This window comes from Dolichospermum sp. FACHB-1091, from assembly GCF_014697585.1.
GTDB lineage: Bacteria > Cyanobacteriota > Cyanobacteriia > Cyanobacteriales > Nostocaceae > Dolichospermum.
In genome coordinates, this window is sequence record NZ_JACJSB010000032.1 from 1 (window position 1) to 49,129 (window position 49,129).

The following is a 49,129-nucleotide window of genomic DNA, read 5'->3' on the forward strand; positions in this document are numbered from 1 at the left end:
CAGTGGTGCTATCTACAATGTAGATATCGTTGCCTGTACCACCGATTAGGGTATCTGTACCCGCACCACCGTCAAGGGTGTTATTAGCACCGTTACCAGTAATGACGTTATTACCTGCGTTACCTGTACCGTTAATTACTACTGCTCCTGTCAGTGTCAGGTTTTCAACGTTAGCAGCCACAATAGTGTAAGTAACACTAGATTGAATGGTATCTGTACCCTCGTTGGCATTTTCGGTAATTGTGTCAGTGGTGCTATCTACAATGTAGATATCGTTGCCTGTACCACCGATTAGGGTATCTGTACCCGCACCACCGTCAAGGGTGTTATTAGCACCGTTACCAGTAATGACGTTATTACCTGCGTTACCTGTACCGTTAATTACTACTGCTCCTGTCAGTGTCAGGTTTTCAACGTTAGCAGCCACAATAGTGTAAGTAACACTAGATTGAATGGTATCTGTACCCTCCTTGGCATTTTCGGTAATTGTGTCAGTGGTGCTATCTACAATGTAGATATCATCATCTGTACCACCGATTAGGGTATCTGTACCCGCACCACCGTCAAGGGTATCGTTACCTGCACCACCGTTGAGGGTGTTATTACCACTATTACCTGTGATGACGTTATTAGCTGCGTTACCCGTACCGTTAATTGCTGCTGTTCCTGTCAGTGTCAGGTTTTCAACGTTAGCAGCCACAATAGTGTAAGTAACACTAGATTGAATGGTATCTGTACCTTCCTCCAGTTCCTCGATAATAATGTCAGTTGTACTATCAACAACGTAGATATCATTACCATCTCCACCACTGAGGATATCAATACCAGCACCACCATCAAGGGTGTTATTAACTTCATTACCCGTAATGATGTTATTCCCAGCATTCCCTGTGCCATTGGCAGCCGTTCCTATCAGGGTCAGGTTTTCAATATTTGCAGAGGCAGTATAGTTAATGGTGGTGTAAACCGTATCCGTGCCTTCGTTGGCATTTTCAGTAGTGCTGTCACTGCTATTATCAACAAAGTAAGCATCATCGCCTAAACCACCAATCAAAGTATCAATACCCGCATCACCGTCAAGGACATTATCAGCCGCGTTACCTGTGATGATGTTATTAGCTGTGTTACCCGTACCGTTGGCGGCTGTTCCTGTCAGGATCAGGTTTTCGATATTGTCAGAGAGAGCATAATCAGCGGTGCTGTTAACTGTATCCGTGCCAGCGGAGGCATTTTCAGTAATGCTGTCACTGCTATCATCAACAAAGTAAATATCATCGCCTAAACCACCAATCAAAGCATCAATACCCTCACCCCCATTCAGGATGTCATTGCCTGCTCCACCATCAAGGGTATTATCAGCACCGTTACCCGTGAGGACGTTATTAGCTGCGTTACCTGTACCGTTAATGGCTGCTGTTCCTGTTAGAGTCAGATTTTCAACGTTGGTAGCAAGAGTAAAAGTGACACTAGATTGAATGATATCTGTACCTTCATTGACATTTTCAGTAACTATGTCAGTTATCCTATCCACAATATAGATATCATCACCCAAACCACCAATCAAATTATCATTACCTACTCCACCATCAAGGGTGTCATTACCTGCACCACCAGTCAGGGTATTATTAGCACCGTTACCCGTAAGGACGTTATTAGCTGCGTTACCTGTACCGTTAATGACTGCTGCTCCCGTTAAGGTCAGGTTTTCGATGTTGGTAGCAAGAGTCAAAGTAACACTAGATTGAATGGTATCTGTACCACCGCTGGTAAGTTCCGTAATGATATCAGTGGTGCTATCTACAATGTAGATATCATCACCAGAATCACCAATTAAGGTATCATTGCCAGCACCACCATCAAGGGTGTTATTAGCAATGTTACCAGTAATAACGTTATTAGCTGCGTTACCTGTACCGTTAATGGCTGCTGTTCCTGTTAGAGTCAGATTTTCAACGTTGGTTAGAGTAGCAAGAGTGAAACTAACACTAGATTGAATGGTATCTGTGCCACCGCTGGCATTTTCGGTAATGGTATCAGTTGTGCTATCTACGATGTAAATATCGTTGCCTGTACCACCAATTAAGGTATCAATACCCGCACCACCATCAAGGGTGTCGTTACCCGCACCACCATTGATGGTATTATTACCACTATTACCCGTGATGACGTTCTTAGCTGCGTTACCCGTACCGTTAATCGCTGTTGTTCCTGTGAGAGTCAGATTTTCGATGTTGGTCTTGGCAGCAATAGAGTAGGTGACACTGGATTGAATTGTGTCTGTACCTTCATTGGCATTTTCTGCAATAATGTCAGTGATACTATCAACAATGTAAATATCGTTGCCTGTACCACCAATTAAAGCATCAATACCCCCACCACCATCAAGGGTGTCGTTACCCGCACCACTATTGAGGGTGTTATTACCACTATTACCTGTAATGACGTTATTAGCTGCGTTACCTATACCGTTAATCGCTGTTGTTCCTGTTAAGGTCAGGTTTTCAATATTAGTCTTGGTGGCAATAGAGTAGGTGAGACTGGATTGAATTGTATCTGTACCCTCACTGATATTTTCCGTAATGGTGTCAGTGGCACTATCAACAATATAGATATCATCACCTAAACCACCAATTAAGGTATCTGTACCCGCACCACCATTGAGGGTGTCATTACCAGCACTACCATTGAGGGTGTCATTACCAGCATTACCAGAGAGTTGGTTATTTTGAGTATCACCAGTAATGGTGTCATTTTGACTTGTTCCTTGAACATTATCAAAATTGGTGACTGTGAATGTTCCCACTCCTGGTACACCATTGACAGTCAGTTGTTGTGTTTGTAAATTGACGTTGATAGAGGCTGCATTCCCCGCAGTAGACACATCAATGGTATTATTAACCGCACTGGCATCAGCAATAATTGTCTCTATTTGAATCAGTTGATCATTCCCTAGTCCACCACCTTTAGTGATGATTCCTGTTGGTGATAAGGTTATGCTTTGACCAAGTTGGCTATAGTCGGCTGTGTCACTATCTGCACCACCATTGAGGGTGTCATTACCAGCACTACCATTGAGGGTGTCATTACCAGCATTACCAGAGAGTTGGTTATTTTGAGTATCACCAGTAATGGTGTCATTTTGACTTGTTCCTTGAACATTATCAAAATTGGTGACTGTGAATGTTCCCACTCCTGGTACACCATTGACAGTCAGTTGTTGTGTTTGTAAATTGACATTGATAGAGGCTGCATTCCCCGCAGTAGACACATCAATGGTATTATTAACCGCACTGGCATCAGCAATAATTGTCTCTATTTGAATCAGTTGATCATTCCCTAGTCCACCACCTTTAGTGATGATTCCTGTTGGTGATAAGGTTATGCTTTGACCAAGTTGGCTATAGTCGGCTGTGTCACTATCTGCACCACCATTGAGGGTGTCATTACCAGCACTACCATTGAGGGTGTCATTACCTGTAGTACCGTGAAGATTGTTGTTGTTATTATCACTAGGAGACTTACCGAAATTTGAAATTGCCATGAAAATAACCCTGTGTATTGTGAATGGTTAGCTTTTCAGTAATCAAATATTATTCCTATATTTAGTCAAATATTAACAGATGTTGCACAAAAATATGATCAATTGTGGTCTGCCTATGTGATGCCAGATCTGTCCGTGTGTGATATATTAGTCTTGAGTTCAAGAAGGGTAGATCCTTGGAAAGTGGTGAAAGTCCTGATCTGAGAGTGCACAAGAGTTAGAATTAACCAACCGGCTCCTTTGTGCCAGGAAATCCTATAAATTAGACGAAATAAAACATTTTCAAGAGTAGCTAATCAAATCAGAACTCAAAAAAGGTAAAAGTAGTTTGGAACTCTATCTGATGATAGAAACCGTTGGGGTGCGGCTTGTAGTTAGCCCTGTAAGGTGTAAGTTCCTTTCCAAGCTAGAAATATTTGGACTATATTTTTAGTAACTATAGTCCTAACTTCTGAGTTCTTCCTAGTCCTGCACTGCAAATTTTATGGATTCCCATTTGCCACTGTGTCAAGCTATAGCCCATCGTATTATTACTAATTCCCCAAAAAGAATTACCTTTGCTGAATACATGGATATGGTGTTATATCATCCAGAATATGGCTATTATGCCAGTGATGCTGTAAAAATTGGATTTCGAGATGGTGACTTTTTCACATCTGCCAGTTTGGGATCTGATTTTGGGGAATTACTGACAAAGCAGTTTTATCAAATGTGGGAGATTTTAGATCAACCCATATCTTTTAATTTGGTAGAAATGGGAGCAGGACAAGGCATATTAGCCTCCCATATTCTCAACTATGCAAAGCAAGAATACCCAGACTTTTTTGCAGCGGTCAAATATATTATTGTTGAAAAATCACAAAGTTTAAAACAGGAACAACAACAACGGTTACAAGATTTTGCTGTAGATTGGTGTAACTTGGAAGAAATCACCCCCAATTCCATTACTGGCTGTTTCTTTTCTAATGAATTAGTGGATGCTTTTCCAGTCCATCAATTTATTTTAGACGGGGGGGAATTGCGGGAAATTTACGTTACTGTTGAGCAAAAACCGGAGGAAGAAAATTCTGCTTTACCTATATTTATTGAAATCATGGCAGAACCATCAACACCACAATTAGGGGAGTATTTTAAGTTGGTGGGAATTGATTTAAGCCAAAATACTTATGAAAATGGCTATCGCAGTGAAATTAATTTAGCGGCTTTGAAATGGTTGGGTATAGTAGCAGACTGCTTGCAACGCGGCTATGTGTTAACAATTGATTATGGCTACCCCGCACATCGTTATTATCACCCCAGACGAGATCAGGGAACTCTCCAATGCTACTACCAACATCGTCATCATGATCATCCTTATATCAATATTGGCAGACAAGATATCACCGCCCATGTTGACTTTACAGCCTTATCATCCTGGGGTGAAAGGTGCGGACTCAAAAAAGTTGGTTGGACGCAGCAAGGCTTATTTTTAATGGCATTGGGAATAGGTGAAAGATTAGCTGCTCTCTCTTTTCAACAGCAACCAATATCACAGTTGCTACAGCGAAGGGAAGGATTACACCAATTAATTAATCCAGGGGGATTAGGTAATTTTGGTGTTTTAGTCCAAAGTCGAGGACTAACTGCACAAGAGGCATCAAAACCACTGCTGGGATTAGTCGTACCAGAGTAGAGATTAAGGGGAAAGATTAAAAATCTCTTTAACAATTCTGTATCAGTCTTGTTTGCACTAGCATAACAGAGATGACATTCAAATCACAAATCTACCCCAGAGAAATAATTATGACTGCTCATGATCTGTTAGTGCTAGTAACTCTATTGTCCCCCGGCATCTTACTTTCTGTGATCATTATGGTGACTTTTGCCGCTGGAGGCTAGGCGATTTTGGATTTTAGATTTTAGATTTTGGATTTTGGATTTTATTTATCTAAAATCTAAAATTCAGATCACAACTGACAACTGACCACTGACTAAGGAACGTGAAACATGAAGGTGGCATTTCTGGGAACTGGATTGATGGGACTACCGATGGCTCAAAGGTTATTAGCAGCCAATATAGAGCTAATTGCCTATAATCGCACCCCAGAAAAATTAGAACCGCTACGGGCGGCAGGGGCGGAAATTGCGACAAAACCGAGGGAAGCCATCCGCGCTGCTGACTGTATAGTCCTAATGCTTTCTAACGCCGCAGCTATTTATCATGTCTTGCTGACAGATACCTCTTGGCATACTTTATCAGGACGCAGCATCATTCAAATGGGGACAATTACCCCCGTAGAAAGCCAAGAAATCAGAGATGCAGTAGTTGCGGCTGGAGGCGAATATATAGAAGCTCCTGTCCTCGGTAGTATTCCCGAAGCTAAAACTGGCAAATTAATCGTCATGGTAGGTGGAGAGGAGGAACAGTATCAACGTCATTTCCCACTCCTCCAACATTTTGGAGACAATCCTGTATACATAGGACCTGTGGGTACTGCTTCTACCCTCACCCTAGCACTCAATCAACTCATTGCTTCACTGACAACTAGCTTTGCTCTCAGTCTGGCTTTTATCCAGTTGCAAGGTATTGATGTTGATTTGTTTATGCAAATTCTGCGCGAAAGTAAACTTTATGCTCCCACCTTTGATCAAAATTTGCGCCGGATGTTAGATGGTAATTATAATAATGCTAACTTACCGACAAAACAACTGATCAAAGAAATAGATTTATTTATCTCTGAAGCTAAATCCTTGGGTTTGAATCTCAGCAGTATTGAGGGTGTAAGGCAAATCTTACACGCGACTATGAAAATGTCTTATCCAGAAGATGATTATTCATCCGTATTTCCAGCAATTCGGGAATGGGGTGAAGTCAGTGGGGGTTGAGGTAAGCTGTTACCCATCTAAATTTGATTATCTTCATCTGGTTAGATGTTGTGCTGCGGGCATTTTGCCCGCTAGAATCATACAAATTAAATACAGTGCAGGTTAATAGAGGAAGACCGACATTTTCGGGAATTAAATGTGCTTTTCCTATAATCCTTCCCACTAAAACGGGATATCATCAGGATCTGGTTCTGCTGTAACTCCTACAGGGGACGCAGACTGCACCGGTGTGGGTTGGTATGTCCGTTGAGTGGCTGTTACCTGGGGTTCATTTTTTTCAGCAGGGGCTGATGGGGGATAGTTTGATTCATAACTCGTCGGGCTGTAGGTTGGTTGCGCTACGGGAGTTACTGCTGCTGCTGGTGAACTGGTATAAGTACCTTGTCCGATGGCGTGAATCTTTTGCACTGTCAATTCTGCGCGTTTTTCCTTAAATCCTTCCGGGCGATCAATTGTATTCATGCCTAAGCGCCCTTCTATAATAACGCGATCGCCTTGATGATAACTTTGGTGAATCTCTTTTGCCAAGTTTCCCCAACCTACGACTTTTAAAGGATGAGTTGGATCATCTGGTTTTGTTCCTGGCACATGAACAATCATTTCTGTCACTTCTAACCCATCTGGTGTGTGACGCAGTTGAGGATTATCATAAATTTCCGCCATCAAAATACAACTGTTCATGACCTGCTCCTGATTTTCAATATTTTTTCTCGCGGTGAATTTAACTTGACGAGAAAATTTCAGCATAATTAATTACAGCATTTTTTATGTATTTATACCACACTCTGAATTAATCTACTCCTTCGCTTCTTCGCTCCTTTGGGTCTTGGCGCGAAACTTGGATTAAAATGCGGTTCATTTACCTAAAAATGGCTGTAAAACGATGATCATACTTACCGTTCCTGTGTCGGAGGCAATCATCATCTTTCTATATTACAAGAATTGCGCCTCAAAGCCCTCATAGCACGGTGTGGTGTCACTCCCAAATTCTCTCAGTAAGTCCTATATATTTATTCATACATTTACAACATAAAATTAATCTGTTTTAAATACAACTTTATTGATGCGTATATTTGCCCTTGATTTGGGAGGATTTACCCATTACGCGGCGAAAATAAAACCACCTTTGGGTATTATCCTGTAAGAATAGCAGAAGGTGTCACATAAATTTTATTTAAGTCCTATTTTTGTGTCATGCAATATTTAAAGTAAAAAAATTACAAGTTCTTCTTGATAAAAGCCGCTTTTTTTCAGTAATTTAACTAGTTGACAAGAAATCACAGTACAAATTAGATTTACAAATGTCCACAAAGCTTTACAAAACAACATAAAAATATGTCCACTATTACAGGAACATCAGCAGCAGACAACCTCCGGGGTACAACCAGTGATGATACTATCAATGGTTTAGGTGGTAATGATACCCTCAATGGTGGAGAAGGAAATGATCAGATTTTTGGTGATTTTACCTCTGCTATTACTGCTTCTATTTTCACCTATAATAGCAAATTTTACCTCTTGAGTAATGCAGGTACTTGGACACAAGCACAAGCACAAGCCGTTACTTTAGGTGGTAATCTTGTTACCGTTAATGATGCTGCGGAAAATCAATTTCTAGTTAACACCTTTGGTGGTAGGGAAGGTTTATGGATTGGTTTGACAGACGAGGTGACTGAAGGAACATTTAAATGGGCAAATGGAGAAGCTGTCACTTATACTAACTGGTCTCCAGGTCAACCTGATGATAGTGGTGGTATTCAAGACTATGCTTATATCAATTTTCAAAATCCCGGGAAATGGGATGATGCTGGCATAACTGTTAACTTCCGAGGAATTATCGAAATCGCTAACCCATCTAATGACACAATTATCGGTAGCACTGGCAACGATACAATTAATGGGGGTATTGGTCAAGACACAGCCGATTATAGTGCCATAGGTCAAGCCATTACCCTGAAACCAACAGGAGTAGTTACCAAAGGTACAGCAGGAACAGACCAACTGGTTGGTATAGAGAACATTATCGGTGCAACAGGTCAAATTAACATTATTGATGCTTCCACAGCCACTGGCACTGCTACCATTAATGCCAATTTAGCGACTAAATCCCTAGTTGTGAATACTGGTGATAGTGCTTTCCCGACTTTGTCCTTTTCCGTTCATAATTTTGTTAATGTTATTGGTACAGCCAATAATGACACAATTACTGGGAATGATGGCAATAATAACCTAGCAGGAGGCAACGGTAATGACATTTTAACCGGTAATGGTGGTAATGATACCCTCAATGGTGGAGAAGGAAATGATCAGATTTTTGGTGATGTTACCTCTGCTATTACTGCTCCCATTTTCACCTATAATGGCAAATTTTACCTCTTGAGTAATGCAGGTACTTGGACACAAGCACAAGCACAAGCCGTTACTTTAGGTGGTAATCTTGTTACCGTTAATGATGCTGCGGAAAGTGAATTTTTAGTTAACACCTTTGGTGGTACGGAAAGGTTATGGATTGGTTTGACAGACGAGGTGACTGAAGGAACATTTAAATGGGCAAATGGAGAAGCTGTCACTTATACTAACTGGTCTCCAGGTCAACCTGATAATGCCAATAACGAAGACTACGTAGAATTTAATCTTGGAGGAGCGGGAATATGGAACGATCTTCCCAATTCATTGCTATTATTACGAGGAATTATCGAAATCGCTAACTCTAATGACACAATTATCGGTAGCATAGGTGATGATACAATTAACGGTGGTTTAGGAAGCGATACAGTTAACTATAGCAGTCTTACGGAAGCAATTACCCTGTTAGCAGGTGGAATCGTTAATAAAGGCTCTTTTGGCACAGATACAATTGTAGACGTAGAAACTGTAATTGGTGCTACAGGTCAATCTAACACCATAGACGCATCCACTGGAATCGCTACCACCACATCCCTCAACGTCAATCTAGCCACTAATAACCTGATCATCAACGGATTACCAGCGCCGATTAATTCTATCACCTTAAACGTGCAGAATTTCCTAAATGTGGTTGGTACTACTCAAAACGATACCATCAAAGGTAATAATCTGGCTAACGAGTTAGTTGGAAATACTGGCAATGATACCATCCAGGGTAACGATGGAAATGATATTCTTGATGGTGGTGACGGTAATGATCAACTATTTGGTGGGAATAACGATGATCAACTATTTGGTGGCCTCGGTAATGATATTCTGCAAGGGGATAATGGAAATGATTTCCTCAACGGTGACTTAGGAAATGATACCCTCAGAGGTCTTGCTGGTGATGATATCCTTGATGGTGGTGTCGGTAATGATAGCTTGTTAGGTGGTGTTGGTAACGATATTCTCTTTGGTGATTTTGGTGATGATATTCTCAATGCAGAGGCAGGTAATGATTTAGTATTTGGAGATGATGGTAATGATCGGTTGTATGGTGGTGATGGATTAGATGAATTAAACGGGGGTATAGGCAAGGATTTCCTTTATGGAGGCAATAATAATGATACCCTCTTCGGAAATGATGATAATGACACCCTCTGGGGTGAAGCTGGAAATGACATTCTCAATGGTGGTAAAGGCAATGATATTTTGGTAGGAGGAGCAAACAATGATGTTTTTGTAATTGCACTAAGTAATGGTGCTGATATCGTTCAAGACTTCCAAGATGGATTGGACCGCATTGGCTTAAGTGGGGGTTTACTATTTAGTCAATTGACAATTTTAGGAACTGGTACTAATACTGTGATCAGGAATACGAGCAGTGGTGAAATTTTCGCTACTTTGCAAAATGTTAGTCCTGGGTTTATTAATAACACTGATTTTACTGTAGTCTAAGTTAGTACCATATTTTCTGGTTATAAACCGCAGCTACACAAATAAAACCCATAAAGATGGGTTTTATAATTTTAATTTCTCATTAGTCCAAACAGGTGGTAACAGAGTTTGTGTAGTCGTCGTTTATAATCGCAAGAAGTAAAATAGTCCATGTTCTCACATTAATCTATTAAATTGACACTCCCCGCCCTATAGAGGGACGGGAATTCTTGCTTCAATGAGTAACCTTGCTCAAACTTGTTACCAAGTCTGGTCTGATTCTTTTGATTTGCTTAATCTGGTAAAAATGTAAATCCCAAGTTCCAATTAACTTTAGCTGACCAATTCCACATTTATCTGTAAAGTTAATGTGTTTTCGGTAATCTAATAGTTTCCATCCACTTGTTTTATATTCAACTGAACGGTTATTTTTTTGAAATCTGGGATAACCCTTCTTACCTGGAACTTTTGCCTTACAATTATCAAAAAATCTTTTAATTGCAAAAGCTGTTCTTTCTGCTGCACTCTGTCTAGCCATTGAGTTTAATTTATCTGCAAAATCAAATTCATTAGCTAAGACCGCAGTGTATTTATTCAGGTCGTAATATTTAACATTATGATTGTCCATCCAAAAGCGCAAGCACTTATTACGGATGAATTGGGTTATCCGTATAGCCTCATCAATTTTTTGATATTGCTGCTTTGTGCCTTTGGCTTTAAATTCAAAAACAATCATCTTCTATTCCCTACCCCGACCTATTTTGAGTCTAACATTCTTGAGGAAATCCACCAAACTCTAAGATTGGTAAAAATGAAACTACTCTCTTTCACGATTAAGTTGCGCTTAGTATAGCGTGGACGGTGTTTAATTTTTACCCGCCTTACATCCCCACCCTGTAGAGGGATGGGGTATTACGGCGTTTTCTGATAAATTAAATAAATTAAATTGCTTTTACCTCACTTACTTTTCCCATACTAGATGTATAAACATAAGTTACAAGTTATTTATTCTGACGAGTTTCTAGACCACAAAACTGGAATCTACCACCCAGAAAAACCAGCCCGGTTAACAGCCATAGTTGATGCTTTAAAAACTGCGAGTTTTGCGGAAAAGATTACCTGGAAACTACCTACACCAGTTATATCAAAACCGTCTTTAATGTCTTGCATAGAAAGTGTTCATTCCACAACTTATATTAACAAAGTTAAAAATATCGCTGCTAACGGTGGTGGTTATTTAGACAGAGATACCCCCGTTTCTCCCCGTAGTTATGATGTCGCTTTGTTAGCGGTCAGTGCTTGGTTGGATGCAGTTGATATAGTTCTTAATACAGCAGATCCCGCTTTTGTCTTAGCGCGTCCACCTGGACATCATGCGGTCAGTGATACGGGTATGGGTTTTTGTTTATTTTCTAATGCTGCAATCGCAGCCTTTTACGCTTTACAACAACCAGGAATTAAGCGTGTTGCTATCCTAGATTGGGACGTACATCACGGTAATGGTACGGAAGCAATAGTCGAAACTCACCCACAAATTGCTTATATTTCCCTTCACCAATATCCAGCTTATCCTGGTACAGGGGATGCTTCTCAACAAGGTTTACACAATAATGTGTTAAATTTACCTATTTCTCCTGGTAGTGATATTACTGTCTATCAACCCCTATGGGAAAACCATATATTACCATTTTTAAATAATTTTTCCCCAGATTTACTGATTGTCAGCGCTGGTTATGATGCTAATGCTAATGATCCTTTAGCAAGTGTGAATTTACAACCAGAGGATTTTAGTTTATTTACAGAATACTGTTTGAGTATAACCAGAAAAATTATGTTTGGTTTAGAAGGAGGTTATGATTTACCAAGTCTTGCTAAATCAGTAATTGCTACTATTCAAACCTGTATTAGTTAGTCTTTTTTAGTAACTCCATATTCCACTAAATTTAAGACTTCACTACCTAGAGAATAACAATGTGTAAATATAGGAATAATATTTGATTTTTGATAGCTTGCGTGGCGTAGCCATACAAGACTCAGTAGGTATCAATTCTCTCTTTCTTCCTGTGTTCCCTGTTCCCTGTTCCCAGTTAAGAGTTCCCTGACCACACAAATAAATTCACAGAATCAAACCGGATTCCTATAGTTAAAATTTATCAAAATTATCAAATCTTTCGTAATAAAACTTTGTCATCATGTCCTGAAAGAGCTAAAGTTTTGTTAAGATATAATTACTGGGAATTTCATAAAAAGTACCAGTAGCTATCTAAAGTTCAGAAGGTGAACAAATGACCACCTATATTTTTTTTGACCAAGCACTCCAGATGCTAACCACTGCTTTTTTCGCATCAATAATTATACTAACGACATTTTCTAGTATAGGTTTAGCAGTGATTGAAACAATTGAAAAAACGCGAGACAGCTAAAAATACGCTTCAAACTAGGGACAGGTGTGAAAAGTCTGATAGTATTTAGTTTCATAGCCGAAATCTGATCTACAACCTGTCACCATAAACATAATCATCTGCGTTTATCTGCGTTTATCTGCATTTATCTGCGTTTAATTCTGAATTTTTGTACCTCACCAGAAAGTAATTTCATTTTTGAAACCCACCCAGGTGGGTTTTGTCTATTGAGAAGTGTTTTCTAACCCCTAACTGAGATTCTCACAGACAGATAACGAGAAATTCATAGCACCATAGAACTAAACAGAAACTAAGCGACGCAAAGACTCAGCCCGACGTTTAGCAACGGCGTTATTAGGTGCTAATTTGAGAGTAGCTTCATACATTTCTAAAGCTTGAGCATTCAATTTTTTCTTCTCATAAGCGTGTCCGAGATTATTTAGGGCTGATATATAATCTGGGTTCAATTTGATAGCTTCTTTATACTGACGAATTGCTAAATCATATTGTTCTTGAGCAAAATAAACATATCCCAAGCCGTTGTAAATAGGAGCGATAGATTCTTCTCCCTCTTCTTCGGCTGCTTTTAGAGCTTTTTGAAATAGGACTATGGCTTGGCTAAATACTTTTTTTTCTGAATAAATACTAGCTAATTCATAATATTCTTGAGCAGTGCCTTTTTCTTTAGTTAATTTGTTTTTTAACTTGTTCAGGGAGCTTTCAAGTTTCCGAGTTTTGAATACTTGACGAAAAACACTCACACCAGCAAATGCGAGTAAACCAACAAAAGTTGAAAGATAAATGATGACTAAATTGTTATCCATTTTCTACAAATACTGATTAAATTAAAATGTGTTAGGTCATAGATATCCGACTTCTTGAAGAAGTTAGGGATCTTAATTGATTAATTACTACAATCCCCAATATTCTATCCTTTCTTTGAGCCAACCTGTAACTGTATAACGGGCTATGGCTTCATTCACTTTACGTCTTAATTCATCATATTGCAATCCTTTGGGCATAACTACAGATAATGGTTCTGCTGATAATTTAGTTGCTAGTATATGATATTGAGGATATGCTTGCACCCAACCACTAAGAACGCTAAAATCCGCAGCAAAACCATCTACTTGATTATTTTCTATTTTTTCCCACCCTTGTCCGTAGGAATTGACAGCGACTAATTGAGCCGATGGTGTAAAATATTTTAAGTAAGAAATAGTGCTAGAGTGGTTAAGAACCGCTATTTTCCTGTTTCCTACATCTTTTAATTCTTGAATAGATGTATTTTTTGTAGCTATTGCCGCACCATTATAATAGTAGGGAACACTGAAGCTAACAAGGCGAGAACGTGATGCTGTTGCTGTCACCCCAGCGATAGCTAAATCAACTTGCTGATTAAATACTACAGGTAAGCGATCGCTATTAGCTACTGGTTGCAATTTCACAGCGTCGGCTTTCCCTAATAAATCACTGGCTAAACGTTTGGCTAAATCAATTTCTAACCCCTGTAAATTGCCTTGATTATCCCTAAAACCTAGAGGACGGAGATTATCCTTAACTGCTAGATTTAGATAGCCTCGCTGCTGAATTTCCGCCATTGTTCCCGCAGATACAGTCAAGTCGCCACCTAAAAAAAATAGGCAAACCATCAATAACAAGGTAGCGGATAATACCAGATGTAACTTCTTCATCATTGCCCAGGGTTTTACTCCAATTAAAAACTGCAAAAAACTTCTTAATTTTTAATTTTCAATTTTCCGAGGTGGCCATTTGTTACATCCGTTATTCATCCGTTGCCACCTTTATCCGTTAACCGATTGTGCCAATTCTGCAATTTTAGCAAAACTTGCCGGATCAAGAATTGCCAATTGCGCCAACATTTTGCGGTTTAGTTCCACATTGGCCTTTTTCAAATTTCCAATTAAACGGCTGTAGCTTAAACCGTGTTGTCTGGAAGCCGCATTAATACGTGCTATCCACAGACGACGAAAATCACGCTTTTTCTTTTTGCGATCGCGGTAAGCGCTTCTTAGCGCCTTCATTACCTGTTGATTAGCAGTTCTAAACAAAGTGGAATGAGAACCACGAAAACCTTTAGCTAATTTGAGAATTTTATTGCGGCGTTTACGAGCTACATTACCGCGTTTTACCCGAGTCATATCTTAGTACCTGTGTCTTTTACAAATATGGAAGCATTAAGCGCACGTTCTCTTCGTCCCGTTCATGAACAACTGCCATTTTTGACATATTGCTCTTCTTGCTAGAAGATTTATGTTCTAATAAGTGGTTTTTGAAAGGTTTACGGCGGACAATTTTACCGCTACCAGTGGCGCGGAATCTCTTGGCCGCAGCCTTGCGAGTCTTTAGTTTAGGCATGAGATGGCTTTAATTCAACACAATCTACTATTATATACGAGAAAAGCCAAATTGTATGTCCCATTGGCAATATCGGCAAGGATTCCCAAAATATTTTACTTCAGGACTTGACAAGGCAAAAATTTTAGTTTACACTAATGTTATGAGTAGAAATCCGTCCGCCCATATATAGTAAATTTTTCAACTATTTACAACAACTATTTACAAAATGAAGTGCAGAATATGGGATATATAGTAAATTTTTCAAAAATTAGCATGGGTTCAGCACTGCTAAACCCTAAATCAATCAAGTCTTTTAATCCAGTTTCAAGACTAAATTGGATTGTCTCTCGGATTTACCAATCTTAATAATTTCTGCTTGATTTGTGCGTCGAAAACTTCCCATTTCATTTTGGCATAAGCTGAATTTTCATTACTACCTGATAAAAAACCCATGGGAATTTCAAAGCCTCCCGCACCAGTTCTTCCTCCACCAAAAAATCTCCCGGCGCTATCTTGGCCAAAGGCTTCTTTGATAAATTCATCAGGATCTAGGGTCAGTTTTGTCGTCCTCAAAGAACCTATAATTACTTCTAGTTCGTCGTCTTCATCATGAACTATTCCATACACTACCGCAGTATGAACATTTTCTTCGGTAACTAAAAAATCAGCGGCTTGAGGAATTGCGTCCCGATCATCATACCGCAAGTAACCAACACCAGCTATGGAAAAATTATTTTGAACAATTCGGTTTTTAAGCGATCGCTCAATCACATCCATTACACGCTTAGAACGATTTGCTTGTAAAATAGCATTTAGTAACTGAGCATCATAAAATCTGCTCAAATACCCAGCAGCCATAAAATCTTCTTCTTGGGCTTGCATTAACCTATTTGTATCCGATCTTAACCCGTGCATTAAGGCTGTAGCACATTTGATGTGCTGGTTAATACTATTATCTAAGGTTAATAATCCTGATTGTAAGTATTGAGTAAAAATTGTCGCCGTAGCCCGCACGTAGGGACGAACATCCATAAATTCGGATTTGAGATCCCCCTGCAAGCTATGATGATCTACTAGCACTATCAAGGGAATTCCCGCTTGTTGAATTGCTGGTAATAATTGAGATGTAGTTCCCTGGTTGTCAATTAACACGAAACCGTGATAACATGACAAATCTTTATTTTTCAGGGTTTGCATTGTCCAGCGTTGAGCAGGTAAATTAGTTAACTTAACTAAAGCAATATTTTCTTGATGGCTTAAAGTTCCTGCGTAAATAATATCACATTTGATATCATACTGTTGGGCAATTAATTGATATGACCAGGCACAAGAAAGAGCGTCAGGATCAGGAAAATCCTGTAAAACCACTAATTGACGTTCATGGCGGTGTCCTAGCAAGGTTTTTTGCAACTCTTCCGATTTCTGAGACGCTAAAGAACTGCCACGCTGAACTAAATAGATACCACTATCACTATTAGCAGGTGATAAAGATGTCCGGGCTAAAGGTGGAGGTTCAATAATCTCTTTCTCTGTTTCTGCTTCCTCTGGATTTGGATCTTTAGCTAACAATAAGTTCTCAATTTGAGAAGCTGGATAATTCGCGTACATAGGGAACTGTATTTCTAAACGTTGAAGGTGGTGTTATCCATTTAGATATAATCCAAGCAATAATGCGCTGCTAAAGCTACATGAGACTTGTCCATAATCTAAAGTTAATTGTTGGTACTATCTAAAGTTGTTTATTTTTTGCTATTAACACAAGTCAAGAAGCACCTATAAATACCAAAAATCAAGCAAGCCTCTCCTTTTAGCATCTATTTGACTTCTTGATTTCAAGACTTGTCCAAACAAATATGCAGATTTTTATGAAAATTAGATAATTATCTTGAACATTTATTTGACTTGTGTTATGATCATTATCCTGTGTTCAAATTTGTTTCTCAATTTCTTTGGTGGCTTGGTGGCAAATCATTTACTCATAATTGTAGCAAATTATCAGTTAAGAACAAAACCTCCCTCTATATCCCTTCTTAAAGGATATAACTCCAATCATTGAAAAACAAGTAATTTACGACGCAGCGGACATGAAAATATCAGCTTATGGCAATTTTACCCTAAGCTGGTTAGCACTAACCCAAAACTGGCAAAAATTCCACTTGTAGCCACTGTTTGAGAGTCAAACAGTTATATCCACAAGTGAACTTTGACCTGAGTTTTTGTAGTTGATTATATATAATGTCAAAGGCCTATTACGTATTTTTGCCACTCTTGGTGCAGTCCACTTTTCAGATGTTTTGTTACCTCAAAGTAAAGACTGCTATAAGGTTGGCGAGGTAAATGACGCAAAGGCATCCGTGCTTCTTGGGGTGTCCGACTGCCTTTTTTGACATTGCAGCATACACAAGCAGCAACAATGTTTTCCCAAGTGTCACCCCCCCCTCGTGATCTCGGTATCACATGATCAAGTGTCAACTTATCTCCTGTGTAACCACAGTATTGACAAGTGTGTCCATCACGATGCAGGATATTCCGACGGGTCAAAGGAACTTCCATATAAGGAACACGGACATAGTGGCGCAACCGGATCACGGTTGGCTGCGGAAAGTCAGTGTAAAGGAACTTACCATTGTATTCTAAGCGTTCAGCTTTGCCTTTCATCAACAACACGGTGGCTCGTCGCCAACTGGTGATGTTGAGCGGTTCGTAAGAGGCGTTCAGGACTAAAACCTTCCCCATGAATCTGCGCTCAAGGTATTAGTTTTACATATACTAACACAAATACACTTTCTTGGGGATAGGAAAAGAATTTATACTTTTATTCTCAACTCAGATCCCCGACTTCTTCAAGCAGTAGGGGATTTTGTGGTCACTATTTTCTCAAATTTAAAAAAAATCGCAATAAAGAAGTATTTAGGGGTTGACATTTGATTTTAAATTTGTTATGATAAAATTGATAAGGAAGAACTATCATAAAATAATATTGAAGAAAAATTGTTGAATATGCGGACACACTAATATTACTCACGCCACCGTCTTGTATAAATTACCGGATAAAAGTTAAACTTCCTGATTAAATTGATATAGCTTCTAGGGGATGGGAGAAGCTTTTCGGTGGTGTGATAGGAGTGGAGTCTAATGTTAAATCGCAAACAAACCCCAATTTTTACTGATCATCAGGAACGTGATGCTTATGCTTGGTTTTCTCAGCGGGCTTGGGTAGAAATTGATTTGGGGGCTTTGTCTAATAATGTCAAGGAGTTGGTAAAGTTTTTATCTCCATGTACTCAACTAATGGCAGTTGTCAAAGCTGATGCCTATGGACATGGAGCAGTAGCAGTTGCTAAAACTGTATTAGAAGCTGGTGCTAGTTGGTTGGGTGTAGCGACTGTTCCCGAAGGTATTCAATTACGTGAAGATGGTATTCAAGCCCCAATTTTAATTTTAGGGGCAACCAACACACCAGAACAAATTCAGGCGATCGCTTATTGGCAACTTCAGCCTACACTGTGTAGTCCTAAGCAAGCTTTAGAGTTTTCTAATGTATTAGAAGATATTAATTATAATTTACCCTTGCCTGTACATATTAAACTGGATACGGGAATGTCCAGATTAGGCACGAATTGGCAAGAAGCAGTAGAGTTTATCCAGTTAGTGCAAGGATTACCCCATTTGTATATTACTAGTATTTATTCTCATCTGGCAACAGCAGATAGTCCTGATACTAGGGTGATGACAGAACAGCATAGACGATTTGAAAAAGTAATAGCACTCATCAAAGCTAAAGGTCTCAAAATTCCTACTTTACATTTAGCTAACTCAGCGGCTACTCTCACAGATGCGGGATTACACTATGATATGGTGCGCGTAGGTTTAGCAATTTATGGGCTGTATCCTGCTATTCACTTACAAAATCAAATCAAACTTAAACCTGTTTTACAAGTTAAAGCTAGAGTTACCCAAGTTAAAACTATAACTGCGGGGACTGGAGTTAGTTATGGTCATCATTTTATTGCTGCTGAGGAAATGCGGCTGGCGGTAGTTGGTATTGGTTATGCTGATGGTGTACCTCGTAGTCTTTCTAACAAAATGCAAGTATTAATCCGTGGACAGCGTGTGCCGCAAATTGGCGCAATCACAATGGATCAAATGATGTTAGATGTAAGTTCTATACCGGATTTACAAGAGGGGGAAGTGGTTACATTGTTGGGAGAACAGGGAAAAGAGCAAATATCGGCTGATAATTGGGCAAATTGCCTAAATACCATTTCTTGGGAAATTCTGTGCGGCTTTAAGCATCGTCTACCTCGCGTAACTCTTGTATAAACGGAAATATGCGGATAAGTTACTAATCCCCCATATCTCAAGTTTAAATTTTAAATCAATCTTAAATAAATTTAAAATTTTTACCTATTGTCATAAATGATTTGTTATGCTAGAATCATAAGATGATAACGCGGATATGGCGAAATTGGCAGACGCGCTAGATTTAGGTTCTAGTTCCGAAAGGAGTGAAGGTTCAAGTCCTTTTATCCGCATTTTTTAAGTGTTATATAACACATACACGAGTCTATGGCTTGAATTATTGCTTTCTTCAATAGCATCATGGGAGTAGTTTTCATTTACTAAGCTTATTCCCAGCGGTAAGTAGTATAAAGTGGGCATTGCCCAGCCTACGTATATTTCAAAAATCGGCGTTGCTGATTTGAGGTATGAAAATAATTTTTGATGATTTAAAAATCCTTGTAGATTAGAGACGTGACCTGGGTAGGGATTCTCGTCTCTACACCTAAATTCATACCTGGTTTCAGCAACGCCCAAAAATCAAATATGAGTCCTATATATATTTTCAATTGCTTGAAATATCAGATTATTGTCTATAATTAACCGCTTTCCTATCTCTGGAAATTGTTGCTGAAGATGGTTTTTCAATAACTTACTATCACCACCAGTTATGATAATTTGACTATCAGGAAATAACCCCCACCAAGCCTCAATAAAATCTTTTATCCCACTTAATAAAGTGTAAATTACTCCACTTTGAATTGCCTGGGATGTATTCATCGCAAATCGTGGTGGTAAATTGGTCATTAAACTAGTTTCTAATAATGGTAATTGTCCCGTTTTTTGTCCTAAACTGCTCAATTGTAACCCCAAACCCGGTAAAATTGCTCCCCCTAGTAAGCATTTATCACCGTCTACACCTGTAAAAGTTAATGCTGTACCGCCATCAATTACTAATGTGGGAAATCCCCAAGTTATTCCTGCACCCCATAACGCTAAAGCGCGATCAATTCCTAATGTCGGGTACATTCTCTGTAATGGTACATCTGCTAAAGTAATTAGACGTAAATAGGGGTAAATTTGCCAAAGTGCGGTTTGCTGGGGAACAACAGAGGCAAAAATCACAGGTACAGGATAATCTGGGGAAATAGGAAAAATATCCCCAGGTAAAGAAATCACTCTCAGCCAATTATCTAATGTTGGAAATTGGGCTAATTGTTGGATAATAGATGCAGATGGATGAAATGTATTCCCAGTTAAGTATAGGGTTTTATCTATGAATAATCCCCAATGAACACGGGAATTACCAATTATTAATGCTAAGGAAAGATGCTGTTGATTTTTTGCAGGAGAATGATTTGCCAATGTTTTAATTTTCTTAACTGAACTATAGGTTTTTTAATATTAATTAATAATAAACCTGTGCCACAATAGGAGAAAGGCATAAATACTCAATTTATTAAGGAGGGGCGTTATGGTATTGCTCACGGAAAAGTTAAAAAAGCGTTTGACCATAAATACCATAGATATCAGTGAAAATACCACGGCGATTCGCTCTTTAGACTGGGACAGAGATCGCTTTGATATTGAGTTTGGTTTGCAAAATGGCACAACATACAACTCTTTTCTAATTCGTGGTGAGAAAATAGCCCTAGTTGATACCTCCCATGAAAAATTTCGCCAACTTTATTTTGATACCCTCACTGGTTTAATTAATCCCCAAGATATTGACTATTTGATTGTCAGTCACACTGAACCAGATCACAGTGGACTAGTAAAAGATTTATTACAAATCGCTCCTAATATAACCGTTGTTGCGTCAAAAGTGGCAATTCAGTTTTTAGAAGATTTGGTACACCAACCATTTAAGCGTAAAATTGTGAAAAATGGCGATCGCTTGGAATTAGGCAATGGCCATGAATTAGAATTTGTCATTGCTCCGAATTTACACTGGCCTGATACCATTTTCACCTTCGACCACAAAACCCAAATTCTCTACACCTGCGACGCTTTCGGGTTACATTACTGCTCAGAAAGTACCTTTGATGACGACTTAGCAGCCATAGAAGCCGACTTTAAATATTATTATGATTGTTTGATGGGACCAAATGCCCGTTCTGTCTTGTCCGCAATGAAGCGTATGGCAGAATTAAAAACAATTCGCATAATTGCCACCGGTCACGGACCATTATTGTACCACAATGTGGAAGAATTGACAAGCCGTTATCGCCACTGGAGTCAAGGACAAACCAAAGCGGAAACCCCTGTAGGCATATTTTACGTCTCCGAGTACGGTTTTGGCGATCGCATTGCCCAATCTATAGCCAATGGGATTACAAAAACCGGTGTAGCTGTCGAAATAGTAGATTTAGCCAGCGTTAACGAATTACAAGAACTGCGGGAACTAGTAGGACGTTGTACAGGTTTAGTGGTGGGAATGCCTCCAGTATCAGGTAATTCTAACATTCAAGCTGCCCTCAGCACCGTTTTAGGTTCAGCCAAAGAAAAACAAGCCATTGGTATTTTTGAAACCGGTGGAGGAGATGATGAACCTACCTATCCCCTGTTAAATAAATTCCGGGCTTTAGGGTTGCACGTATCTTTTCCCGTAATTGAAATTCGGGAAACACCCACAGCCAACACCTATAAAAAGTGTGAAGAAGCGGGTACAGACTTAGGACAATGGGTGACAAGAGATAAAAGCATCAAAACCATGAAATCTCTTGCGGCTGATTTAGACAAAGCTTTAGGCCGAATTAGCGGCGGTTTATATATTATCACAGCCAAAAAAGACGACGTATCCAGCGCCATGTTAGCTTCCTGGGTAAGTCAAGCCAGCTTTAAACCCCTGGGTTTTTCCATTGCAGTCGCTAAAGATCGGGCGATAGAATCACTGATGCAAGTAGGCGATCGCTTCGTTCTCAATATACTCGAAGAAGGCAACTATCAACCCTTAATGAAACATTTCTTAAAAAGATTTGCTCCCGGTGCAGATCGTTTTCAAGGAGTGAAAACCCAACCGGCGGAAAATGGCGCACCTATACTTACAGATGCCCTAGCTTACGTAGAATGTGAAGTAGTCAGCCGCATGGATTGTGGTGATCATTGGGCAGTATACAGCACAGCTTACGCTGGTAGAGTATCAAATCCCGATGCCATGACAGCCGTACACCACCGGAAAGTCGGGAATCATTATTAGAACCCCACCCCTAGCCCCTCCCCGCAAGCGAGGAGGGGGACAAGAAAGAAACAGATTTATGTTCAGATATCTTTGATTTTATTCAACTGTTGGCTCATGAATCAATCCAGAATCAACCGACTCTGCTAACATCTTCACCCCTAGCCCCTCCCCGCAAGCGAGGAGGGGGACAAGAAAGAAACAGATTTATGTTCAGATATCTTTGATTTTATTCAACTGTTGGCTCAAATCAATCCAGAATCAACCGACTCTGCTAACATCTTCACCCCTAGCCCCTCCCCGCAAGCGAGGAGGGGGACAAGAAAGAAACAGATTTCTATTCAGATATCTTTGATTTTACTGAACTGTTGGCTCAAATCAATCCAGAATCAACCGACTCTGCTAACATCTTCTGAGCCGAGCGCTGCTGCAACCTTCTCCGCAACATCAAAGCACCAAAGACAATTGCCATACCTGCTGGTGCGGCATCAGTCTCAAAGGGAACAGGAGTCGCATCAATTGAAAAACTGCTAAACGCGCCTAGATCATCGGTCGCTTCGTCTTGGACATTTAATGTCCAAGTGCCATTGAGTGGACTGCCATTGAAAGCACTTAATGGCTGAAAACTGGCATAGGTGGCAGATGGCAATGGATCAATGTCTTGATCGTACCAATTGGCCCCAGTATTGGCAAAGGTGTAGTTGCCATTAAGATCAAAATTACTATTGGTAAACTCTTGCTCATCGGTATAATATGAACCAAATAGTTGCACTGTGGTTGTGCCATTAGAAAGAAAGGCTCTCAAATCGTTATAGTAACTATGGGTAAACCCAGAAATGGTCACGGAGTTAAAGCTACTGATATTGGGTTGACCAGAGATATTGATTGATGCTGTTACCCCAGTTGCATTGCCATCTGGAATATTGTAAAAACCAGTTGGACTGGTGAAAGTAATCGCCTCTGCCGCACTAGAAAGAGCTAGAATGCTTACCAGGGAAGCAACTACCCCCCCCATTTTTGAACGTTAGTGTTGATCATGATGTCCTTTGTTTCTTATGTTTTTAACTTCCTCATATGTACCGAATCGGTACTTAGCAGTAGAGTAGCTGAAAATCACTTAAATAGCAATAGCAAAAGATGAAAAATTATCACATACCCAATCCTAATTCTTGTCCCCCCTCCTCCCTTTCCCCGCTTAATTCTTGTCCCCCCTCCTCCCTTAATTCTTGTCCCCCCTCCTCGCTTGCGGGGAGGGGGTTAGGGGGTGGGGTTTCTTGGCAAAGCCCACCAGAAATCTGGTCAAAACTGAAACCTTTAGCCAGACAAATGCGGACAGAAGCCACATTAGCAGAAAAGCAACTTTGGCAAAGATTAAAAAATAAGCAACTACTGGGTTTTAAGTTTCGTCGTCAGCAGGTGATTGATAGATTTATAGTTGACTTTTATTGTCACGAAGTCAAATTAGTAATTGAAGTAGATGGAGAAATTCACAATTATACTCAAGTAGAAGATGCTATTCGAGAAGAGTTTTTAGAGTCTTTGGGTTTGCGGGTGGTGAGGTTTAAGAATGAGGATGTTTTGTTCAGGATAGAGGGGGTTTTGGAGGAGATTGTCCAGTGGTTAAAACCCCACCCCTAGCCCCTCCCCGCAAGCGAGGAGGGGGACAAGAGAGAAAAATTGTCCAGTGGTTAAAATCCCGTAAGCGAGGAGGGGGACAGGAGAGAAAAATTGTCCAGTGTTTAAAACCCCGCAAGGGAGGAGGGGGACAGGAGAGAAGTGGAGTTATGTTCAAAAATCAAGGAGATAAAGTATCATGTCAGAAACTAAACCCCGTGATGTACAAATATTGCCTATTGGTACAGATACCATAATATTGCGATCGCGCAGTTGGGCAAGATTAAGATTTGAAATTGAATATGCTTTAGCTAAGGGAACAACGGCTAATTCTTATCTCATCCAAGGCGATAAAAATGCCCTTATTGACCCCCCTGGCGAAACTTTTACCGAAATCTACCTCCAAGCTTTACAACAGCGGTTTAACCTCAAAAATCTCGATTATGTGATCCTTGGTCACGTTAACCCCAACCGGGCTGCGACGTTAAAAGCTTTACTGGAAATTGCACCCCAAATTACCTTTGTTTGTTCTAACCCAGGAGCGATAAATTTACGCGCTGCTTTGGAAAATCAGGATTTATCAATTCTGGTTATGCGCGGGGAAGATACCCTCGATTTAGGTAAAGGACACCATTTACAATTTATTCCCACTCCTAACCCCCGTTACGCTGACGAACTTTGTACCTGGGACCGGCAAACAGAAATATTATTTTCTGATAAACTATTTGGGGCGCATATTTGCTCAGACCAGGTTTTTGATGAAGGTTGGGAGGTGTTTAATGAGGATAGACGCTATTATTTTGACTGTTTAATGGCACCTCACGCTAAACAAGTCGAAACAGCTTTAGAAAAATTAGCAGATTTGTCCGTGCGAATGTACGCTACGGGTCATGGTCCAATTGTCCGCTATGGTTTAATTGACATTACCAAAGGTTACAGAGAATGGACTAAACAGCAAACCTCCGCTGATATGACTGTGGCTTTAATTTATGCCTCAGCCTATGGTAATACTGCAACTTTAGCACAAGCGATCGCTCGCGGTATCACTAAGGCTGGTGTGAGTGTCGAGGCCATTAACTGCGAATTTACCGAAGCCGAAGAAATCAAAGCCGCTGTGGAAAAATCCGCCGGTTTTATCATAGGTTCACCCACCTTAGGAGGACACGCACCCACACCGGTGCAAACAGCGTTAGGAATAGTCCTCTCAACTGCGACTAATAATAAATTAGCGGGGGTATTTGGTTCTTTTGGCTGGAGTGGGGAAGCGGTTGATTTAATTGAAGGTAAACTTAAAGACGCAGGATACAGATTTGGTTTTGACACCATTCGCGTCAAATTCAAACCCAATGAAGTCACCTTACAAACCTGTGAGGAAGCGGGAACTGATTTTGCTCAAGCATTGAAAAAAGCGGCGAAAAGATTAGTTGTAGCTAAACAACCTGCTACAAATGTAGAACAAGCCGTGGGGCGCATAGTTGGTTCTTTGTGTGTAGTTACAGCAACCGAAGGAGATGTTAAAACGGGAATGTTAGCTTCTTGGGTGACACAAGCTAGTTTTAATCCACCTGGTTTAACTATTGCGGTTGCTAAAGACCGGGCTATGGAAAACATGACGCACACAAATAACAAATTTGTCGTTAACATCTTAGCGGAAGGGAAGGAAATCCGTAAGCAGTTTATGAAGGTTTATGCTCCCGGACAAGATAGATTTGCGGGTTTAGACATTCAAGAAGCCAACAATGGAGGTATTATTATCAATGGAGCGTTGGCTTATCTAGAATGTTCTGTGCAAAGTCGCATGGAAGCTGGTGATCATTGGTTAGTTTATGCGACTGTTGATGATGGTAAAGTCTTAAATCAAGATGGTGTCACAGCGATACATCATCGCAAATCAGCGAGTTATTATTAACACCTTACGTCTTAGCCCCTCTAGGATTAGATAGAGGGGTAATTTTTTTACGCTATGATGTAAAACGTCTGCTAATATTTTTGATCACTTTAAATGATGCTTGATTTTCAACAATTAGAACCTCAAATACCAAATCATCAAACACAAAATATTGAAATTGAACATATTAACACCCAAATATACCAGCACTTTGCTGATAAATTCTGCATAGAAGATGTTCTCAACCGGAAGATTGTTAGTTTTCAGGCTAATAAACTTAAACCTATTTACCGATGGTACAAATATAAAGAAGCTTTTTCTGCTTCATTGGTAGAATATTTACTAGATAAATATATAATCGAATCTGGCGACATATTAGACCCTTTTGCTGGTAGTGGAACAACTTTATTTGCAGCTAGTAATATAGGATTAAATGCTGATGGAATTGAATTACTCCCTATTGGAAAAGAAATTATAAATACTAGGCTCATCTTAGAACAAGAATTTACAGCAGATGATTTCACAAAAATTTTATATTGGTCTAAAAATTGTCCTTGGGAGAAATCAAAGACTCAACAAAATATTCAAGAAATAAAAATTACGACAGGTGCATATCCTCAAGAGACATTAAACGAAATTCAAAAATATATCGGTGCTTACCAAAATGAAAATTGCAGAGTCAAGCAAGTATTACAATTTGCACTATTATGTGTTTTGGAAGCAATTAGTTACACTCGCAAAGATGGGCAATATTTACGTTGGGATTATCGTTCTAGTCGTCAACAAGGTAATATACCTTTTAACAAAGGAGAAATTCTCAGCTTTAAACAGGCAATTAGTATTAAAATTACGGAAATTTTAGCAGATATTCAAACTGGTAGTCAACAAGGTGAACTTTTTCCCAGTAAAACTAAACAAGGTGGGATTCGTTTGTTTACAGGTTCTAGCTTAGATATAATGCCACAATTGCCAAATTATTATTATGATGTAATTCTTACTTCTCCTCCTTATTGCAACCGTTATGATTACACTAGAACTTATGCTTTAGAACTCGCTTTGTTAGGAGTAGGACAAGAGGAAATAGTCAATCTTAGACAACAAATGTTAAGTTGTACAGTTGAGAATAGACCGAAAGATCTATTAGCAATTAATTCTCAATGGTCAAATGCTATTTTGGCTACAGATAAACAGAAATTACTCCAAGTTATTTTGCAATATTTGGAAGAACAAAAATCCAAAAAACAATTAAATAATAATAGTATTCCGAGAATGGTAAAAGGTTATTTTTATGAAATGGCTTGCATAATTTATGAATGTTATCGAGTCATGAAACCACAAGGGCTGATGTTTATGATTAATGATAATGTGCGTTATGCTGGTGTGAGTATTTCAGTGGATATGATTTTATCGAATATAGCTGAGTATCTGGGATTTAAAGTAGAAAATATTTTAGTTTTACCCAATACTAAAGGCAATAGTAGCCAGCAAATGGGGCTACATGGACGTGATGCACTGAGAAAATGCGTTTATGTTTGGAGAAAAGTTTAATTTCATCAAATTAAGGTAACTAAAATTGGCATATAAAAATCATTTAAATACAGGTCTTGATTTAGTAACAGCTTATGATAAAACTAGAGCTGGTTTTGTTGCTTTAGCTATTGAAAGAAACCGTCGGGCTACACCATTGATTGATCAAGCAAGAGTATTAAAAACTATTGCTTCTCAAGTTAATAGTCCTGCTGATTTAATTAATCTGGTAGAAATACAACCTGCTTTATTAGCTGCATCTGGAATTTCTGATAAAGCGAGAGGTTATTTACAGCCACAGGATACTCAAGTTGACTCGATCTGTCACTGGTTAATCAGTTTATAGGATTTCCTAGAATACAAACTATTTTACCCGCTTTTGTCCTCGTACTTGAGGCCGAGCCTCATCAACTGCATTCCTAGTCAGAGACTAGGAACGAGAGCAAGATCTAATCAAAATTACCAGCTTTAAAAATTTGTTCAGCAGTCAACTTTAATTCTGGGAAAGTTGATGATATAATCAATTCACTACCTGTAAATTGACTAACTTGGTATTCTCCCTCTATCAGTTGATGAATGGAAATAGTTGGTTGTTTAGGACTACCAATAAACCTTTTACTTCCCAGTGCTAAATAATCCACAATCCAATATTCAGGAATACCTAATTTTTCATAATCTCCCAGTTTTTTATAATAATCATCTTGCCAATTTGTACTCACAACTTCAATAACTAAAGGAATAGAATCAGGGTCAGAAATTACTGCTGATTTTCTCCAGTTTGGGTCATTGGCTAGAATGTTTCTATTGATTACTAACACATCTGGGAAATAACTAGATTCGCTTCCTGGTGGTTTAACAAAAGTAGTTTTTGGGATTCCATAAGGTAGATTCAAGCGTAAATACTCAGCCGTGATTCTCTCAGCTAAAAAGCAAATAATATCTTCATGAAAACCTACCGGTGGATTCATTTCAACTATTACTCCATCATGTAATTCATAGCGTCCCTTATCAGGTAGCCATTCTATAAATTCTGCAAAAGTTACTATTTTTGGTAAGGCTTGAAGCATAATTTACTTACCTTTGTAAATTCAAAATTCTTCAAATTGCAGCGACTCCTAGAGGGAAGGATGGTTGTAGGCGAGTAGAAATAAGTCTAATCTCATTATTATATTGTGTATATACAACCACTAATATTTGACCAAGAGCATCCATTTTCCAAATTTAACCATGTTTTATTTTAGTTATTTTAGTTATTTTAAAATTGCTCGTTCCCGATTTTATCATTGAACTTAGATCAAAAACCGATAGACTCAAAACTGTTGATTAACCCTGCCAGAAAAAATGCAGGAATATATATATAAATAATGGTTTACAATTGGGCTGGTTAATTGACCCCCAAAATCAATAAGTAGAAATTTACAGAGTGGAAAAACCTGTATAAATTGTTCAATTTCCCGTATTGCTTTCTGGAGAGGGCGTATTACCAGGACTTGAATTGCAAATAATGTAGAAAATTAACACTAAAAAATTACCCACCCCGCGAACGGAATAGGCAATCTTTTCAAAACTCAATCACTAAAAGTCTTAGCTAAATTCAGCTTAATAGCGACCGCCACCGCCACCACGGTTGCCACCGCCACCACCGTAGCCGCCACGTCCACCGCCGCCACCGCCAAAAGAACCACCTCTGTCTTCTTTGGGTTTCGCCTTGTTCACTTTTAAGTCACGTCCCATCCATTCTGCACCATCAAGAGCTTCAATAGCGGCAGTTTCTTCAGCTTCACTACTCATTTCCACAAAACCAAAGCCGCGCAAGCGACCTGTCTCACGGTCTGTAGGAAGTTGAACACGTTTCACAGTACCGTAGGTTGTAAAAACTTCACTGAGAGCATCTTGTGTAACTTCGTAAGAGAGGTTACCCACGTAAATTGACATAGAATATTTCCAAAATCATAAGATTGTAGAGATTTAGATTTCGGAGAGGAGTCTGTATATACCAAAAGGGAAAGCCTGTCAATACTAACAACAAACATTACTGCCGAATTAATTTCCACACCCCCATCATTACACAAAAAATCTTAATTGTGCAAAGAAGTTTAAAAAATGTTATAAAAAGTAATATTTACTATTTATGAGCAGCCATTAATTAACTTTCCCCCCCGCAACTCAACCTTAAACCTAAGCTTATCGCCGCTTTTCCAAATATTTACCAATCTCAAATGTTCACCAGTGCTGAAAATAATGCTTTTTATGGTGCAATATTTACCACCAATGATTTTAATTGATTCCTCAAATACCGAATTATTGCCTTGAGTTCCCCAACAAATATTTTAACACAGGGTTTTAGGATTGGTTGACACTTCCGCGTCTTTAGTCACCTAAATGATAAAAATTTATTGAAACCATTATCAGTAGGGTTTGCTAAAAAAGTTGTCTGTGGAGGTAGGCAAAGTTATCCAAAAATTCCCCTATTTTAAGCCTTATTTAGATTTTGCGCTTTTACCTAATTGTAATGCTTTTTATCTGAATCCTTTATTATTGAAAGCAGGTTCTCGCGTTGATCTCCATATTGATCGGTCTTTGCGTTCCTATTGTAAAACTGTTGAACCTCCCGCATTTGTAAGCGTGCTTTATGTGCGTGTACCAGAGGATATGCAAGGGGGAGAATTAGTGCTAAAATCGCAAAAACGCCAAGTTGGACAAATTAAACCCCAAACCAATTGTTTAATTTATTTTCAGGGTGATTTAACTCATTCTGTGAATGCAGTTACAACTGTGGGAAATCGGTTAAGTCTTGTGTGTGAACAGTATAGTTTGAGTGAAGATGAACTTGAGGAAATACCACAGTTTACATTAAAGTCGAGGGCTAATCAAGGGAATGGGAAAAAACAAAGGAAGTAAGTTATAATATCAACAATTTATATATTGTTTAAGTTATGAAAATCATTTCACTGCGACTCAAGAATAATTTTTTAGGTTGGGATTTTGATGAAGTTGATTTTTCATCAAATTTAACTCTTTTGGTAGGTGTTTCTGGTGCAGGTAAAACTCAAATCTTGCGTGCAATTCTAGATTTGAAAAGCATTGTAAATGGAAAAGCAATAAATGGTTTGGAATGGAAAATAAATTTTTATACTGTAAATAATACTGAGTTTATTTGGGAAGGTAGTTTTGAAACTATTGAAACGGATGAATCAACTTTTTATGAAGGCGAAAATGAAGATATCTTTTATGAAGATGAAGATGATTATCCTTCATTATTGTATGAAAAATTGACTTCACAAAATGATGTAATAATTGAAAGAAGTCCAGAAAAAATAAAATTTAAAAATATAGAAATGCCCAAGCTTTCTTCATATCAATCAATAATATATACATTGAGAGAAGAAAGTATGATCAAAGAAGCTTATGATGCTTTAAATAAAATAGAATATCGTGATCAGACAAGAAACGGACTAAACGTATATAGAATATCCGACAAACCATTGCATTTTCTTACAAGTAAATATAAAACTTTAGAGAGTATAATCAATAGTGATGAAAATATCCATGCAAAATTATATTTTGTACATGAAAATAAGCTGAATATTTTCAATAAAATTAAGTCAAAATTTATTGAAATTTTTCAACAAGTAGAAGATATAAAAATTAAGCTTCTGCATACACATCATACATCAACTGGTCGTCTTTTTATTCCTTTTATTTTCATAAAAGAGAACTGTGTACCTCAATGGATTAGAGATGATAAGATGTCTTCGGGTATGTTACGGACACTTATTCATATTAGTGAAATATATCTTTCAACTCCGGGAACTGTAATATTAATTGATGAATTTGAAAATAGCTTAGGGATAAATTGTATTGATATATTAACTGATGACTTAATTCATGAAAATAAAAATTTACAATTTATAGCTACCAGTCATCATCCTTATATTATCAATAATATTCCTTATGAATATTGGAAAATCGTTACTCGTAAAGGTGGACACATTAATATTCGTAATGCGTCAGATTATCATTTAGGTAAATCTAAACAAGAAGCATTTCTTCAATTAACTAAAATTCTCGAAAAACAATTATGAATTTCTATTTTGTATTTGAGGGGAAAACGGAAGCGATTGTTTATAAAAAGTGGTTATCTGTACTTCTTCCAAATTTAACGGAAGTGGATAGTTTTGATACTGTCAGTCAGAATAACTATTATTATGAAAGTGATATGGGTGTTCCTGACTGTTATCGAGTTGCTGCTAATGCTATTCAAGAAATTAACGAAGTACCAAAATATGACTACTTGGTGCTATTCACAGACGCAGATAGGTTGACTATTTCCGAGAAAAAAGCAGAAGCATTCGAGAAAATTAAACTCAATTTACAAAATAAACCTTTTCAAACTTTACCAGAAAATTGTCAATTAGAAATTATTATCCAAAAAGTTTGTATTGAAACTTGGTTTTTAGGAAATAGAAACTTTTTTGTTAGAAACCCACAAAACAACGAAATTTTAAAAAAATATATCAAGTATTTTGATGTCAGTCAAAGTGATCCTGAAGATTTAGCAAGTGAGTTTGAACAAAACGAAGAAAATACACGAGAGATTTTTGGATATAAAACAAAAGCTTTATTTCATGAAGGTTATTTGAGAGAGATTTTCAAAGAACGTAATTTATCCTATAGTAAATCTAGACCAAAAGAAGTACAAGAAAAATTTTATCTTGAACAATTATTAACCAGAATTAAAACAAACCCAGATCATTTACATAGTTTTCAAAAGTTCATAGAATTTTGCTCAAAAATAGATGTGCAAGAAAATACATAAAATATAATCCTACACTAATCCTATTCGGTGCAGTGTAGGACTATCATAACTTTTAACCCACCGAGATTATTTGTGGTCGTGTTGCTACTTTTTCCAGGGCTGCAAAAACTTCTTTTCTAGCCCATTGATCTGCGTTTAAAATGTCATCTAAAGTGGGATTTTGTTGGTTATCATGTTGATGGCGATCGCAGACAAATTCGATACATTTAGGAATATCTAAAAATTGAATTTTCTCATCCAAAAATAACGCTACAACTTGTTCATTTGCCGCATTTAATACAGCGGGCATAGAACCACCAGCCCTACCAGCAGCATAAGCTAAACGCATACAGGGATATTTTTGATGATCTGGTTCACGGAAAGTTAAATCACCAGATTTGACTAGATTCAATCTTTCCCAATTAGTGTAAATTCGTTCTGGCCAAGATAAAGCATAAAGCAAAGGTAAACGCATATCTGGCCAACCCAGTTGGGCTAAAACTGAGGTATCTTGTAATTCTATTAATGAGTGAATAATACTTTGGGGATGAATGACAATTTCGATGTTGTTATAATCTACCCCAAATAAATAATGAGCTTCAATGACTTCCAGACCCTTATTCATCAAAGTTGCAGAATCTACGGTGATTTTTCTTCCCATTGACCAATTAGGATGTTTAAGAGCATCCGCAACTTTTACAGATGCTAATTTTTCTACAGGCCAATCTCGGAAAGCACCACCGGAAGCGGTAAGTAATATCTTCCGTAACCCATCTTTGGGAACACCTTGGAGACATTGGAAAATGGCGGAATGTTCGGAATCTGCTGGTAATAATTTCACTCCATGTTTTTCCACTAAGGGTAAAACTACGGGAGCGCCAGCAATCAGAGTTTCTTTATTGGCTAAAGCAATATCTTTACCAGCTTCAATGGCGGCGATAGTCGGTAATAAACCCGCACAACCAACAATACCAGTAACAACGGTTTGAGAATCGCCATAACGAGCAACTTCTATCACTCCCTGCTCTCCAGCCAGTAAAATGGGTTGGGGATTTAAATCTTTAATGGCTTCTTTGAGTTCTGGTAATTTATCAGCAGCGGAAATGGCGGCGATTTCCGGGCGAAATTGACGAATTTGCGCCGCAAATAACTCCACATTTCTTCCAGCAGCTAATCCAACAATGCGGAACTTATCTGGGTGTTCAGAGACGATATCTAGGGTTTGAGTACCAATTGAACCAGTAGAACCAAGTAGGGTAATGGCTTTCACAATTTTTTAAGAATTAATAGATAATTTTAACTATAAATGCCTTGGGACTCGTTGATCAGGGGAATTTCTACAATCATCAGACTTACTGACCAATTGCAAATTGTAGGTATATTTAGATGAATCTACATGATATGATTTTAATCATAATTAAACGCAGATAAACGCAGATAAACGCAGATACATGAATGGATTTCATGATTCCGTGGAGTTTTAGATGAAATGGGTATTAATGCTACATTAATTAATCTCTATGACAACCTTTGCTATTTTCGCCATTAATGCTTAACATTACTTAAAAGTAACATCAAATCAGGAAAAACAAAAGCCTATGGTTAAAGCACAAATAGCGATCGCTTCTCTTCGAGACGCTGCCCGTAGCTTGCCTATAATCGCTACCAGCATCGCTAAATTTATTTGGACGGATGATTTCTTATTTCCTGCTTCTATGTGGTTTTTAAGTCGTCTATGGGTGGGGATTTCTATGTTGCTGATTGCTCCCAATCTCCCCCCATTACCAGATGGAATTACGCCCCATTTTGGCTGGGGGATTTTTAACGTTTGGGATACTGTACATTATCGGGCGATTGTTACTGAAGGCTATGAATTTGTTGATGATGGTAAACAACATAATTTAGCATTTTTTCCCCTGTTTCCTGTCAGCATTTTTATGTTCATGAAATTGGGTTTTTCCTTTGAAATAGCTGGATTAATCATCAATAATTTAGCATTTTTAGGTACAGTTTATTGTTTATATTCTTGGGTAAAAAAACAATGTGGCATCAGTGCAGCCCATTGGACAATTGCTGTCATAACTTGTTGTCCCATGTCTTTATTCACAGGAGTAATTTACACAGAAGGTTTATATTTGTTATTGAGTACAATAGCTTTACGTTCCTTTGATCAAAAACAATATATTTGGACAGCAATTTGTGGAGCAATGGCAACAGCAACACGCCCCACAGGCATGGTATTAATACCCGCATTTTTAATCACAGCTTGGCGACAAAATAAACCACCAATTGCCTATATAGCAGGTTTATTATCCGCTACAGGTTTATTAGTATTCAGTGTGTATTGTGGGCTAAATTTTGATAATTTTTTAGCCTTCATTGCTGCACAAAAAGGGTGGCGGCCTTCCTTCGGTTTTGATTGGGAAGGTTGGTTAAATATGTTTATGCAAATTCCTTTTGGCAACAATTGGTATTTTGGTTGGGTGGAAAATGATGAAGGTGGAGTTAAAGACTTTTGGTATCCGCTGTTTTTCAGTTTAATTGTCATTAGTTCTTCTTGTTTATTCTATTGGCGTAAATATTTCCATCCCCAGATATTCCGTGCTGCTTATGTCATAGTCATATTATTATTAATAATTGCAGACCAAGGATTAATAAATAATTTGCTCAATCTATCTATGATATTAGGTAGTAGCTACCTGTTATGGTATTTCCGTCAGCAACTAACTCCCATTATGGTAGTTTATGGTTTTTGTGGTATTGGTTTACTTTTAGCTTCTGGTGGGACAATTTCCTTAAGTCGTCTTGCTTATGGCATTGTACCTCTGAGTGCAGCTATAGGTATCTGTTTGTCTCGTTATCCCCGTCAAGCTTATTTGATTATGGGTTTGTTTATCACCTTACTTGGTAAGTTAGCAATCGGTTTTGCTCAAGAAATTTGGGTAGGATAAAATACAGAATAAATCTGAACTAGGAATCAAACAAAAAATTCAGAAATTAAGTGTCTGTATTTAAATTCAACTAAATCAGCCGCTTTCCTAGAAACTTCCTCCGCTTGATCAGGATTCGTGACTAAAGTAGCTAATATAGCTAACCCCATAACACACTTGTGTTTATTCATGATGTATTCAAACGTTATATAAAACATGAAAAACGAAATTATCTTGAGCTAGAGACTATCCAAAAGTGAGTTGATCTGGGATAATAGTAAAACTTCTACTGAATCTTGAATCTGACTGACTTTGGTTATAGAAACATTTTCCCCCCATGTATGTCACAAAATTTAATTTCTTTTATTCTGTGATATACAATATAACTATAGATCTGACATATTTTCTTATAAGTGTCAACCCTAAAACCGGGGTTTATATTTTCATGGCACTTACGTAGATGTAATACTTGTCCGATTCATACTTATGACACAAAATCACCAACCTTAATTTAGATATCAAAAAGTCACACAAGTGAACATGAAACTGATGCAATCAAAACCAAGAATGAATCAACAAGAGTTTGAGCGCGTATTCGACAATCTCACGGAACGACGCAGAAACGTATTAAAAAAGATACTAATGGGCGAAACAGATGCGGATATAGCTGAATCTATGAAGATTGGAGAATCATCCGTGAGAAAATATGTTGAAAGAATATGTCTAGAATTTGGACTCAATAATGAGCCTTCTGATAGCCGTCGCTATAAACGGTCAGAGTTAGTTACATTGTTTGCCAAATACAAACCTGAGTTACTGAGTGAAACTAAAACAGGCTCGAAGAAGGAAATACAACAGATTGCAGATGAAAGTAACCCAAGTATTACCGAATATATCTTGCGCTTGGTATCCCTTAACCAGCCAATATCGGAGGATTTACAAAACTTACTAAATCGTATTAAGTTTCATGAACAAGAAAGGAAACAAGTTGCTAAGTCTTTAAATGAGATAGGACATAAAAATTATCTCAATAGCAACTTTACAATTGCGGTATCTTATTTAGAATTAGCAGTTGAATTTAACCCAAACTATGGTGCTGCTCATTATAATTTAGGAGCAGCTTATGAAAAGCTAGATAATTTGGATGGCGCTTGTTATCACTATCAGATTGCAAGTAAATATCAAAATCGCGCTGCTGATGCTGCTGTTAATAATTTAGCTCGGTTACAAATTCTCCGAGGAAATAGTATGGCGGCAGTAAAAATTATTGAACCACTTTTGTCAAAGGTTAAAGATAAAGCAGTGGAAGTCACATTGTATAAAAACCTTGGGTGGGCATATTTTCAGCAAAATTATTATGAACAAGCAAAACAAAATTTACTTATGTGTCTACAATTAGAAAACAATTATCCTCCGGCTTATTGCTTGTTAGCACAGCTTCAAGCAGCACAGGGAGATCACCAAAGTTCTAGAGAATCATGGCGAACTTTCCTAGAATTTTATTCCCGTGAACAGCAAGAAAAAAAAGTTCGTGGACAATTACCAGAATTAGAAGTGTGGAAACTTGATGCAGTCAGAATTCTTAATTCTCAAGCTGACTAATTTAGATAGAGCAGTTACTCAGAAGCCTGTCAAGCATTTCCAGAATTTCAGAAATTAAATATACAACATATTTGATCATGGTGAGGTACACCTCACCATGACTAAATTCGCTGCATCATTTCTCCTGGGTGGCGAAAAAGCCATATTTAACTAGGTGGGACGATCGGATCATCATCCTCATCCCCTATGTGATCAGCTTGTGTAGCATAAGCACCCTGTAATAATGGTGATCGTACTTGTATTAAGCTCCAGGTATCATCTTCTCTGTTGACCTTCACAACGGGTGCTGCTGAAATTTTTTGATGATCAAGATTAGCTGTTAATAAATGTTGGTAGGCCATAGTAACCTCTTTTTTTGTCCCTATATAAAAAGTATCTATGACGGCCATTTGATTGTCATCACTAAGTTATTTAAGTGATAAACTTAATAAAGTTAATAAAGTTAATGCAAATTAAGATACAATCCAGAATATTCTGTGGAGGGAGAACTGGACTATGGATGAATTGGTCATACTATTAAAAGATTGGGTGCAGCGCTTAAAAGGAATAGATTTAAATTTAGATCCTTGTGAAGAAGCAATTTTAAAATACTCTTTGGCAGGAAAATCCTACAGCCAGATGAGTGATGATATTCCCAATTACGAATTGAGTACCATAGCGAATATAAAAAGTCCCAAGTTATTCAAACGCTTAAGGGAAGTGACAGGGACAAATATTAACAAAAAAAATTGCAAGTTAGTTTTAACACAACTGTTAGAAAAAAATAATCAACAAGCCATAGCAGGAAAAAATAACCATCTTTCACATATAAATTTGCATGAAGCACCAGATTTCAGTGATTTTTATGGCCGTTCTCAAGAACTGAGTGATTTACAAAGATTGATAGTCACAGAACGCCTTCGTGTACTGGGGGTTTTGGGCATGAGCGGAATTGGCAAAACAGCACTTATAAGAGAGTTAGTTGAAAATATTCACAGTCATTTTGATTATGTTATTTGGAAGAGTCTTGAATATTCCCCTGGGTTGGAAGAGATTTTGGCTGCCATAGAACATTATTTCCCATTTAACAATTCAGAAACAAATATAAATAATAAAATTAGTCATCTAATTAATCACTTGAATCAGCATCGTTGTTTGCTAATATTTGACAAATGGGAAGCAGTAATAGAAAATGGTGAAGAATCCCTAAACCAACGACAAATTTACCCGAATTATGAAAATTTTTTAAGAAAAATTGGGGAATCAAAACATAAAAGCTGTTTGATTTTTACCAGTATACAAAAACCTAGAGTCATGGATTTACTTCTCAGCAGACAAAATATTAGTGAGTTGTCATTATCTGGATTGAAAAATCAAGAAGCCAAAGCTCTATTGACAAATTTGGGTCTTTTTGATCCCGGAGTTGAAGCACTGATTAAATGCTGTCAAGGACATCCATTAGCTCTCAATTTGGCGGCTGAAATGATTAAAAATATTCATAATGGTCACATTCTTAAATTGCTGGAAGGAACAATTTTTATGCACGATGCCATGCTTGGCATATTAGATAAACAATTTTCCTATTTGTCAAATTTAGAAAGAAATATTATGAAAAAATTAGCTGCTGAAGCAGAGCCTAAATTAACACATCAAATATTTAAATATTTTCCATCTCAACCCCACGCATATATTATTCAAGCTGTCAATAATTTATGGCAAATTCGTTTAATTGAAAAGGAGGAGATACAAGAATATCAAGCCCTTTGGGTGCTAAATCCTTTAATTAAAAAATATATAAAAAGACGTTATCACTAAAAGGCCAACTTAAATGGGAAGTTTCCACGAAAAAATCCGTAGAGGCTCAATTTTGACAAAAAGCTAAAAAACTTTGAGGAATGGGTGATATAGCCATGGAAACTGCTATATCCTATGATGCTACTGGGGCTATTTTTGTCTCGATTATTAACTACGATTTTATCATGTTAGATTGTTTATAAAATGATAAAATATTCAAATAAATTAACGTTTTATTAAGCCAAGAGGAAGAAAGCCATGATTGAATCAGGAGATATTATTAATGCTCGCTATCATGTCCTTAGAGAATTAGGGGATGGAGCTTTTGGCAAGACTTTTGAAGTAAAAGATACCTTTATTGGTGATGATAAAGTTATTAAGGTTTTGAAGTTAAATAATTCTAGTAATCAGAGAGTAATTAAACTTTTCATCCAAGAACATCAGGTTCTAGAAAAATTAGATCATCCGGGAATTCCCAAGGTTGAAGCAGATGGTTATATTACCTTTCGCTGTACTCACACTGAGGATATATTACATGGTTTAGTCATGGAGAAAATTACCGGAGAAGACCTGGGAAAATGGCTAAAAAATAACCGAATTACTAATACAACACAAGCGATAAATTGGCTAAAACAATTACTTGATATTTTAGCTCACGTTCATAGTCGAAATTACTCTCATCGGGATATTAAGCCAGATAATATTATGTTAAAACCTGATGGTCAATTAGTATTAATTGATTTTGGGACTGTCAAAGAATCCATTCAAAAATATGAAAAACAAACTACTCCCTCTACAGTCATAGGAACACCAGGGTATAATTCACCAGAGCAAGAAAATCTCAGCCACATAAATTGTACATCCGATCTTTTTTCATTAGGTCGTACCTTTGTTCATCTCCTCACAGGTATTTATCCTGGATATGACAACTTTCTGAAAAACCCACGAACTGGAAAGTTATTATGGCGAGATAAAGCACCAGAAATTTCAGAAAGATTCAAAGTTATAATTGATTGGTTAATAGAATATGAGCCAAGAAATAGACCACAAAATACCCAACAAATTTTGGATTTACTCGACGAAACAAGCGAAAATATATTTCCAGTACCAATTGTGTTTTTAAGCCTTGCTCTTAATTTCGTTTTTCTGACTTTACTAGCTATGGGAGTTACATTAACTCTAGGGTGGAAAGTTTTATTCCTCCTTGTTATCTGTGGGGTTGGTATTTTTTTGGTTACGCCTTTGATTAAGTATCTATTATGAACTACCCCTTTAGATTTTATCTAACTAGCAACTTACATTAGTGTTATAACTGAAATGAAGCCGTCAAAGCCACCGCTAAAGCATCCGCAGCATCATCTGGACGAGGAATTTCATCTAAATCTAACTCGCGCATAACAGCTTCTTGTACTTCTGCCTTATCTGCCTTACCGTAATTTGTTAAAGCCTGTTTAATTTGAGGAGGTGCAAATTCTACATAAGGAAGTTTACGCTGTCCTAAAACTAACATTAACACACCTCTGGCTTGGGCAACGACAATAGTATTAGCCATGCGATAAAAAAATAATTTTTCAATTGCGACTAAATCTGGTTGTATTTCTTCCATAAGAGTGTTTAAATCATCAAATAAAATACATAGTCGTTGACTCATTTCCATATCCGCATGAGTGCGAATGACACCAAAATCAATCATCTGTATCTTTATCTCCTGTGCTGTATTTGCACTTTTTTGCCAATTAATCGCCCCAAATCCCACAATTGCTAGTCCTGGATCTATTCCTAAAATCCGCTTTTCCATATAATTCTGTATGATGGTAATTTTCCTAACTACTGACTTTTTGCTCTTGCAAATACAAAGGGATTACAGCGAATTTCAGGTAAATGAACCACGGTTTTTGTTTCGCGCAATCTCTCTTAGAGATCCCGAAGGGTAGCCGCAAAGTAAGGAAGGCGCAAAGGAAGAAGGTAATCAAAGTCTGGTTTAAATCGCCGAAAACTGCTGTAATAATTCGGCGTTGCTGATTAAGGGTATGAATTTTAGTCTCACGCAAAGGCGCAAAGACGCCAAGGTAAGAGTTTTAAAGGTTAAATTTGGGAATTTTTCTCCTCAATTCAGCAACGCCAATAATTCTTGTGATTTCCCCTCTAGACTGGGGAGTCGATGATGTAAAGTTTTTGTTAAATATTCTTTGTACTAGCAATCCCTATTAAGTAAGTATGTTCAGCGGTTTTTTCAAACGAGCAATTAATTCGTTACAATTACAATCCCATGGTCGCACTTCCCACCGCATTAACCAATGGTTTAAATGGTTATCCCCCGGGTTAGCGGTGAAACGTTGGTTACTTATCAGTGTTGGGGGTGTGGTGTTAGCCAGTTTGGGGTTGGCCATTTGGGTAAAATTAACCCCAATTTTTTGGATACTAGAATTTCTCAGAGACCTTTTAGCGTTTTTTGCGGACATTTTCCCTAACTATATCAGCGGTCCTCTACTCCTGCTATCTGGTGTTTTGTTGTTGTTGTGGGGACAATACCGCACTGTAGGTTCAATTACAGAAGTATTAAGACCGGAAGGTGAGGAGGAGGAATTGATAGATGTTCTTTTAGCTCACCGTCGTTTATATCGAGGTCCCAAAATTGTTGTTATTGGTGGTGGTACGGGACTTTCCACTTTACTCCGAGGCTTGAAAACCTACAGTGCTAATATCACCGCTGTTGTTACTGTAGCAGATGATGGTGGTTCTTCGGGTAGATTACGGGAGGAATTTGGTGTTTTACCTCCGGGGGATATTCGTAATTGTTTAGCAGCATTAGCAGACGAGGAAAGATTGCTAACAGAATTATTTCAGTATCGTTTTCGTGCGGGAGATGGATTAACAGGCCACAGTTTTGGTAATTTATTTTTAACTGCTATGACTGATATTGCTGGAGATTTAGAACAGGCTATTGCTGCTAGTTCTAAAGTTTTAGCAGTGAGAGGACAAGTTTTACCTGCTACTCTTAGTGATGTCAGACTTTGGGCAGAATTGACAGACGGCCGACGCATTGAGGGTGAATCTAATATTCCCAAAGCTGAAGGAAAAATCGTCAAAATCGGTTGTATTCCTGAAAATCCCCCCGCATTACCCGCTGCAATTAAAGCTATTGAAGAAGCTGATTACATTATTATTGGACCTGGTAGTCTTTATACTAGCTTAATTCCTAATTTGTTAGTCACAGAAATTGCTGATGCGATCGCTGCTACTGATATACCTCGCATTTATATCTGCAATATCATGACTCAACCAGGAGAAACTGATGGATATAGTGTTTCTGACCATATTCAAGCTATAGATAAAGCTTGTGACAATAAAAAATTATTTGATGCTGTGTTAGTTCATAAAAAAATACCCTCAGCCCAAGCACTGATTCGTTATGCTCAACAAAATGCCCACCCAGTTTTTTTAGATAGAGAAGCTGTTATTCGATTAGGACGGCGAATCATTCCTGCTAATATTTTATTTGAAGATGAAAATGGCGCTGTTCGTCATGACCCCCAAAAGTTAGCTAAGGTTCTACTGAAATGGTATAGTGGAGCGCATCACAATAAAAAGTAAGTCTTTAATTTGATGCTGTCATTGCTAATTAATAAAACTACATTCTGCATCAATAAACAATTGCTCACGTTTAAAAAACAATTACTCACGATTAACAAACAATCGCTTACGATAAGCACCCATTAAAAATAACATAAGACAAATGACCAAAATTTTTCTTCCAGACTTAGAAGCGACACAGCAATTAGGTATTAATCTTGGAAAAACCTTAAATGCGGGAAGTGTAATTTTATTGTCAGGTGATTTAGGTGCTGGTAAAACTACCTTAGTCCAAGGTATTGGTAAAGGTTTGGGAATAATTGACCCTATTGTTAGTCCTACTTTTACTCTAATTAATGAGTATACAGAAGGAAAAATTCCCCTTTATCATTTAGATTTATACCGTTTAGAACCCCATGAAGTGATAGGTTTAAACTTAGAAAGTTACTGGGAAGGAGTAGAAGTCACACCGGGAATTGTAGCAATTGAATGGCCTGAACGAATGCCTTATTTACCAGATAGTTATTTGAAGATACGTTTAAACCATGGTGAAAATGGTCAACGTCAGGCCGAAATTACCGAAATAAACTGACAGAGGCAACAGGCAAGAGGCAAGAAAGAAAAAAATAAATATCTCCCTCTTACCTCTTACCCATTACCTATTACCCATTACCTAACCATTGACAACTGACTAAAACTATAAAAAAGTCAAAGCTTGTCCGCGAATTTGGGTATTTAACCGACCATGATCATAAACAATTTCACCACCAACAATAGTTGTGACAGGCCAACCCGTCAAATTCCAACCTTCAAAAGAACTCCAACCACACTTACTTAAAACTTCTTCCCGTTTAACTTCCCGGTAATTTTTTAAATCTACCAAAACTAAATCAGCATCATAACCAGGGGAAATTTCTCCCTTATTGGGGATACCATAGGCTACAGCTACCGCTTTAGACATCCATTGTACAACTTGGGCAACAGTACATTTTCCTGCCATAGCAGCGGTTAACATTAAAGGTAAAGAAGTTTCTACACCGGGCATTCCCGAAGGAGTGTTAGGGTAGGTTTGAGCTTTTTCTGCTAAAGTATGGGGGGCGTGGTCTGTAGCGATAAAATCAATAATACCATCCCGTAAAGCTTGCCAGAGAACTTCATTATCGTGGGGCGATCGCAAAGGGGGATTCATTTGTGCTAAAGTACCAATAGTTGCATAGGCACTAGTATTTAAAAGCAAGTGTTGGGGTGTTACCTCTGCTGTCACCCAACTGGGTTTATCATGACGCAGTAACTCCGCTTCCTCTGCTGTTGACATATGTAAAATATGCAAGCGGCGCTGATACTTTTTAGAGAGTTTTAACGCTAATTGGGTAGCTAACAAAGCAGCTTGATTATCTTGAATTTGGGAATGAATAGCCAGATCTTCAATACCCGCAAACTCTTGTTTGCGTTGATTAATTCTAGCTTGGTCTTCCGCATGAACAGCAATTAAACGATTTCCCTGGGCAAAAATCGCCTCTAGTACCTCCTCCTGGCTTACCAATAACTGTCCGTGCATTGACCCCATAAACACCTTAATTCCTGGTGTCGGACTAGCAGAAAGTAAATCTGGTAAATTATCTCCCGTAGCCCCAATAAAAAAGCCATAATTAACTAAGCACTTACTAGCAGCCCGCTGTAACTTGTCATCTAAAGCCGACTGACTAATGGTTAAAGGTCTTGTATTCGGCATTTCTAAAAACGAGGTGACACCCCCTTTAGCACAAGCACAACTGGCTGTAAACAAGTCTTCCTTGTGTTCTAAACCTGGTTCGCGGAAATGCACCTGGGGGTCAATTACTCCTGGCAACAAAGTTAAACCCCGTGCGTCAATTTCATGAGTAGGAGAAGCACTAGTAATTTCTTGACCTAACTGGACTATTTGTCTTCCCTGAGTCAAGACATCGCCAATCATTGACTCACCATTAGGTAGAATAATTTCAGCATGACGAATCAGTAAACTTTGCGTAGTTGACATGGATGTACAATTTTTAAGTATTTATTTATGGATCATAGATAACTTTTTCTTGAATAGGTTTATTGCAAGTCAAGTCAGCTAAAAACCTGAGTGTTTATAGTTGAACACAGGAAAATACTAGATTTTTGACTTGATTTACCTACCATTTGCCCCATCTCGTTAAGATTAATAATATCAAGTCTCTCTGTCTGAGTTCCATACTAGTCTCTTAAAATACTTCAACAATTTCATGCCAAATCAAGCGTCTGATAAAAACTCTAGCCAACAACCTGATAATTCCTGGATAGTAGAGCTAAGTAAAACGATGATCTTGAGTGTCTTTCTAGCTCTGGGAATTCGTACCTTTGTCGCTGAAGCCCGTTGGATTCCTTCTGGCTCTATGGAACCAACTTTACATGGTGTTAAAGACCAATGGAAAGCGGATAAGATTATCGTGGATAAGGTGAAGTATAAATTTGCTGACCCCCAGCGCGGAGATATAGTAGTATTTTCACCACCAGAAACAATAGAGAATAATCCTAAACGGGAAGCATTTATTAAAAGAGTAATTGGTTTACCCGGTGAAAAAGTGGAACTTAAGGCTGGTAAAGTATATATTAATGGCCAGCCTTTACAGGAAAATCTTTATCTATCTTCTTCTGTGCGGACATTCGTTGAGACTTGCAATAGCAGCGATCCCCAGCCTCCTTTCTTGGCTAAACCCGAAATTATTCCCCCAAATTCCTACTTAATGTTAGGTGATAACCGAAGTAGTAGTTATGATGGACGTTGTTGGGGCGTTGTTCCCCGCGAACATATTATTGGTCAGGCTGTAGTTCGTTTTTGGCCCCTCAACAAAATTGGCTCAATTGATAAATCTCCTGTTTATCCATCTGCAAAACCATGAAATGATACCATATAAAGTCATATAAAGGAAGTTAGGAGGCGGGAAAACCCGCCCCCACAGAAGTCAAGCTAAGGCTACCGGGGCTATCAATACATATTTTGTATTTGTTGTCAAGGCATAAATCCTATTACTAATCAAATCAATTTTCTTGATTACAGGCTGCAATTTATAGTCGAATAAAAGCATAATGGAAGTGTGACTGATTTATTAGCCCCTTTACAATCCCTAAAACAAGGTAATTGGTTCAAATTAATTTGCGGAGCCAGTTTCCAACACCTTCCTGCGGTCAGAAATTTAACATTGGCCTACACTTTGGCTGGTGCTGACTGTATAGATGTAGCAGCCGATACGGCGGTGATTGCCGCCACTCAAGAAGCTTTAATGGTAGCCAAGAGTTTGGCCAAGGTTGCCCAGAAGCGGGGCTTTGCCTTTACAGGTAATTTGCCCTTGTTAATGGTCAGCGTCAATGATGGTGAAGATCCCCATTTTAGAAAAGCTGAGTTTAATTCTCAACACTGTCCCAGTGATTGTCATAAACCATGTGAAAAAATTTGTCCAGCCCAGGCAATTTTATTTAACAATGCCAAAGATGAGCTATCGGGAGTAATTAGAGAAAAATGTTATGGCTGTGGCCGTTGCGTTCCCATCTGTCCCTATGGGATAATTTATACAAAATCTCATGTGTCAACGCTAGGGGAGGTTGCACCATTGATCATGTCCATGGGAATAGATGCTGTAGAAATTCATACTCAAGTAGGGCGGTTGGCAGAATTTCAACGGTTATGGGCGGCAATGACACCTTGGGTAGATAAATTAAAGTTAGTCGCTATCAGTTGTAATGATGGAGAAGGACTAATTGATTACCTAAAAGCAATTTACGATTTAATTGTCCCCCGTCCGCAGTTTTTAATTTGGCAAACTGACGGGCGTTCCATGAGTGGTGATATTGGTAATGGTACAACCATAGCCACTGTGAAATTAGGACAGAAAGTTTTGACAGCAAACCTACCGGGATATGTGCAGTTAGCAGGAGGCACTAATAGCTATACTGTTCCTAAATTGCAAGGCATGGGACTACTAAATGATTTTGGAGGCCAAGATCACAATCCCCAATCCAAAATAGCTGGGGTTGCCTATGGTAGTTATGCCCGTGTATTGCTGTCATCTATTCTTGACCAATTAGAAAATAAGGAGGTGATTAACACTGATAGTCAAGGTAACAGCCGCTTGGAAGCAAGACCAGAATTACTTTGGGAGGCTGTAAAGCTGGCCCATACTCTCGTTTCCCAGATTAAGTCTGGGCGTTTACGCTAATCACTCCAACCATATCTCTAAAAACGTCAGTCACCAATTATTGCCATGACGATTACAGAAGATCTCCACAAGTTGTTAGACATTTTACCCCAAGACCTGCAACAAAAACTAGAGAATCATCCTCAAGGACATAATTTAGTTGAGGTAGTTTTGGATTTAGGTCGTCGTCCAGAAGCTCGGTTTCCCCATGGAGCGGAGTATCTGAGCGAAACACCGGTCACTCAAGCACAGATAGATGATTGTATACAAAGAGTTGGAAATTTTGGAGGGGATAATCGGGCAGGAATTGAACAAACTTTACATCGCATCAGTGCTATCCGCAACCGTAGTGGTAAGATTATCGGTTTGACCTGTCGTGTCGGCCGGGCGGTATTCGGAACAATTGCCATGATCCGCGATTTGGTGGAAACTGGTCAATCAATTCTGATGCTCGGTCGTCCCGGTGTTGGTAAAACCACGGCTTTAAGGGAAATTGCCCGCGTGTTGGCCGATGACTTAAATAAGCGAGTGGTGATTATTGACACATCTAATGAAATCGCTGGAGATGGTGATGTTGCTCACCCTGCCATTGGTCGGGCCAGACGAATGCAAGTTTCTCAGCCAGAATTACAACATCAAGTCATGATTGAGGCTGTGGAAAACCATATGCCAGAAGTGATTGTAATTGATGAAATTGGCACGGAATTGGAAGCTTTAGCAGCCCGTACTATTGCGGAAAGAGGGGTACAATTAGTGGGAACTGCCCACGGTAATCAGATTGAAAACCTGATTAAAAATCCGACTCTATCTGATTTGGTGGGGGGTATTCAGGCTGTTACCTTGGGAGATGATGAGGCTAGACGACGTGGTTCGCAAAAAACGGTTTTAGAACGCAAAGCTCCGCCTACTTTTGACATTGCTGTGGAAATGTTAGAACGACAACGCTGGGTAGTTCATGACTGTGTGGCTGATACGGTTGATACTTTGTTACGTGGTCGTCAACCTAACCCACAAACTAGAACCGTTGATGATCAGGGTAAGGTGGGTATTGCTAGACAGTTGGCTGTGGTCAATGGTGGTAATGGCCACGTGACTAAGGTGGAAGAGTCTTTCTTGGCTGCTAAACCCAATGGTTGGCGTTCTTCTGGACAAATGGTGGCTTTACCACCTTTATCTATGGAAAGGGAAAGACCGACGGGACGCAGCGAATTTGACCGCTTGTTAGATGAATCTTTCAATTACTCAGAAAGTATTAATTTTCCCAGCCGCAAACCAGCAGGTCCCAATGGGGAAGATTTGCCATTACATATTTACCCTTATGGGGTGAGTCGTGATCAACTTGAACAGGTAATTAATGTGTTAACTTTGCCTGTGGTCTTGACAAAAGACTTAGATAGTGCTGATGCTATTTTAGCTTTGCGATCGCACGTCAAGAACCACGCTAAGTTACGACAAATGGCTAAAGCCCGTAATTTACCGATGTTCATGATTAAGTCCAGTACAATTCCCCAAATTACTCGCAGTTTACGCCGACTCCTGAATATGGATGATCCAGATATTGGCGATAACAGAGAGTTACAATTGTTACTACACAATGGTAGCGATGATGAAATGGACGCTTTGGAAGAAGCTAGACTTGCTGTAGAGCAGATTGTTATTCCTAAAGGTCAACCTGTGGAGTTACTACCCCGTTCTTCCCAAGTGCGGAAAATGCAGCATGAGTTAGTAGAACATTATCGCCTCAAATCCGACAGTTTTGGCGATGAACCAAATCGGCGGTTAAGAATTTATCCGGCTTAAGTTCTTGATCATTTTCCCCTTTTCTGCATTAAAAACCCAGGTTTAGTTACCCCACGAAAGTCCCCCATTGTCAAGGTGGGGAAACCGGAATCTAGTCCCCTCTCCTTAGCAAGGGGAGGGTTAGGGTGGGGTCAAGGGTAGGTTTTTTACATTGAGATTTATAATAGGGAAAGACAAGGCAGACAAGGAAGGAAAGTGGACAAGGAAGAAGAACCAAGAAAAATTAAAACCCATGAAGATTTAGGGATATATCAAAAAGCGTTTAATGCAGCAATGACAATTTTTGATTTATCAAAACAGTTTCGGAGGTAGAAAGATATTCCCTGACTGACATACGTCGTTCTTCTCGTTCAGTGTGTGCGAATTTTGCAGAAGCTTGGAGAAAAAGAAGATATAAAGCCTCATTTATAGCTAAATTAAATGATTGTGAATCGGAAGCAGCCGAAACCCAAGTGTGGCTAAAATTTGCAGTGAAATGTCAATATATTTCCGTAGAGGAAGGAAGAGATTTATATAGTACATACAATCAAGTTCTAAGTGGATTAGTAAAAATGATTAATCATCCAGAAAGTTGGTTAATAGGTAATAATTGAGTATTGTTCTCAATGGGAAATATAAATGACAGTGGCATAAAACTCGTTTGACAGATCCCAAAAGGGCTGAAAGATTATGGTTAGCTATTGCTGTAGCTACACTGTGGACTCTCTGAGTTGGTAGTCATATCAATCAACAGAGGTATAACTTCCTTGTCTACTTTCCTTCCTTGTCTTCCCAGTCTTACCCTGACGACAATGTAAAAAACCTACCCTTGTGAGGGGGTGGGGTAAAAACCTTATTTATCCCAGGAGTGCATTTTATGAAATTCAATCGTAGTCAAGTTAAAAAATACCTGCAATTAGCTGATTTTACATCGCTTTTTATTGAAGAACTAGGTTGGGATTATGCTGATATTTCTCCTATTTATTTAAACGTCAA

At 38.4% G+C, this 49,129-nt stretch carries 38 protein-coding genes, 1 tRNA gene and 3 pseudogenes; 24 read left to right on the plus strand and 18 right to left on the minus strand.

Going from position 1 to position 49,129, the window contains the following annotated elements; genetic code table 11:
* A partial coding sequence (locus tag H6G25_RS17610) for a calcium-binding protein (RefSeq protein WP_190393610.1) occupies positions 1-3,541 on the minus strand: 3,541 nt, incomplete at its 3' end.
* A gap of 484 nt (positions 3,542-4,025) precedes the next feature.
* Between H6G25_RS17610 and H6G25_RS17615 the strand changes: the two genes are divergently transcribed.
* Both H6G25_RS17615 and H6G25_RS17620 read left to right on the plus strand, forming a co-directional pair.
* Complete coding sequence (locus tag H6G25_RS17615; protein ID WP_190393611.1) at positions 4,026-5,213, plus strand: class I SAM-dependent methyltransferase; 1,188 nt, start codon at positions 4,026-4,028, stop codon at positions 5,211-5,213.
* A 314-nt stretch (positions 5,214-5,527) separates the two neighbouring features.
* Positions 5,528-6,406, plus strand: coding sequence for an NAD(P)-dependent oxidoreductase (locus H6G25_RS17620; RefSeq protein ID WP_190393612.1), 879 nt, complete (start codon positions 5,528-5,530; stop codon positions 6,404-6,406).
* A 162-nt stretch (positions 6,407-6,568) separates the two neighbouring features.
* On the opposite strand, the gene H6G25_RS17625 is transcribed toward H6G25_RS17620, so the two are convergent.
* Complete coding sequence (locus H6G25_RS17625; RefSeq protein WP_190393638.1) at positions 6,569-7,087, minus strand: single-stranded DNA-binding protein; 519 nt, start codon at positions 7,085-7,087, stop codon at positions 6,569-6,571.
* A 654-nt stretch (positions 7,088-7,741) separates the two neighbouring features.
* Here H6G25_RS17625 and H6G25_RS21575 point away from each other — a divergent pair.
* On the plus strand, positions 7,742-10,252 hold the full coding sequence (locus H6G25_RS21575) for a lectin-like protein (RefSeq protein ID WP_190393613.1): 2,511 nt from the start codon (positions 7,742-7,744) through the stop codon (positions 10,250-10,252).
* 253 nt (positions 10,253-10,505) lie between these two features.
* On the opposite strand, the pseudogene H6G25_RS17635 reads toward H6G25_RS21575, so the two are convergent.
* Positions 10,506-10,967, minus strand: a pseudogene (locus tag H6G25_RS17635) (RNA-guided endonuclease TnpB family protein); the annotation flags it as partial.
* Positions 10,968-11,210: 243 nt separating this feature from the next.
* On the opposite strand from H6G25_RS17635, the gene H6G25_RS17640 reads away from it, so the two are divergent.
* Complete coding sequence (locus H6G25_RS17640; protein ID WP_190393614.1) at positions 11,211-12,143, plus strand: histone deacetylase; 933 nt, start codon at positions 11,211-11,213, stop codon at positions 12,141-12,143.
* Positions 12,144-12,932: 789 nt separating this feature from the next.
* Here H6G25_RS17640 and H6G25_RS17645 read toward each other — a convergent pair.
* The 6 genes from H6G25_RS17645 to H6G25_RS17670 form a co-directional block, all read right to left on the minus strand.
* Positions 12,933-13,457 (minus strand): tetratricopeptide repeat protein, encoded by a 525-nt coding sequence (locus H6G25_RS17645; protein ID WP_028090713.1) that lies wholly within the window; start codon positions 13,455-13,457, stop codon positions 12,933-12,935.
* Positions 13,458-13,544: 87 nt separating this feature from the next.
* Entirely contained in the window at positions 13,545-14,330 is a 786-nt protein-coding gene (locus tag H6G25_RS17650; protein WP_190393639.1) for a transporter substrate-binding domain-containing protein, read from the minus strand.
* 108 nt (positions 14,331-14,438) lie between these two features.
* On the minus strand, positions 14,439-14,795 hold the full coding sequence (rplT, locus tag H6G25_RS17655; protein WP_028090711.1) for a 50S ribosomal protein L20: 357 nt from the start codon (positions 14,793-14,795) through the stop codon (positions 14,439-14,441).
* Between the two features lie 19 nt (positions 14,796-14,814).
* Positions 14,815-15,012 carry a 50S ribosomal protein L35 gene (gene rpmI, locus H6G25_RS17660; protein ID WP_028090710.1) on the minus strand — a complete coding sequence of 66 codons (198 nt, stop codon included), beginning with the start codon at positions 15,010-15,012 and terminating at the stop codon, positions 14,815-14,817.
* Between the two features lie 312 nt (positions 15,013-15,324).
* The gene (locus H6G25_RS17665) at positions 15,325-16,602 is read right to left on the minus strand and encodes a bifunctional oligoribonuclease/PAP phosphatase NrnA (RefSeq protein WP_190393615.1); all 1,278 of its coding nucleotides are present in this window, start codon (positions 16,600-16,602) and stop codon (positions 15,325-15,327) included.
* Positions 16,603-17,232: 630 nt separating this feature from the next.
* Positions 17,233-17,730 (minus strand): HNH endonuclease, encoded by a 498-nt coding sequence (locus H6G25_RS17670; protein WP_028085093.1) that lies wholly within the window; start codon positions 17,728-17,730, stop codon positions 17,233-17,235.
* A 399-nt stretch (positions 17,731-18,129) separates the two neighbouring features.
* Between H6G25_RS17670 and alr the strand changes: the two genes are divergently transcribed.
* Both alr and H6G25_RS17680 read left to right on the plus strand, forming a co-directional pair.
* A complete protein-coding gene (gene alr, locus H6G25_RS17675; RefSeq protein ID WP_190393616.1) occupies positions 18,130-19,317 on the plus strand; it encodes an alanine racemase in 1,188 nt (395 codons plus the stop codon).
* A gap of 130 nt (positions 19,318-19,447) precedes the next feature.
* A tRNA-Leu gene (locus tag H6G25_RS17680) sits at positions 19,448-19,529 on the plus strand.
* A 286-nt stretch (positions 19,530-19,815) separates the two neighbouring features.
* Here H6G25_RS17680 and H6G25_RS17685 read toward each other — a convergent pair.
* Positions 19,816-20,640 (minus strand): pantothenate kinase, encoded by an 825-nt coding sequence (locus tag H6G25_RS17685; RefSeq protein WP_190393617.1) that lies wholly within the window; start codon positions 20,638-20,640, stop codon positions 19,816-19,818.
* Positions 20,641-20,749: 109 nt separating this feature from the next.
* Between H6G25_RS17685 and H6G25_RS17690 the strand changes: the two genes are divergently transcribed.
* Positions 20,750-22,474 (plus strand): diflavin flavoprotein, encoded by a 1,725-nt coding sequence (locus H6G25_RS17690; protein WP_190393618.1) that lies wholly within the window; start codon positions 20,750-20,752, stop codon positions 22,472-22,474.
* A 352-nt stretch (positions 22,475-22,826) separates the two neighbouring features.
* On the opposite strand, the gene H6G25_RS17695 is transcribed toward H6G25_RS17690, so the two are convergent.
* Positions 22,827-23,468, minus strand: coding sequence for a proprotein convertase P-domain-containing protein (locus tag H6G25_RS17695; protein ID WP_190393619.1), 642 nt, complete (start codon positions 23,466-23,468; stop codon positions 22,827-22,829).
* 290 nt (positions 23,469-23,758) lie between these two features.
* Here H6G25_RS17695 and H6G25_RS21360 point away from each other — a divergent pair, with 290 nt between their 5' ends.
* The 4 genes from H6G25_RS21360 to H6G25_RS17715 all read left to right on the plus strand — a co-directional run bounded on the left by H6G25_RS21360 (position 23,759) and on the right by H6G25_RS17715 (position 27,828).
* Positions 23,759-24,091, plus strand: coding sequence for a DUF559 domain-containing protein (locus H6G25_RS21360; protein WP_277881758.1), 333 nt, complete (start codon positions 23,759-23,761; stop codon positions 24,089-24,091).
* 175 nt (positions 24,092-24,266) lie between these two features.
* The gene (locus H6G25_RS17705) at positions 24,267-25,976 is read left to right on the plus strand and encodes a diflavin flavoprotein (protein ID WP_190393621.1); all 1,710 of its coding nucleotides are present in this window, start codon (positions 24,267-24,269) and stop codon (positions 25,974-25,976) included.
* A gap of 93 nt (positions 25,977-26,069) precedes the next feature.
* A complete protein-coding gene (locus H6G25_RS17710; protein ID WP_242035011.1) occupies positions 26,070-27,503 on the plus strand; it encodes a DNA methyltransferase in 1,434 nt (477 codons plus the stop codon).
* 25 nt (positions 27,504-27,528) lie between these two features.
* Positions 27,529-27,828, plus strand: coding sequence for an AvaI/BsoBI family type II restriction endonuclease (locus H6G25_RS17715; RefSeq protein ID WP_190393622.1), 300 nt, complete (start codon positions 27,529-27,531; stop codon positions 27,826-27,828).
* A gap of 103 nt (positions 27,829-27,931) precedes the next feature.
* On the opposite strand, the gene H6G25_RS17720 is transcribed toward H6G25_RS17715, so the two are convergent.
* Both H6G25_RS17720 and H6G25_RS17725 read right to left on the minus strand, forming a co-directional pair.
* Positions 27,932-28,549: a Uma2 family endonuclease gene (locus H6G25_RS17720; RefSeq protein WP_190393623.1), complete on the minus strand. Its 618-nt coding sequence runs from the start codon at positions 28,547-28,549 to the stop codon at positions 27,932-27,934.
* 532 nt (positions 28,550-29,081) lie between these two features.
* Positions 29,082-29,417, minus strand: a complete 336-nt coding sequence (locus H6G25_RS17725; protein WP_190393624.1) for an RNA-binding protein — start codon at positions 29,415-29,417, stop codon at positions 29,082-29,084.
* A gap of 522 nt (positions 29,418-29,939) precedes the next feature.
* Here H6G25_RS17725 and H6G25_RS17730 point away from each other — a divergent pair.
* The 3 genes and pseudogenes from H6G25_RS17730 to H6G25_RS17740 all read left to right on the plus strand — a co-directional run.
* A pseudogene (locus H6G25_RS17730) lies at positions 29,940-30,383 on the plus strand (2OG-Fe(II) oxygenase); the annotation flags it as partial.
* Between the two features lie 35 nt (positions 30,384-30,418).
* On the plus strand, positions 30,419-31,567 hold the full coding sequence (locus tag H6G25_RS17735) for an AAA family ATPase (protein ID WP_028085121.1): 1,149 nt from the start codon (positions 30,419-30,421) through the stop codon (positions 31,565-31,567).
* Entirely contained in the window at positions 31,564-32,301 is a 738-nt protein-coding gene (locus tag H6G25_RS17740) for a hypothetical protein (RefSeq protein ID WP_028085120.1), read from the plus strand. Before H6G25_RS17735 ends, H6G25_RS17740 begins: the two co-directional genes overlap by 4 nt.
* A 52-nt stretch (positions 32,302-32,353) precedes the next feature.
* On the opposite strand, the gene H6G25_RS17745 is transcribed toward H6G25_RS17740, so the two are convergent.
* A complete protein-coding gene (locus H6G25_RS17745) occupies positions 32,354-33,550 on the minus strand; it encodes a 1-deoxy-D-xylulose-5-phosphate reductoisomerase (RefSeq protein ID WP_190393625.1) in 1,197 nt (398 codons plus the stop codon).
* A 328-nt stretch (positions 33,551-33,878) separates the two neighbouring features.
* On the opposite strand from H6G25_RS17745, the gene H6G25_RS17750 reads away from it, so the two are divergent.
* Complete coding sequence (locus H6G25_RS17750; RefSeq protein ID WP_242035012.1) at positions 33,879-35,231, plus strand: hypothetical protein; 1,353 nt, start codon at positions 33,879-33,881, stop codon at positions 35,229-35,231.
* A 26-nt stretch (positions 35,232-35,257) separates the two neighbouring features.
* Here the strand turns inward: H6G25_RS17750 and H6G25_RS17755 are convergent, their stop codons facing one another.
* On the minus strand, positions 35,258-35,401 hold the full coding sequence (locus tag H6G25_RS17755; protein ID WP_190393626.1) for a hypothetical protein: 144 nt from the start codon (positions 35,399-35,401) through the stop codon (positions 35,258-35,260).
* Between the two features lie 358 nt (positions 35,402-35,759).
* On the opposite strand from H6G25_RS17755, the gene H6G25_RS17760 reads away from it, so the two are divergent.
* The gene (locus H6G25_RS17760; RefSeq protein WP_242035013.1) at positions 35,760-36,812 is read left to right on the plus strand and encodes a LuxR C-terminal-related transcriptional regulator; all 1,053 of its coding nucleotides are present in this window, start codon (positions 35,760-35,762) and stop codon (positions 36,810-36,812) included.
* Between the two features lie 146 nt (positions 36,813-36,958).
* Here the strand turns inward: H6G25_RS17760 and H6G25_RS17765 are convergent, their stop codons facing one another.
* Entirely contained in the window at positions 36,959-37,153 is a 195-nt protein-coding gene (locus H6G25_RS17765; protein ID WP_190393628.1) for a hypothetical protein, read from the minus strand.
* Between the two features lie 154 nt (positions 37,154-37,307).
* On the opposite strand from H6G25_RS17765, the gene H6G25_RS17770 reads away from it, so the two are divergent.
* Entirely contained in the window at positions 37,308-38,606 is a 1,299-nt protein-coding gene (locus tag H6G25_RS17770; RefSeq protein ID WP_190393629.1) for an NB-ARC domain-containing protein, read from the plus strand.
* A 237-nt stretch (positions 38,607-38,843) separates the two neighbouring features.
* Complete coding sequence (locus H6G25_RS17775) at positions 38,844-39,848, plus strand: serine/threonine-protein kinase (protein WP_190393630.1); 1,005 nt, start codon at positions 38,844-38,846, stop codon at positions 39,846-39,848.
* A 43-nt stretch (positions 39,849-39,891) separates the two neighbouring features.
* Here the strand turns inward: H6G25_RS17775 and ruvC are convergent, their stop codons facing one another.
* Entirely contained in the window at positions 39,892-40,383 is a 492-nt protein-coding gene (ruvC, locus tag H6G25_RS17780; RefSeq protein WP_190393631.1) for a crossover junction endodeoxyribonuclease RuvC, read from the minus strand.
* 419 nt (positions 40,384-40,802) lie between these two features.
* Between ruvC and H6G25_RS17785 the strand changes: the two genes are divergently transcribed.
* Both H6G25_RS17785 and tsaE read left to right on the plus strand, forming a co-directional pair.
* On the plus strand, positions 40,803-42,179 hold the full coding sequence (locus H6G25_RS17785) for a gluconeogenesis factor YvcK family protein (protein ID WP_190393632.1): 1,377 nt from the start codon (positions 40,803-40,805) through the stop codon (positions 42,177-42,179).
* A 142-nt stretch (positions 42,180-42,321) separates the two neighbouring features.
* On the plus strand, positions 42,322-42,750 hold the full coding sequence (tsaE, locus tag H6G25_RS17790) for a tRNA (adenosine(37)-N6)-threonylcarbamoyltransferase complex ATPase subunit type 1 TsaE (protein ID WP_190393633.1): 429 nt from the start codon (positions 42,322-42,324) through the stop codon (positions 42,748-42,750).
* Positions 42,751-42,855: 105 nt separating this feature from the next.
* On the opposite strand, the gene H6G25_RS17795 is transcribed toward tsaE, so the two are convergent.
* The gene (locus H6G25_RS17795) at positions 42,856-44,175 is read right to left on the minus strand and encodes a dihydroorotase (RefSeq protein ID WP_190393634.1); all 1,320 of its coding nucleotides are present in this window, start codon (positions 44,173-44,175) and stop codon (positions 42,856-42,858) included.
* A 229-nt stretch (positions 44,176-44,404) separates the two neighbouring features.
* Between H6G25_RS17795 and lepB the strand changes: the two genes are divergently transcribed.
* The 4 genes and pseudogenes from lepB to H6G25_RS17815 all read left to right on the plus strand — a co-directional run bounded on the left by lepB (position 44,405) and on the right by H6G25_RS17815 (position 48,747).
* Positions 44,405-45,061 carry a signal peptidase I gene (lepB, locus tag H6G25_RS17800; RefSeq protein WP_190393635.1) on the plus strand — a complete coding sequence of 219 codons (657 nt, stop codon included), beginning with the start codon at positions 44,405-44,407 and terminating at the stop codon, positions 45,059-45,061.
* Between the two features lie 195 nt (positions 45,062-45,256).
* A complete protein-coding gene (locus tag H6G25_RS17805) occupies positions 45,257-46,375 on the plus strand; it encodes an LdpA C-terminal domain-containing domain (protein ID WP_190393636.1) in 1,119 nt (372 codons plus the stop codon).
* A 45-nt stretch (positions 46,376-46,420) separates the two neighbouring features.
* A complete protein-coding gene (locus H6G25_RS17810; protein ID WP_190393637.1) occupies positions 46,421-48,154 on the plus strand; it encodes a R3H domain-containing nucleic acid-binding protein in 1,734 nt (577 codons plus the stop codon).
* 195 nt (positions 48,155-48,349) lie between these two features.
* Positions 48,350-48,747, plus strand: a pseudogene (locus tag H6G25_RS17815) (four helix bundle protein).
* The last annotated feature ends 382 nt before the right edge of the window (positions 48,748-49,129 follow it).

Excerpts from the sequence above, each read along its gene's own strand:
- H6G25_RS17765 (WP_190393628.1), bottom strand. The coding sequence starts at position 37,153 with ATGGCCTACCAACATTTATTAACAGCTAATCTTGATCATCAAAAAATT.
- H6G25_RS17625 (WP_190393638.1), bottom strand. The coding sequence starts at position 7,087 with ATGAACAGTTGTATTTTGATGGCGGAAATTTATGATAATCCTCAACTG.
- H6G25_RS17785 (WP_190393632.1), top strand. The coding sequence starts at position 40,803 with ATGTTCAGCGGTTTTTTCAAACGAGCAATTAATTCGTTACAATTACAA.
- H6G25_RS17810 (WP_190393637.1), top strand. The coding sequence starts at position 46,421 with ATGACGATTACAGAAGATCTCCACAAGTTGTTAGACATTTTACCCCAA.
- H6G25_RS17695 (WP_190393619.1), bottom strand. The coding sequence starts at position 23,468 with ATGGGGGGGGTAGTTGCTTCCCTGGTAAGCATTCTAGCTCTTTCTAGT.
- H6G25_RS17775 (WP_190393630.1), top strand. The coding sequence starts at position 38,844 with ATGATTGAATCAGGAGATATTATTAATGCTCGCTATCATGTCCTTAGA.
- H6G25_RS17640 (WP_190393614.1), top strand. The coding sequence starts at position 11,211 with ATGTATAAACATAAGTTACAAGTTATTTATTCTGACGAGTTTCTAGAC.
- H6G25_RS17690 (WP_190393618.1), top strand. The coding sequence starts at position 20,750 with ATGGTATTGCTCACGGAAAAGTTAAAAAAGCGTTTGACCATAAATACC.
- H6G25_RS17650 (WP_190393639.1), bottom strand. The coding sequence starts at position 14,330 with ATGATGAAGAAGTTACATCTGGTATTATCCGCTACCTTGTTATTGATG.
- H6G25_RS17705 (WP_190393621.1), top strand. The coding sequence starts at position 24,267 with ATGTCAGAAACTAAACCCCGTGATGTACAAATATTGCCTATTGGTACA.
- H6G25_RS17735 (WP_028085121.1), top strand. The coding sequence starts at position 30,419 with ATGAAAATCATTTCACTGCGACTCAAGAATAATTTTTTAGGTTGGGAT.
- H6G25_RS17645 (WP_028090713.1), bottom strand. The coding sequence starts at position 13,457 with ATGGATAACAATTTAGTCATCATTTATCTTTCAACTTTTGTTGGTTTA.
- rplT (WP_028090711.1), bottom strand. The coding sequence starts at position 14,795 with ATGACTCGGGTAAAACGCGGTAATGTAGCTCGTAAACGCCGCAATAAA.
- H6G25_RS17755 (WP_190393626.1), bottom strand. The coding sequence starts at position 35,401 with ATGAATAAACACAAGTGTGTTATGGGGTTAGCTATATTAGCTACTTTA.
- H6G25_RS17770 (WP_190393629.1), top strand. The coding sequence starts at position 37,308 with ATGGATGAATTGGTCATACTATTAAAAGATTGGGTGCAGCGCTTAAAA.
- rpmI (WP_028090710.1), bottom strand. The coding sequence starts at position 15,012 with ATGCCTAAACTAAAGACTCGCAAGGCTGCGGCCAAGAGATTCCGCGCC.
- H6G25_RS17740 (WP_028085120.1), top strand. The coding sequence starts at position 31,564 with ATGAATTTCTATTTTGTATTTGAGGGGAAAACGGAAGCGATTGTTTAT.
- H6G25_RS21575 (WP_190393613.1), top strand. The coding sequence starts at position 7,742 with ATGTCCACTATTACAGGAACATCAGCAGCAGACAACCTCCGGGGTACA.
- H6G25_RS17750 (WP_242035012.1), top strand. The coding sequence starts at position 33,879 with ATGGTTAAAGCACAAATAGCGATCGCTTCTCTTCGAGACGCTGCCCGT.
- H6G25_RS17615 (WP_190393611.1), top strand. The coding sequence starts at position 4,026 with ATGGATTCCCATTTGCCACTGTGTCAAGCTATAGCCCATCGTATTATT.
- H6G25_RS17760 (WP_242035013.1), top strand. The coding sequence starts at position 35,760 with ATGCAATCAAAACCAAGAATGAATCAACAAGAGTTTGAGCGCGTATTC.
- H6G25_RS17795 (WP_190393634.1), bottom strand. The coding sequence starts at position 44,175 with ATGTCAACTACGCAAAGTTTACTGATTCGTCATGCTGAAATTATTCTA.
- alr (WP_190393616.1), top strand. The coding sequence starts at position 18,130 with ATGTTAAATCGCAAACAAACCCCAATTTTTACTGATCATCAGGAACGT.
- H6G25_RS17720 (WP_190393623.1), bottom strand. The coding sequence starts at position 28,549 with ATGCTTCAAGCCTTACCAAAAATAGTAACTTTTGCAGAATTTATAGAA.
- H6G25_RS17725 (WP_190393624.1), bottom strand. The coding sequence starts at position 29,417 with ATGTCAATTTACGTGGGTAACCTCTCTTACGAAGTTACACAAGATGCT.
- H6G25_RS17665 (WP_190393615.1), bottom strand. The coding sequence starts at position 16,602 with ATGTACGCGAATTATCCAGCTTCTCAAATTGAGAACTTATTGTTAGCT.
- H6G25_RS17670 (WP_028085093.1), bottom strand. The coding sequence starts at position 17,730 with ATGGGGAAGGTTTTAGTCCTGAACGCCTCTTACGAACCGCTCAACATC.
- ruvC (WP_190393631.1), bottom strand. The coding sequence starts at position 40,383 with ATGGAAAAGCGGATTTTAGGAATAGATCCAGGACTAGCAATTGTGGGA.
- H6G25_RS17710 (WP_242035011.1), top strand. The coding sequence starts at position 26,070 with ATGATGCTTGATTTTCAACAATTAGAACCTCAAATACCAAATCATCAA.
- H6G25_RS17620 (WP_190393612.1), top strand. The coding sequence starts at position 5,528 with ATGAAGGTGGCATTTCTGGGAACTGGATTGATGGGACTACCGATGGCT.
- lepB (WP_190393635.1), top strand. The coding sequence starts at position 44,405 with ATGCCAAATCAAGCGTCTGATAAAAACTCTAGCCAACAACCTGATAAT.
- tsaE (WP_190393633.1), top strand. The coding sequence starts at position 42,322 with ATGACCAAAATTTTTCTTCCAGACTTAGAAGCGACACAGCAATTAGGT.